At 67.1% G+C, this 53,226-nt stretch carries 58 protein-coding genes, 2 tRNA genes and 1 other RNA gene (2 of these 61 running past the window's edge); 29 read left to right on the top strand and 32 right to left on the bottom strand.

From position 1 onward, the window contains the following. Window positions 1–1,726 carry the 5' portion of a DEAD/DEAH box helicase gene (locus BLR57_RS05950; RefSeq protein ID WP_089695087.1) on the bottom strand. Its footprint begins 260 nt before the window's first position, so the window shows 1,726 of its 1,986 coding nt (coding positions 1–1,726); the start codon lies at window positions 1,724–1,726; the stop codon falls past the left edge of the window. A gap of 161 nt (window positions 1,727–1,887) precedes the next feature. Between BLR57_RS05950 and BLR57_RS05945 the strand changes: the two genes are divergently transcribed. Genes BLR57_RS05945 through BLR57_RS05935 form a run of 3 tightly spaced genes read left to right on the top strand, consistent with a single transcriptional unit; the run spans window position 1,888 to window position 5,326 of the window. Further along, window positions 1,888–3,339, top strand: a complete 1,452-nt coding sequence (locus tag BLR57_RS05945; RefSeq protein ID WP_089695085.1) for a COG1361 family protein — start codon at window positions 1,888–1,890, stop codon at window positions 3,337–3,339. Further along, the gene (locus BLR57_RS05940; protein ID WP_244509908.1) at window positions 3,336–4,184 is read left to right on the top strand and encodes an ABC transporter ATP-binding protein; all 849 of its coding nucleotides are present in this window, start codon (window positions 3,336–3,338) and stop codon (window positions 4,182–4,184) included. The genes BLR57_RS05945 and BLR57_RS05940 overlap by 4 nt, the downstream gene beginning before the upstream one ends. Next, window positions 4,181–5,326, top strand: coding sequence for an ABC transporter permease (locus BLR57_RS05935; protein ID WP_089695083.1), 1,146 nt, complete (start codon window positions 4,181–4,183; stop codon window positions 5,324–5,326). Before BLR57_RS05940 ends, BLR57_RS05935 begins: the two co-directional genes overlap by 4 nt. Window positions 5,327–5,335: 9 nt before the next feature. Here BLR57_RS05935 and BLR57_RS05930 read toward each other — a convergent pair whose 3' ends face one another. The 3 genes from BLR57_RS05930 to ribH form a co-directional block, all read right to left on the bottom strand. Then, window positions 5,336–5,743, bottom strand: a complete 408-nt coding sequence (locus BLR57_RS05930) for a hypothetical protein (protein WP_089695081.1) — start codon at window positions 5,741–5,743, stop codon at window positions 5,336–5,338. 119 nt (window positions 5,744–5,862) lie between these two features. Further along, window positions 5,863–7,011, bottom strand: a complete 1,149-nt coding sequence (locus BLR57_RS05925) for a pyridoxal phosphate-dependent aminotransferase (protein WP_089695079.1) — start codon at window positions 7,009–7,011, stop codon at window positions 5,863–5,865. Then, the gene (gene ribH / locus BLR57_RS05920; protein WP_089695077.1) at window positions 7,008–7,412 is read right to left on the bottom strand and encodes a 6,7-dimethyl-8-ribityllumazine synthase; all 405 of its coding nucleotides are present in this window, start codon (window positions 7,410–7,412) and stop codon (window positions 7,008–7,010) included. The genes BLR57_RS05925 and ribH overlap by 4 nt, the downstream gene beginning before the upstream one ends. Window positions 7,413–7,545: 133 nt before the next feature. Here ribH and BLR57_RS05915 point away from each other — a divergent pair, with 133 nt between their 5' ends. Next, the gene (locus tag BLR57_RS05915; protein WP_089695075.1) at window positions 7,546–8,325 is read left to right on the top strand and encodes an inositol monophosphatase family protein; all 780 of its coding nucleotides are present in this window, start codon (window positions 7,546–7,548) and stop codon (window positions 8,323–8,325) included. 2 nt (window positions 8,326–8,327) lie between these two features. Here BLR57_RS05915 and BLR57_RS05910 read toward each other — a convergent pair whose 3' ends face one another. Continuing rightward, the gene (locus tag BLR57_RS05910; protein ID WP_089695073.1) at window positions 8,328–9,242 is read right to left on the bottom strand and encodes a DUF4349 domain-containing protein; all 915 of its coding nucleotides are present in this window, start codon (window positions 9,240–9,242) and stop codon (window positions 8,328–8,330) included. Window positions 9,243–9,395: 153 nt separating this feature from the next. Between BLR57_RS05910 and BLR57_RS05905 the strand changes: the two genes are divergently transcribed. The 4 genes from BLR57_RS05905 (at window position 9,396) to BLR57_RS05895 (ending at window position 12,822) form a co-directional block, all read left to right on the top strand. Continuing rightward, window positions 9,396–10,118, top strand: coding sequence for a YqjF family protein (locus BLR57_RS05905; RefSeq protein WP_089695071.1), 723 nt, complete (start codon window positions 9,396–9,398; stop codon window positions 10,116–10,118). Between the two features lie 140 nt (window positions 10,119–10,258). Next, window positions 10,259–10,399 carry a hypothetical protein gene (locus tag BLR57_RS19290; RefSeq protein ID WP_170830568.1) on the top strand — a complete coding sequence of 47 codons (141 nt, stop codon included), beginning with the start codon at window positions 10,259–10,261 and terminating at the stop codon, window positions 10,397–10,399. 225 nt (window positions 10,400–10,624) lie between these two features. Then, on the top strand, window positions 10,625–11,086 hold the full coding sequence (locus tag BLR57_RS05900) for a PH domain-containing protein (protein WP_089695068.1): 462 nt from the start codon (window positions 10,625–10,627) through the stop codon (window positions 11,084–11,086). Further along, window positions 11,083–12,822 carry a PH domain-containing protein gene (locus BLR57_RS05895; protein WP_089695065.1) on the top strand — a complete coding sequence of 580 codons (1,740 nt, stop codon included), beginning with the start codon at window positions 11,083–11,085 and terminating at the stop codon, window positions 12,820–12,822. The genes BLR57_RS05900 and BLR57_RS05895 overlap by 4 nt, the downstream gene beginning before the upstream one ends. A gap of 1 nt (window position 12,823) precedes the next feature. Here the strand turns inward: BLR57_RS05895 and BLR57_RS05890 are convergent, their stop codons facing one another. Together BLR57_RS05890 and BLR57_RS05885 are read right to left on the bottom strand one after the other, a co-directional pair. Further along, entirely contained in the window at window positions 12,824–13,174 is a 351-nt protein-coding gene (locus tag BLR57_RS05890; RefSeq protein WP_089695063.1) for a VOC family protein, read from the bottom strand. A 51-nt stretch (window positions 13,175–13,225) separates the two neighbouring features. Next, entirely contained in the window at window positions 13,226–13,885 is a 660-nt protein-coding gene (locus BLR57_RS05885; protein ID WP_089695061.1) for a bifunctional 4-hydroxy-2-oxoglutarate aldolase/2-dehydro-3-deoxy-phosphogluconate aldolase, read from the bottom strand. A gap of 213 nt (window positions 13,886–14,098) precedes the next feature. On the opposite strand from BLR57_RS05885, the gene BLR57_RS05880 reads away from it, so the two are divergent. Continuing rightward, complete coding sequence (locus tag BLR57_RS05880; protein ID WP_089695562.1) at window positions 14,099–15,241, top strand: S1C family serine protease; 1,143 nt, start codon at window positions 14,099–14,101, stop codon at window positions 15,239–15,241. A gap of 24 nt (window positions 15,242–15,265) precedes the next feature. On the opposite strand, the gene BLR57_RS05875 is transcribed toward BLR57_RS05880, so the two are convergent. The 5 genes from BLR57_RS05875 to BLR57_RS05855 all read right to left on the bottom strand — a co-directional run bounded on the left by BLR57_RS05875 (window position 15,266) and on the right by BLR57_RS05855 (window position 19,835). Continuing rightward, entirely contained in the window at window positions 15,266–16,030 is a 765-nt protein-coding gene (locus tag BLR57_RS05875) for an ABC transporter permease (protein ID WP_089695059.1), read from the bottom strand. Then, window positions 16,027–16,971 (bottom strand): ABC transporter ATP-binding protein, encoded by a 945-nt coding sequence (locus BLR57_RS05870; RefSeq protein ID WP_089695057.1) that lies wholly within the window; start codon window positions 16,969–16,971, stop codon window positions 16,027–16,029. Before BLR57_RS05870 ends, BLR57_RS05875 begins: the two co-directional genes overlap by 4 nt. Window positions 16,972–17,055: 84 nt before the next feature. Then, the gene (locus tag BLR57_RS05865; RefSeq protein WP_089695055.1) at window positions 17,056–17,592 is read right to left on the bottom strand and encodes a preprotein translocase subunit SecD family protein; all 537 of its coding nucleotides are present in this window, start codon (window positions 17,590–17,592) and stop codon (window positions 17,056–17,058) included. 48 nt (window positions 17,593–17,640) lie between these two features. Further along, the gene (locus tag BLR57_RS05860) at window positions 17,641–18,711 is read right to left on the bottom strand and encodes a 2,3-butanediol dehydrogenase (RefSeq protein ID WP_089695053.1); all 1,071 of its coding nucleotides are present in this window, start codon (window positions 18,709–18,711) and stop codon (window positions 17,641–17,643) included. A gap of 113 nt (window positions 18,712–18,824) precedes the next feature. Next, the gene (locus BLR57_RS05855; RefSeq protein WP_089695051.1) at window positions 18,825–19,835 is read right to left on the bottom strand and encodes a Gfo/Idh/MocA family protein; all 1,011 of its coding nucleotides are present in this window, start codon (window positions 19,833–19,835) and stop codon (window positions 18,825–18,827) included. A gap of 109 nt (window positions 19,836–19,944) precedes the next feature. On the opposite strand from BLR57_RS05855, the gene BLR57_RS05850 reads away from it, so the two are divergent. The 3 genes from BLR57_RS05850 to BLR57_RS05840 are packed head-to-tail and all read left to right on the top strand — an operon-like array spanning window position 19,945 to window position 22,710. Further along, window positions 19,945–20,943, top strand: a complete 999-nt coding sequence (locus tag BLR57_RS05850) for an aldo/keto reductase (protein ID WP_089695048.1) — start codon at window positions 19,945–19,947, stop codon at window positions 20,941–20,943. Window positions 20,944–20,999: 56 nt separating this feature from the next. Next, on the top strand, window positions 21,000–22,031 hold the full coding sequence (locus tag BLR57_RS05845) for an aldo/keto reductase (protein ID WP_089695046.1): 1,032 nt from the start codon (window positions 21,000–21,002) through the stop codon (window positions 22,029–22,031). Window positions 22,032–22,086: 55 nt separating this feature from the next. Beyond that, window positions 22,087–22,710: a class I SAM-dependent methyltransferase gene (locus BLR57_RS05840; protein WP_089695044.1), complete on the top strand. Its 624-nt coding sequence runs from the start codon at window positions 22,087–22,089 to the stop codon at window positions 22,708–22,710. On the opposite strand, the gene BLR57_RS05835 is transcribed toward BLR57_RS05840, so the two are convergent. Genes BLR57_RS05835 through cyoE form a run of 3 tightly spaced genes read right to left on the bottom strand, consistent with a single transcriptional unit; the run spans window position 22,707 to window position 25,079 of the window. Beyond that, window positions 22,707–22,937: an Rdx family protein gene (locus BLR57_RS05835; RefSeq protein WP_089695042.1), complete on the bottom strand. Its 231-nt coding sequence runs from the start codon at window positions 22,935–22,937 to the stop codon at window positions 22,707–22,709. The genes BLR57_RS05840 and BLR57_RS05835 overlap by 4 nt on opposite strands. Window positions 22,938–22,997: 60 nt before the next feature. After that, window positions 22,998–23,720: a DUF7546 family protein gene (locus BLR57_RS05830; RefSeq protein WP_089695040.1), complete on the bottom strand. Its 723-nt coding sequence runs from the start codon at window positions 23,718–23,720 to the stop codon at window positions 22,998–23,000. A gap of 9 nt (window positions 23,721–23,729) precedes the next feature. Beyond that, a complete protein-coding gene (gene cyoE / locus BLR57_RS05825; protein ID WP_170830580.1) occupies window positions 23,730–25,079 on the bottom strand; it encodes a heme o synthase in 1,350 nt (449 codons plus the stop codon). A 244-nt stretch (window positions 25,080–25,323) separates the two neighbouring features. On the opposite strand from cyoE, the gene coxB reads away from it, so the two are divergent. Further along, window positions 25,324–26,082, top strand: a complete 759-nt coding sequence (coxB, locus tag BLR57_RS05820) for a cytochrome c oxidase subunit II (protein ID WP_089695035.1) — start codon at window positions 25,324–25,326, stop codon at window positions 26,080–26,082. Window positions 26,083–26,156: 74 nt separating this feature from the next. On the opposite strand, the gene BLR57_RS05815 is transcribed toward coxB, so the two are convergent. Genes BLR57_RS05815 through BLR57_RS05805 form a run of 3 tightly spaced genes read right to left on the bottom strand, consistent with a single transcriptional unit; the run spans window position 26,157 to window position 27,955 of the window. Beyond that, on the bottom strand, window positions 26,157–26,969 hold the full coding sequence (locus BLR57_RS05815; protein WP_089695033.1) for a biotin--[acetyl-CoA-carboxylase] ligase: 813 nt from the start codon (window positions 26,967–26,969) through the stop codon (window positions 26,157–26,159). Window positions 26,970–27,029: 60 nt separating this feature from the next. After that, a complete protein-coding gene (locus tag BLR57_RS05810; protein ID WP_089695558.1) occupies window positions 27,030–27,461 on the bottom strand; it encodes an FAD synthase family protein in 432 nt (143 codons plus the stop codon). 5 nt (window positions 27,462–27,466) lie between these two features. After that, entirely contained in the window at window positions 27,467–27,955 is a 489-nt protein-coding gene (locus tag BLR57_RS05805) for a Mov34/MPN/PAD-1 family protein (protein ID WP_089695032.1), read from the bottom strand. Between the two features lie 92 nt (window positions 27,956–28,047). On the opposite strand from BLR57_RS05805, the gene BLR57_RS05800 reads away from it, so the two are divergent. Continuing rightward, window positions 28,048–29,949, top strand: coding sequence for a Hef-associated nuclease (locus tag BLR57_RS05800; RefSeq protein ID WP_089695031.1), 1,902 nt, complete (start codon window positions 28,048–28,050; stop codon window positions 29,947–29,949). Here the strand turns inward: BLR57_RS05800 and BLR57_RS05795 are convergent. Both BLR57_RS05795 and BLR57_RS05790 read right to left on the bottom strand, forming a co-directional pair. Beyond that, on the bottom strand, window positions 29,946–31,667 hold the full coding sequence (locus BLR57_RS05795; RefSeq protein ID WP_244509906.1) for a phospholipase D-like domain-containing protein: 1,722 nt from the start codon (window positions 31,665–31,667) through the stop codon (window positions 29,946–29,948). The two genes, BLR57_RS05800 and BLR57_RS05795, sit on opposite strands and share 4 nt — an antisense overlap. 96 nt (window positions 31,668–31,763) lie before the next feature. Further along, the gene (locus BLR57_RS05790) at window positions 31,764–33,032 is read right to left on the bottom strand and encodes a HEAT repeat domain-containing protein (RefSeq protein ID WP_089695029.1); all 1,269 of its coding nucleotides are present in this window, start codon (window positions 33,030–33,032) and stop codon (window positions 31,764–31,766) included. Between the two features lie 292 nt (window positions 33,033–33,324). On the opposite strand from BLR57_RS05790, the gene BLR57_RS05785 reads away from it, so the two are divergent. Then, on the top strand, window positions 33,325–34,113 hold the full coding sequence (locus BLR57_RS05785) for a carbon-nitrogen hydrolase family protein (RefSeq protein WP_089695027.1): 789 nt from the start codon (window positions 33,325–33,327) through the stop codon (window positions 34,111–34,113). Between the two features lie 192 nt (window positions 34,114–34,305). Further along, window positions 34,306–34,854 carry a DNA starvation/stationary phase protection protein DpsA gene (dpsA, locus tag BLR57_RS05780; RefSeq protein ID WP_089695025.1) on the top strand — a complete coding sequence of 183 codons (549 nt, stop codon included), beginning with the start codon at window positions 34,306–34,308 and terminating at the stop codon, window positions 34,852–34,854. A gap of 62 nt (window positions 34,855–34,916) precedes the next feature. Here dpsA and BLR57_RS19285 read toward each other — a convergent pair whose 3' ends face one another. Both BLR57_RS19285 and BLR57_RS05775 read right to left on the bottom strand, forming a co-directional pair. Further along, complete coding sequence (locus BLR57_RS19285; RefSeq protein ID WP_170830567.1) at window positions 34,917–35,084, bottom strand: hypothetical protein; 168 nt, start codon at window positions 35,082–35,084, stop codon at window positions 34,917–34,919. A 55-nt stretch (window positions 35,085–35,139) separates the two neighbouring features. Beyond that, window positions 35,140–35,850 carry a DUF7504 family protein gene (locus BLR57_RS05775; RefSeq protein ID WP_089695023.1) on the bottom strand — a complete coding sequence of 237 codons (711 nt, stop codon included), beginning with the start codon at window positions 35,848–35,850 and terminating at the stop codon, window positions 35,140–35,142. A gap of 126 nt (window positions 35,851–35,976) precedes the next feature. On the opposite strand from BLR57_RS05775, the gene BLR57_RS05770 reads away from it, so the two are divergent. From BLR57_RS05770 to BLR57_RS05760, 3 genes are all read left to right on the top strand, one after another. Continuing rightward, complete coding sequence (locus BLR57_RS05770) at window positions 35,977–37,056, top strand: NADH:flavin oxidoreductase/NADH oxidase (protein WP_089695021.1); 1,080 nt, start codon at window positions 35,977–35,979, stop codon at window positions 37,054–37,056. A 45-nt stretch (window positions 37,057–37,101) separates the two neighbouring features. Then, window positions 37,102–37,839 (top strand): DUF7547 family protein, encoded by a 738-nt coding sequence (locus BLR57_RS05765; protein WP_089695019.1) that lies wholly within the window; start codon window positions 37,102–37,104, stop codon window positions 37,837–37,839. A 212-nt stretch (window positions 37,840–38,051) separates the two neighbouring features. Then, window positions 38,052–38,468, top strand: a complete 417-nt coding sequence (locus tag BLR57_RS05760; protein WP_089695017.1) for a winged helix-turn-helix transcriptional regulator — start codon at window positions 38,052–38,054, stop codon at window positions 38,466–38,468. Window positions 38,469–38,535: 67 nt separating this feature from the next. Here BLR57_RS05760 and BLR57_RS05755 read toward each other — a convergent pair whose 3' ends face one another. Together BLR57_RS05755 and BLR57_RS05750 are read right to left on the bottom strand one after the other, a co-directional pair. Continuing rightward, window positions 38,536–38,907, bottom strand: a complete 372-nt coding sequence (locus BLR57_RS05755) for an OB-fold domain-containing protein (RefSeq protein ID WP_089695015.1) — start codon at window positions 38,905–38,907, stop codon at window positions 38,536–38,538. Further along, entirely contained in the window at window positions 38,907–40,058 is a 1,152-nt protein-coding gene (locus BLR57_RS05750) for a thiolase family protein (protein WP_089695013.1), read from the bottom strand. Before BLR57_RS05750 ends, BLR57_RS05755 begins: the two co-directional genes overlap by 1 nt. A gap of 227 nt (window positions 40,059–40,285) precedes the next feature. On the opposite strand from BLR57_RS05750, the gene BLR57_RS05745 reads away from it, so the two are divergent. Both BLR57_RS05745 and ffs read left to right on the top strand, forming a co-directional pair. After that, complete coding sequence (locus tag BLR57_RS05745; RefSeq protein WP_089695011.1) at window positions 40,286–40,705, top strand: DUF7548 family protein; 420 nt, start codon at window positions 40,286–40,288, stop codon at window positions 40,703–40,705. 74 nt (window positions 40,706–40,779) lie between these two features. Further along, window positions 40,780–41,094, top strand: an RNA gene (ffs, locus tag BLR57_RS05740) — signal recognition particle sRNA. Window positions 41,095–41,242: 148 nt separating this feature from the next. Here the strand turns inward: ffs and BLR57_RS05735 are convergent. After that, the gene (locus tag BLR57_RS05735; protein WP_089695009.1) at window positions 41,243–42,739 is read right to left on the bottom strand and encodes an ATPase domain-containing protein; all 1,497 of its coding nucleotides are present in this window, start codon (window positions 42,737–42,739) and stop codon (window positions 41,243–41,245) included. Between the two features lie 81 nt (window positions 42,740–42,820). On the opposite strand from BLR57_RS05735, the gene BLR57_RS05730 reads away from it, so the two are divergent. Beyond that, window positions 42,821–43,099, top strand: coding sequence for a DUF7111 family protein (locus tag BLR57_RS05730; protein ID WP_089695007.1), 279 nt, complete (start codon window positions 42,821–42,823; stop codon window positions 43,097–43,099). Between the two features lie 9 nt (window positions 43,100–43,108). On the opposite strand, the gene BLR57_RS05725 is transcribed toward BLR57_RS05730, so the two are convergent. Then, window positions 43,109–43,786, bottom strand: coding sequence for a protein sorting system archaetidylserine synthase (locus tag BLR57_RS05725; RefSeq protein WP_089695005.1), 678 nt, complete (start codon window positions 43,784–43,786; stop codon window positions 43,109–43,111). A gap of 105 nt (window positions 43,787–43,891) precedes the next feature. Here BLR57_RS05725 and BLR57_RS05720 point away from each other — a divergent pair, with 105 nt between their 5' ends. Beyond that, window positions 43,892–44,308: a cupredoxin domain-containing protein gene (locus BLR57_RS05720; RefSeq protein ID WP_089695004.1), complete on the top strand. Its 417-nt coding sequence runs from the start codon at window positions 43,892–43,894 to the stop codon at window positions 44,306–44,308. 69 nt (window positions 44,309–44,377) lie between these two features. On the opposite strand, the gene BLR57_RS05715 is transcribed toward BLR57_RS05720, so the two are convergent. The 4 genes from BLR57_RS05715 to BLR57_RS05700 are packed head-to-tail and all read right to left on the bottom strand — an operon-like array spanning window position 44,378 to window position 46,897. Then, a complete protein-coding gene (locus BLR57_RS05715; protein ID WP_089695003.1) occupies window positions 44,378–45,022 on the bottom strand; it encodes a 30S ribosomal protein S3ae in 645 nt (214 codons plus the stop codon). Further along, window positions 45,015–45,248: a KEOPS complex subunit Pcc1 gene (locus tag BLR57_RS05710; protein WP_089695001.1), complete on the bottom strand. Its 234-nt coding sequence runs from the start codon at window positions 45,246–45,248 to the stop codon at window positions 45,015–45,017. Before BLR57_RS05710 ends, BLR57_RS05715 begins: the two co-directional genes overlap by 8 nt. Further along, window positions 45,245–46,426 carry an exonuclease RecJ gene (locus tag BLR57_RS05705; protein WP_089694999.1) on the bottom strand — a complete coding sequence of 394 codons (1,182 nt, stop codon included), beginning with the start codon at window positions 46,424–46,426 and terminating at the stop codon, window positions 45,245–45,247. Before BLR57_RS05705 ends, BLR57_RS05710 begins: the two co-directional genes overlap by 4 nt. A 6-nt stretch (window positions 46,427–46,432) precedes the next feature. Continuing rightward, window positions 46,433–46,897, bottom strand: a complete 465-nt coding sequence (locus BLR57_RS05700) for a 30S ribosomal protein S15 (RefSeq protein WP_089694997.1) — start codon at window positions 46,895–46,897, stop codon at window positions 46,433–46,435. Between the two features lie 221 nt (window positions 46,898–47,118). On the opposite strand from BLR57_RS05700, the gene BLR57_RS05695 reads away from it, so the two are divergent. Next, window positions 47,119–47,190: transfer RNA gene (locus BLR57_RS05695), tRNA-Ala, on the top strand. Window positions 47,191–47,570: 380 nt separating this feature from the next. On the opposite strand, the gene BLR57_RS19595 is transcribed toward BLR57_RS05695, so the two are convergent. Both BLR57_RS19595 and eif1A read right to left on the bottom strand, forming a co-directional pair. Further along, complete coding sequence (locus BLR57_RS19595; protein WP_211603154.1) at window positions 47,571–47,960, bottom strand: SHOCT domain-containing protein; 390 nt, start codon at window positions 47,958–47,960, stop codon at window positions 47,571–47,573. An 87-nt stretch (window positions 47,961–48,047) separates the two neighbouring features. Next, complete coding sequence (gene eif1A / locus BLR57_RS05685; protein WP_089694995.1) at window positions 48,048–48,335, bottom strand: translation initiation factor eIF-1A; 288 nt, start codon at window positions 48,333–48,335, stop codon at window positions 48,048–48,050. A gap of 231 nt (window positions 48,336–48,566) precedes the next feature. Here eif1A and BLR57_RS05680 point away from each other — a divergent pair. The 5 genes from BLR57_RS05680 to BLR57_RS05660 form a co-directional block, all read left to right on the top strand. Next, a tRNA-Ala gene (locus BLR57_RS05680) sits at window positions 48,567–48,638 on the top strand. 464 nt (window positions 48,639–49,102) lie between these two features. Further along, window positions 49,103–49,300: a heavy-metal-associated domain-containing protein gene (locus BLR57_RS05675; protein ID WP_089694992.1), complete on the top strand. Its 198-nt coding sequence runs from the start codon at window positions 49,103–49,105 to the stop codon at window positions 49,298–49,300. A 55-nt stretch (window positions 49,301–49,355) separates the two neighbouring features. Beyond that, on the top strand, window positions 49,356–49,712 hold the full coding sequence (locus BLR57_RS05670; RefSeq protein WP_089694990.1) for an SHOCT domain-containing protein: 357 nt from the start codon (window positions 49,356–49,358) through the stop codon (window positions 49,710–49,712). Between the two features lie 5 nt (window positions 49,713–49,717). Then, on the top strand, window positions 49,718–51,943 hold the full coding sequence (locus BLR57_RS05665; protein WP_089694989.1) for a heavy metal translocating P-type ATPase: 2,226 nt from the start codon (window positions 49,718–49,720) through the stop codon (window positions 51,941–51,943). A gap of 221 nt (window positions 51,944–52,164) precedes the next feature. Next, on the top strand, window positions 52,165–53,226 hold the 5' portion of the coding sequence (locus tag BLR57_RS05660; protein WP_089694986.1) for a DUF7289 family protein. The gene runs 669 nt beyond the window's last position; the window shows 1,062 of its 1,731 coding nt (coding positions 1–1,062); the start codon lies at window positions 52,165–52,167; the stop codon falls past the right edge of the window.

Below are 53,226 nucleotides of genomic sequence, written 5' to 3'. Positions count from 1 at the left end.
GGTCCCGAGCGTACTGGTACATCGCCGCCCGCTCGCGGTTGCCGAGATAGGTGTCCTGCATATCGGGCGTATCGGCGAGGAACTGCAGGACCGTCAGCCCCGTCACGTTCGCCGGGTCCATGTCGACGGCCGTCCGAAGTCCGTCGACGATGCGCGCGCCGCTCTCGGGGGCGACGTACTGCTTCGACACCTGCGCGCCGAGTACCGTGGCCGCGAGTTCGGGGTCGCCGTCTCCGCCACCAGTCCCACTCTCCGACCCGCCGTGGTCGGTCAACATCCCCATCTCCGCCAGTTCGGCGATGACCGCCTCGACGATGTCGGCCAGCTCCGCGACGGGCGTCCCGTGGGCGTAGAACGTCGCTTCGAGGGTATCGAGCACCGTCTCCCGAGAGTCGGCGAAGCCCGTCGCGACGATAGAGAGGACGTGCGTCCGCAGGGCCGTGCGGTCCCGCAACTTCGATTCGACGGCTTCGGGGTCGGCGTCGACGTACCGCTCTTCAAGTTCGTCTTTCGACCGCTCGTCGCCGACGAGCACCGCCTCGCCGTAAGGGTCGAGATGTGGCCGTCCGGCCCGGCCGCACATCTGCTGGACTTCGAGGACGGGCAGCGGCTCCATCGCCGACCCGGTGTAGCGTTCCTGGTCGCGGACGACCACCCGACGGGCGGGGACGTTGACGCCCGCCGCGAGCGTCGGCGTCGCGCAGATGACCTTCAGGTCGCGGTTGCGGAACGCGGTCTCGACGACCGCGCGGTGGGTGCTCCGCAGCCCCGCGTGGTGGAACGCGACGCCGGACTCAACGCAGTCGGCGAGGCGGCGACCGGTTCCAGTGTCGTCGACGGCGCGGAGGTCGGCGGCGACGGTGTCGGCGTCGCCGAGTTCCTCGCGGGCGAGTCGCTCCGCGAGGTTCTCGGCCTCGCGTCGCGAGCGGACGAACGCGAGACACTGCCCGCCCGCGTTGTGGACCGCATCGGCGACGAGCGCGACCGTGGCCTCCGTCTCGTCGTCCTCGCTGGCGGGGACGTCGCCGCCTGTGCCATCGCCTGCGCCCGCGACAGCCCCCACGTCGACCCTCAGTTCGGTTCCGTCGTTGAACTCGACCAGTCCGTCGGCGTAGACGCCCGTCCGGAGGTCGACGGGTCGCCACGTCGTCTTCACGAGGTCGGCGTCGAGCCAGTCGGCGATGTCCTCGGGGTTGTCGACGGTCGCCGAGAGCGCGACGATCTGGACGCCCGGCGCGCGCCGCTGGAGGTTCGCGAGCGTCACTTCGAGTGTCGGGCCGCGACCCTCCGCACCGAGCAGGTGGACCTCGTCGACGACGACGCAGGCGAGGTCTGCGACCCAGTCCGCGCCGTTTCTGATGGCCGAGTCGACCTTCTCAGACGTGGCGACGACGATGTCGTGTTCGGCGAGTTCCTCGGCCGGCGAGTCGTAGTCGCCCGTCGAGATGCCGACGCTCACGCCGGGGAGCGCGGAGAACGTCTCGTACTTCTCGCGGGCGAGCGCGCGCAGCGGACAGATGTAGAGTCCCGGCCCGTCGGCGGTCAGCATGGCGAGCTCGGCGATGAGCGTCTTGCCGCTGGCCGTGGGGATGGCGGCGACGAGTCGGCCGCCGTCGGTGATGCCGGACTCGACGGCCTCCGCCTGCGGCGGATACAGGCGTTCGATGCCCTGTGACTCGTAGTGGTCGAGGACCGGGTCGGGGAGCGGGAGGTCCCGGACGTGCATTACTCCTCTGTGGTGGCCCGACCGCATAAAAACTCTCGCTGGTTCGATGCGGTCGCGGTTCGAGAAAATCTGCGATGTGGGGTGCGGCTCGGGACCAGTGTCGGCCGTTGGCAGCCGACGCGGCAGTTATTTCCAGCCGACGAGCATATCTGTGGTATCAGATGACCCGTCTCCTCACCCTCCTCGTCGTTCTCTGTCTCGTCGTCCCCGCGACAGTCGTCGACGTCGCCGCCCAGTCCGACGAGAGCCAAACGGCCGTCGCGTCCATCACCGACGTGACGGTCTCGCCGACCCAGCCCATCGTCGGCGAGCGGTTCACCGTCACGACGACCATCCGCAACGCCGCCGCCAGCCAGTCCAGCCTGACCATCAACGAGGTGACGCTCGAACGCATCTCCGGAAACGACGTCGCCGACGTGCGGAACCTCGGCAGCCTCGCACCGGGGGGCGAACTCCGCATCCCGCTGACCAGCGAGTTCGCAGAGGTCGGCGTCAAGCGACTCCGTGTCGTCGTCGACGCCGAGAGCAACGGCGAGGATATCGAACTCCGATACCCGCTGACCGTCACCGTCCGCGAGGGCGGCCCGCAAGTGAGTATCAGCGTCGACGACGCGGTCGTCGGCACCGAGACGACCGCGACGGTCGTCGTCGCCAACGGCGAGGATGCGACCGCGCGGAACGTCCGACTCAGCCTCGCGGGCGAGAACGTCGCCGTCGACGACGGCGACCGCGTCGCGCCGCAGATTCCAAGCGGTGAGACGCGGGAGTTCGCCTTCACCGTCCGTCCGGCCACGACCGAGGGGGCGGTGACGGCGACGTTGCGCTACACCACCGCCGCTGGCGACACCGTGACCGTCGACGAACGGCTGTCGCTCGCGGCCGACCCGCTCCGTGAGGACGTGGGACTCGCTGCGAACGTCGTCGAGGGCGGCGTCGAACCGCCCGTCCTCGTCGACGTGACGAACTTCGGTAACGCGCCGCTCTCGCGGGTGGTGCTCAGTGCCGTCGCCGACGGGACCGTGGTGACACGCCGTGCGGTCGATCCGATTCCGGCCGAGTCGAGTCGGAGCGTCCGGTTCAACGTCTCGAACGTCCCCGAGGGCGACCTGACGGTCCGCGTCGACTACGAGACGGGTGCCAGCGAGGGCCGCGTGGAGACGACGGTCCCCTACCGGACCAACCCCGGCCGCATCGAGTTGACCGGCGTCGACTACGAGCGCGAGGGCGACAGGCTCTACATCACCGGCAGTGCGAGCAACGTCGGGCTGAGCGACGTCGACAGCGTCATCGTGAGCGTCGTCCCCGGCGCGGGCGTCCAGCCTGCGCGGCCGTACCGCGAGTACTTCGTCGGGACCGTCCCCGCGAGCGACTTCGTCTCCTTCGACCTCTACGCGGCGGTCGACGCGAACGCGACGGCCATCCCCATCCGAATCGAGTATCTCTCCGACGGTATCGAACAGACGAGCGTGTACGAGGTCCCGATAGACGACCGCCAGCCGACGAGCGGCCCGTCACCGGCCACGAACGGCCCGTCGCCGCTCGTCTTCTTCGGCGGCGGACTGGTCGTCCTCGCCGTGCTCGCGACCGGCGGGTTCCTCTATCTCCGACGATGACACGAGAACCCATCATCGAACTCCGCGACGTCGTCAAGCGGTACGACACCGGCGGGGAGGTCGTCGAGGCACTGAAGGGCATCGACTTCGCGGCCGAACCCGGCGAGTTCGTCGCCGTCATGGGACCCAGCGGCAGCGGCAAGTCGACCATGCTCAACGTGCTCGGCCTGCTCGACGGGCCGACCGAGGGGCAGGTCTTCCTCGACGGCCGGGACGTGACGGACCTCTCCGAGAAGGAGGAGACCGAAGAGCGGAAGCGGTCTATCGGCTTCGTCTTCCAGAACTTCTACCTGATTCCGACGCTGACGGCCACGGAAAACGTCGAGATGCCGACGCTGTTCGGCGACGACCCCGACGCCCGCGAGCGGGCCGAGGAACTGCTGACGCGCGTCGGGCTGGGCGACCGCCTCGAACACCGGCCGAACGAGCTCTCCGGCGGGCAGAAACAGCGCGTCGCCATCGCCCGCGCGCTCATCAACTCGCCGCGCATCCTGCTCGCCGACGAACCGACGGGCAACCTCGACCAGAAGACGGGGAGGAGCGTCCTCGAACTGTTCTTGGAGCTGACCGAGGAGCGCGACGTCGCCATCATCGCCGTCACGCACGACCCGCAGGTCTCGAAGTACGCCGACCGGACGATCACGCTCGTCGACGGCCGGATGCAGGCGTGGGACGTCCACGGGTCGGGCGAGACGGACGAGTCGGACGAGGCGGTGGATTCGGACGACGCAGAGAGTCCGGACGACGCAAGCGGTGAGAGAGACGGCGAGGCGACGAGCGAGAGCGAAGCGACAGGAGAGAGCAAGAGCGACCCGAGCGAACTCCCGGGAGAGACCGAGCAGTGAGCGTCGTCGACGACCTCGCCCGGCGGTTCCCGGCACTGTTGATGGCGCGGCGGAACCTCTCGCGCAACCAACTCCGGTCGGGGCTGGCCGCACTGGGAATCATCATCGGTGTCTTCGCCATCGCCTCGCTCGGGATGTTCGGGACGACGCTCCGGGCGGGGGCGACGGGCGAACTCGGCGACATCGGCAACGAGGTCGTCGTCTCACCCGCGTTCAGCGAGGGCGTCGTCGAACTGACCGACCGTGACGTGACACGTATCGAACGGGCGGCGACCGGGACGACGGTTGTCCCGGTCAAACAGCGGCAGAGTCTCGTGACGCGGGGCGACGAGCGGACAGTGACGACGCTCTACGGGATGGAACAGCCCGGCGCGCTCTACACGGCGACGGACGGGCGTGCCCCCGACAGGCTGCGTCAAGGGGCCGTCGTCGGCGCGGGACTCGCCGAGCGGTTCGGTCTCCAGGCCGGCAATTCGATCAGCGTCGACGACAAGTCCTACCGCGTCGTCGCCGTCCTCGCGCAGGTCGACGGCATCACGCTCGTCAACCCGAACAACGCAGTCATCGTTGCGCCCAGCGAGTTCGAGACGGACGGCTACTCGCAGGTCGTCGTCGCCGCGCCGACCGGCGAGGCGGCGTCGGCCGCGGCCGAGAACATCCGCGACAGCCTCAACGGCCGCGAGGAACGCGTCACGGTGTTCGAACTCAGCTCGATCACCGAGGGAATCAACGTCTTCTTCGGCATTCTCAACGCCTTCCTCCTCGGCATCGGCTCCATCTCGCTGATTGTCGCCGGCGTGAGTATCCTGAACGTCATGCTGATGAGTACCGTCGAGCGACGCGAGGAGATCGGCGTGCTACGCGCCGTCGGCGTCCAGAAGCGCGACGTGATTCGGATGATCCTGCTCGAAGCCGCGCTGTTGGGACTCGTCGGCGGCCTCGTGGGGGCGGCACTCGCACTCGCGGCCGGACTCGCCTTGAACCAGTTCGTCCTGAACGACGTGTTGGTGACGTTCCAGCCCATCAACGTGCTCTATCTCGTTCTTGCCGTCGCCTTCGGGCTGACGACGAGCGTCCTCAGCGGGCTCTATCCAGCGTGGAAGGCGGCGAGCGAACGGCCGGTGGACGCGTTGCGGAAGTAAGGGAATGAGTCAGCGGACGGCTGATTTGAGACGAGACCACACGTCACGGAACGCGACGAGATATGCGACCGGCACGGAGACGGCAAGGAAGCCGACGGTGTAGAGTGCCTGTGACCCCACGTCCGGTGGGGCGACCGAGGCCGCAGGCAGCCACGCCCCCAGACTCGCGAGTGCCGCGAAGAGCGAGCGACGTTCGTCGGCGGTCGGTGGCGAGTCTCGTCCGTGTCGACGGCGCGCGGCGACGTAGTAGACGAGCGGGACGAGCGTCAGCGCGCAGACGACCGCCAGCAGTCGCGGATAGGGAATCCCGCGGGTCGTCGCGTCGCTTGAGATGTATCGGACGAGACCGACCAGCGCGACGAGTTGGAGGCCGACGCCGAGGAGGAAGCCGGCGAGGGAGAGTACGTCGGAGACCATAGCTGTCGAGACTGCCAGTCGGCCACTAAGTCTTGTGACCGGCGAGTGTGAGGAAGTAGGAGACGATTCGAGACGAGCCGCGCCGAGGGCGTCAGGTGAGACGACGCCGTGTCGACAGCTTAGAAGTAACCGTTCTCGGCGAGGCGTTCGACGGCCTCACGCAGCCGCTCTTCGCTGGCGGCGTAGGAGATGCGGACGTAGCCCGGCGCGCCGAAGGCACTGCCGGGGACGGTCGCGACGTGGGCGTCTTCGAGTGCGGCCTCGGCCCATGCCTGGTCGTCGTCGTCGACGGGGAGCATCATGTAGAACGCGCCGTCGGGGACGGCGACGTCGACGTCGTGTTCGGCCAGCAGGTCGACGAGCATATCGCGGCGTTCCTCGAAGGCGGCGCGCATCTCTTCGACCTCGTCGTCGGTGTTCTGCAGGGCTTCGATACCCGCGTGCTGGACGAAGTTGACGGCCGAGGAGACCGAGTGGGAGTGGAGCTTGCCCGCCTGCGAGATGAGAGCCTCGGGAGCGCAGATGTAGCCGAGCCGCCAGCCGGTCATCGAGTAGGCCTTCGAGAAGCCGTTGATGGTGACCGTGCGGTCGCCCATGCCGTCGAGGGAAGCGAGACTGGTCTGCTCGACGCCGAAGGTAATCTCGTCGTAGATCTCGTCGGAGATGACGGTGATGTCGTGTTCGACGGCGAGGTCGCGGACGCCTTCGAGTGCCGCGTCGGTGTAGACCGCGCCGGTCGGGTTCGACGGGGAGTTGACGACGAGGAGTTCCGTGTCGTCCGAGACCGCGTCGGCGAGGTCGTCGAGCGCGGGTTCGAGCTGGAAGTCGTGGCTCGCGAGGTCGACGCGGTTCAGGCTGCCGCCGGCGAGTTTGACCATCGCCTCGTAGGAGACCCACGCGGGGTCCAGCAGGACGACTTCGTCGCCGTCGTCGATGAGCGACTGGACGGTCTCGTAGAGTGCCTGCTTCGCGCCGGGCGTGACGATGAGGTTCTCCGGGCCGCAGTCGATGCCGTCGGCGGTGAGCTTCTCGACGATGGCGTCCTTCAGCGCGGGCACGCCGTTCGACGGCGCGTAGCCGGTGTGGCCCGCGTCCATCGCGTCCTTGGCGGCCTCGATGACGGTCTCGGGCGTCGGGAAGTCGGGCTCGCCGACGGAGAGGTCGACGACGTCCTTGCCTTCGGCCTCAAGCTTGCTCGCGAGGTCGCTGATAGCCAGCGTCGCGCTCGGTTCGACACGTCCGACACGGTCTGCGAACTCCATGCTCATGCTAACACCTCGACCATCTCGATGGCGGCACTAACCGCTTCCGCTCCTTTGTCGACGCGCTCGCGAGCCTCCGCGCCGCTCATGCCCGGCCCGGAGACGCCGAAGGCGACGGGTTTGTCCCGGTCTAAGCTGATGTCGGTGAGGGCTTGGGCCGTCGCGTCGGCGATGACCTCGTCGTGTTTCGTGTCGCCGGTGACGATGGCACCGAGGACGGCGACGGCGTCAATATCGTCGCGCCGCGCCAGCCGGTCCGCTGCCAGAGGGGCGTCGTAGACGCCGGGAATCTCGTACGTTTCGACGATCTCCGCGCCCGCGTCGGCGGCGGCCTCGCGGCCTGCCTCCGCCATCGGGCCGGTGACGCTCTCGTTGAACTGCGCCACCACGAGTCCGAGTGTGACCATACTCGGCGGGTTCGGCGGAGCAGTAAAAGAGGTATTCGTTGGCGGCGAGGGTTTCACACTCGACCCCCGGAGACCGGCGGAACGCGACGACGCTGACCGAACGGCTCTTAGGAACCCACCGACTGGTGACGGTATGAACGAATCCGAGCGCGTGAGTCAGCGAGCGCTCGCAGACGTCGCGACCCGTGCGGCCCGTGCCGGGGGCGACTATCTCGCCGACGAGTTCCGGACGGGTCACGTCGAGGCCGAGTACAGCACGGACGACGTGAAGGCCGTCGCCGACCGGGAAGCCGAGGCTCGCGTCCTCGACGCGATTCGCGCGGAGTTCCCCGGCCACGCCCTCCACGGCGAGGAGTCGGGCCGACAGGGCGACAGCGAGTACGAGTGGGTCGTCGACCCGCTCGACGGGACCAACAACTTCGCCAGCGGTCTGCCCGCCTTCGCGACGGCCGTGGCCGTCCTCCACGACGGCGACCCGGTCGTCTCGGCCATCTACGAACCGCTGCCCGACACACTCTATGTCGCCCGCGACGGCGTGGGGGCGACGGTCAATGGCGACCCACTCTCAACGGGAAGCGACGTCGCCCTCGACAACGGCACCGTCTCGTTCGTCGTCGGCCTGCCAGCCGTCCGCGACGAGACGCTCTCGGCCCGCGCCGACGAGATCGAGCGCGCGCTCGGTGACCGGGTCAAGCGCGTCGTCACCACGTGGTCGCCCTGCGTCGACTGGGGACTCGTCGCTCGCGGCGCGCTGGAGGGCATCGTCTGCTTCCATCCGGACGTCTACGAACAGTACGCCGGTGAGTTACTTGCCCGAGGAGCGGGTGTCGCCTCCCGCTCAGAGAATGGAATATACGTCGGCGCGGCCGACGGGGCGACGCGGGACGCGCTGTTCGACGCCGTTCGGAACTAGGCTCAGAGCAGTCGCCGACGGCGGATGATGACCGCCGCGCCCGCGAGCGGGAGACCGAACACGAGGACGTACGGTGCGGCGTAGGCCGCGCCGACGAACGCGGCGCGTGCGACCGTCACCACGCCGTCGACGGATTCGAGAAACGCCGTCACGGCACTCGTGTCGTACCACGCCGCGCGCTCCGGCGGCTCGTACTCGGGTTCCGGCTCCGTGAGATGGACCGTCACCGTCGAGTACGCGACTCGTCCTTCCAGCGTCCGGAGTTGGGCTTCGAGCCGCTCAATTTCCTCTTGGGTGTCCGAGAGTTCGCGGCCGACCGCGAGCACGTCTTCGGTCTCGTTGGCCCGGTCGTAGAGCGTCCGGAGCCGGTCGCGCTCGGCGCGGAGGTTCGTCAGCCGCGCTTCGAGGTCGACGACGCGATCCGTCACGTCCTCGGTCCCGGTCTCGGAGTGTTGGACCTCGCCCTCGGCCTTCACGCGCTCGAAGAAGGCACTGAAGTTCTCGTTCGGCACGCGGAGCACGAGCGTCCCGGCCGTCCACGTCTGGTTGTCGTAGCCGCGGACCTCCTGGCTGGTGTCGCTGACGTAGCCACCGCGCGCCTCGACGGCCGCCGTGAGGTTCGACTCGGCGGCGTCGAAGTCGTCGACGCGGAGCCTGACCTCGCCGGTTCTGATGAGTTCGCGGCGGGCGACCGAGCCGGACTGGCTGGCCGTCGACGCGTCCTCGGCCTGGGCAGCCTCGTCGCCACCTGTGCCGCTTCCGCCGTCACCGCCCGACGCAGCCGTCGCCTGGTCGTAGCTCGCATCGCCACCGTCGGCACCGCCGCTCGCTCCGGTGTTGGACCCTGCAGAACAGCCCGCCGTGACGACGAGGAGCGTGAGGAGCAGCGTCAGAAGCAGTTTGGTTCGTCTCGGCATAGCTGCACAGACGTCACTTCACCCGTTAAGAGTTGTCAAGGGTCAAAGAGGTGTTTGAGTCATCGTCGCACGGTCACAGTCGGTCGCTTCCGGAGCTGATTCGACCGCCGCCGCTGCCGTCACACGGAAGTGTTCCGACTCCTAAGCGCGCGTATGCAGCGAGACCTGCTGACGATGACGTGGCGCGACGCGCTGTTCGCCCACTGGCCGGTCGAGCCGGAACTCGTCGCCGAGCGGCTGCCCGACGGGCTCGACGTGGCGACCGACGACGGGCAGGCGTGGCTCGGCATCGTCGGCTTCGAGATGACCGACATCCGGCCGCGGGGGTCGCCCATCGGGCTGTCGTTTCCCGAGCTGAACCTCCGGACCTACGTCGAACCCGAGGACGGCGGCCAGCGCGGCGTCTACTTCTTCAACCTCGACGCCGCCGACCGCATCGGCGTCCCCGTCGCTCGCGCGCTCTTCGCCCTCCCGTACTACCGCGCCGAGATGCGGGTCGCCCGTGAACGAGGCGACGCCGACACGGCGGGCGAGGAGTTCGGCGACGCGGTGACGCTGACCCACCGGCGTACCCACCGGAACGTCTCGCCCGCCCGGTTCGATGCGACCTACCGCCCGACGGGCGAGGTGTTCCGCCCCGAACCCGGCTCGCTGGAGGCGTTTCTCGTCGAGAACTACCGGTTCTACACGCAGGGACGGCGGCTCTACCGCGGCGACATCCGCCACGAGCCGTGGCCGTTGCAGGAGGCGACGGTCGAAATCCGGGCCAACACGCTGTTCGAGGCCAACGGCTTCGAGCGACCCGAGAGTGAGCCGCTGGTCCACTACGCGGAGCGGTCGGACGTGACAGCCGACCGGATTCGGCGGGTCGAGTGAGGGAGTGGGTCGGACCTGTCGCCGGACGGTCGGTGGTGCTCGAGGGACTCGGGAGCACTCAATAGACGTCAGAGCACTCCCGTGCAGAATATATAATATATCCGATATAATTAACAGGCAGTCGCCCGTTCGCTGACGCGATGGCAACTGACGACCCCGAACCAACGAGCCGCCGCGGACCGACAGCCTCGGTCGTGATCGAACTCGACAGCGAGACGGGTGCCATCCGCATCGAGCGGCGGACCGCGCTCGGAACCGTCACCGAACACGTCGAGCGGTGACACTCCCGGTCGCGCAGGACGACGCCGTGGCGTAGACGCGACCGGTGTGGGCCGGCTACGCCCCGCCGACACTCAATCACACTCCGCTGGGACTCGGCAACGCCCCGCCGACACCCAGTCATACCCCGCCGACAGTCGGCCCTCCACCCCCAGCCGTCCCCACGACTCCGGCGGGCGCGCCGCCACTGCGGGATACTTATACTGCCGCCGACAAAACCAGGAGACATGAACCGACTGCATCCCCGAATACGGGTGGTGTGGATACTCCGGGCGGTCATCTTCGCCGCCGTCCTCGGCGTCGGGAGTTTTCTGCTCAACCGCGTGACGCTCGGACTGCCAGTCTACGTCCCCGTCGGGCTGTTCGTCGTCGTCCTCGTCGTCGGGGTGGCCCTCGCACTGCTGCGCTACCGGCTCTGGGGCTACGAGGTGCGTGACGACTCGCTCTATCTCGAACGCGGCGTCTTCACTCGCGTGCGGACGGTCGTCCCGTTCGTCCGCATCCAGCACGTCGACTCCGCCCGCGGCCCCATCGAACGGATGCTCGGGCTGGCGAGCACGGTGGTCTACACCGCCGGGTCGCGCGGCGCGGACGTCCAGATTCCCGGTCTCACGCCCGACGGCTCCGACGACCTCCAAGAGCGGCTGAAGGGGCTGGCCATCCGGGCCGAGGGTGACGACGCGGTATGAAGCTCTCGCCGCTCTCGATTCCCTACAAGGCCGTCCAGAAGGGCGCGAGTATCGTCTTCACGCTCGCGTTCATCCTCTTCTCGGGCGCGTCGTCGTTTCTCGGCGGTATCGGTGGCCCGCTCGTCGCCGTCGGTCTCCTCGGTCTCATCGTCGTGGCACTCGTCGGTTACGAGGTGCTGTACTACCAGCGGTACGACTACGAACTGACGGCCGACAGCTTCGACATCCAGTCGGGCGTCGTCTCGCGTCGCAACCGCGAGATTCCGCTCCGGCGCGTCCAGAACGTCGACATCAGCCGGAACGTGGTCCAGCGCGTGCTGGGTATCGCGGCACTCGACTTCGAGACCGCCGGTGGCAGCCAGACCGAGGCCGCCATCCGCTACGTCACCTTCGAGGAGGCAAAGCGGCTCCAAGGCGAGATCTCTCGGCTGAAGCGCGGTGCGGCCGAGGACGCGCCGGAGGCAGAGACGACGGAACTGTTCGCGCTCTCGGACCGCGAACTCGCCGTCGTCGGCGCGCTCTCGTTCGACCTCCGCGGGCCGGGGATTCTCGCGTTCCTCCTCTCGGGGTCGATTCCGGTCGCCTCGTCGTTCTTCTCGTTCGGCGACGAGGCACTCGTCCTCGCGGTCGGGGCGATACTCGTCCTCGCGGCCATCCTCGTCGTCTCGTGGGTCGCGGGCATCGCCATCGCCGTCGTCAACTACTACGGCTTCCGGCTGTCGCGGACGGAGGACGAACTCCAGTACGAACGCGGCCTGCTCCAGCGGTACGACGGCTCCATCCCGTTCGACAAGATTCAGACGCTCACCATCGAGGACAACCCGCTCAAGCGGTACTTCGGCTACGCGACACTGGCCATCGAGACTGCGGGCTACGCGCCCGGTCAGGGTGCCCAACGCGGCTCGGAGGCCGCCGTGCCGCTTGCCGAGCGCGACCGGGTGCTCACGCTCGCGAACGATATCGAACAGTTCGGCACTCCGTCGTTCAGCCGCCCGCCGAAGCGTATCCGCCGACGCTACGCCGCACGCTACCTCATCGTCCTCGGCGTCGTGACGGGGGTGCTGTTCGCCGTCGACAGCCTCGCCGCACTCACGGTGCCGTGGTACGCGACGCTCGCCGTCCTCCCCGTCATCCCGGTCGCGGCCCACTACAAGTGGAAACACCGCGGCTACTGGCTCGGCGACGAGCACGTGGTGACGAGAAACGGCTTCTGGAAACGCCAGACGAAGGTCGTCCCCTACTACCGCATCCAGACGGTCATCGACTCGCAGACCCTGTTCCAGCGTCGGTGGCGCGTCGCCACCGTCACGGTCGACACCGCAGGGTCGCTGTCGCTCGTCGCACAGGACGCCGCCGCCGTCGACATCGAGGCCGACGAAGCCGAGTCGATGCGCGCCGAGTTGGAAGAGCGGCTGGTGACCTCGGTCGCCGACCGCCGGTCGGCGCGGCGGCTGGCGCGACAGCCGGTCGTCGGGCCGGTCGAAGCCGAAGACGAAGCCGTCGGCGACGACGCAGCTGCGGGAGAGACCACGGATGCTGCTGCCGACACGTCGGACACCGCGGACGACACTCCTGACGACACCGCGAGCGACGACGACACTCCTGGCGACACTGCGAGCGATGACGACACTCTTGACGACACCGCGAGTGACGACGACACTCCTGACGACACCACGAACGACGGCCGCCGCGACCCGACGGACGTCGCCGACGACTCCGGCGCGAGCGGCGCGTAACTCAGACCTCGTCGACCGCGTGCTCGAAACTCTGAAACTCGACCGTCCGGCCGTCGGGGTCGCTGGCGAAGAACTGGTAGATGTCGTATTTCTCGTTCAGATGAGGCTCCTCGCGAGCGGCGTCGCCGACGCGTTCGTGCATCGCGTTGACGCCCGCACGGGAGTCGGCGACGAACGTCACCGTCCCGCAGTCGTCGGTCTCGTCGCGGGCGCAGAAGCCGACGAGGAGATTGTCGTACTTCAAAATCGTGCAGTCGGGCTGTTCGAGCCAGACGCTCGCGCCGACGACCTCGGTGTAGAACTCGACGACTGCGTCGTGGTGCTCCGTCGCGAAGAAGACGATTCCGGACATATCCCGGCAGTCGCGTGCCGGGGGCTTAACTCTCTACTCGCCCCCGCGCTGTTACTCGTCGCGGGCCTCGTCGATGACTTCGGAGAACTTCCGGGCCTGCTCGGTGATTGCCTCGAAGTCGCCCGCTGCGACGGCGTCGTCGTCGACGAGCGCGCTGCCCGCGCCGACGACGAGCGCGCCGGCGTCGATGAACTCTGCCGCGTTGTCGAGACTCACGCCGCCGGTCGGCATGATGGGAATCTGGCCGAGCGGGCCTTTGATGCTGCTCAGATGGCCCGGTCCGAGCGAGGAGGCGGGGAAGACCTTCACGAAGTCCGCACCGGCCTCGTAGCCGCGGAGCGCTTCGGTCGGCGTCATGACGCCCGGTGCGACGAGCTTTCCGTAGCGGTTGGCGACGTCGATGACGTCCTCTTCGAGCGTCGGCGAGACGACGAACTCCGCGCCCGAGAGCAGTGCCGAGCGGGCCGTCTCGGCGTCGAGGACGGTTCCCGCGCCGACGATGGTCTCCGATTCGGAGAACGACGCCGAGACCTCCGAGAGCATATCCATCACGCCGGGTGTGTCGGCGGTGAGTTCGAGTGCGGTGACGCCGCCCTGCTGGAGCGCGTCGGCGACTTCGATGACCGTGTCGGCGTCCGCGCCGCGCATGACGGCGACGACGCCGCTGTCTACGAGTCGCTGCATATCCGCGTGTTTGTCGAGGGTAGGCATTCGGATGGCCCTCGTCGCGGAGCGGTAATAAAAACCCGCGACGCCGCCCGAACTCGCCGTCGCAGTGTCGTGACCGCGCCAGGGGCGAACACACGGAAACGGGAGAACTGAGCCGTGTGAGCGTCACCCACGCCACAGCGCGACGTGGTCATATACGCCCGAGACTTACCCGAGGTAAGTGTGCCCGACACGGCGGGTGTCGGCCACCCACCTATGACACGATATATCGATCTCGAACGGCTGTACCGCGACGTGAGTCCCTCCGTCGTCTCGGTCTACGTGGGCCGCGACGGCCCGGCGATGGGTGCCGGTTCCGGCTTCGTCATCGGGGACAACCACGTCCTCACGAACCAGCACGTCGTCGGGGGCGTCGACGACGTGGAACCGCGCTTCAGCGACGGCTCGTGGCGGACGGGCCGCGTCGTCGGCACTGACGCCTACACCGACTTGGCGGTGATCCACGTCGACGACCTCCCGGCGACCGCAACACCCCTGACGGTCGCCGCCGACAACCCCCGACCGGGCCGACAGGTCGCCGCGCTCGGCAACCCGCTCGGACTCGACGGCTCGATCACGACGGGCATCGTCTCCGGGGCGAACCGGTCGATGGCGACCGCCAACGGCTTCGCCATCCCCGACGTCGTCCAGACCGACGCCGCCATCAACCCCGGTAACAGCGGCGGGCCGCTGGTCGGCGTCGTCGCGGGAACTGACACACTGGACGCCGACGGAGCAGTCGAGTACGAAGTCGTCGGCGTCAACCGCGCCCGTCAGGGCGACGGAATTGGCTTCGCCGTCTCCCCGACCATCGTCAACCGGGTCGTTCCCGCGCTTATCGAGGAGGGGGAGTACCGCCACTCCTACCTCCGGACGCGGACGCTGGACGTCACGCCCACGGTCGCCGAGGCGAACGGTCTCGACCGACCGCGCGGCGTCCTCGTCGTCGACGTGGGCGACGACGGAAACGAACTCCGAGGGTCACACACCAGTCGGACCGTCCGCGGCCGCGAGATCCCCGTCGGCGGCGACGTCATCTTGGGAATCGAGGGCCACGAAGTCCACACCCACGAGGAGCTGATGCGGTTTCTCATCACCGAGACGCGCCCCGGCGAACCCGTCGATATCGACGTGATTCGGGAGGGCGAGCCGACGACGCTGAGCGTCGTGCTCGGCGAGCGGCCGCAACCGTCGCAGGAAGACGAGCGACGTCGCGGACGTGGTCGGCGTAATCGGCGCGGTCGGCGTGACCGTGGTCGCGTGCCGCGTGGCGACGAGAGTCCGCGTCGTGACGACGGCCGAGACAGTGACGACGGAGGGGACGACCGCGACGGCGGCAGTCGCATCCCCATCGACTGAGGTGCCTCAGTCCGTCCGCGGAAGTCAGTCCGTCCGTGGAACCGTCACCGCGCCGGCGACGAAGAAGCCGAGCGCGAGGACACAAAGGATGCCGAGGTTCGTGAGGACGAGCGAGGGTGCCGCGTCGCTGTAGGTTAGTCCGCGCACCCCACGCGAGAAGTACGTCAGCGGCGAGAGTTCCATCGCCGGGCGGAACCACGTCGGAAGCAGGTCCGGCGTGACGAAGGTCTCCGAGAGGAACAGTAGGGGCAGCGCGATGGCGTTGCTGGCGGCGATGACGCCGTCCTGGGAGTCCGAGAAGTTGCCGAGCAGCGCGCCGAGTCCACAGAAGAGCGCGACGCCGACGGCGACGAAGGGAATCAAGAGTAGCGTCGACGCCGACAGCGGAATCGACACGCCCGTCACGAGCACCGTCAGCCCGAGGAGCAGCAAGCCCGCAAGCCCGATGACGACGACGTTGACGAGCGTCTGGGCGAGCAGCCACTCCCACCGCTTGAGGGGTGTGGTCGCCAGCTTCTCGAACTGGCTGCCGTCGCGGTGGCGGGCGATCTCGCTGCCGACGCGCGAGAGCGGGGTGAACAGCACGACGACGGCCAGATAGCCGGGGATGTAGTACGCCGGTGGCTCGGCGAAGATGCCGCCGCCGGTGGGTTGGGTCTGGACCAGCCCGGCGAAGATGGAGACGATGATGACCGGGAAGAAGAACGTGAAGAACACCGCCGTCCGGCGACGGAGGAAGGAGTACCAGCCGGCGCGCGTCGTCGACGCGACGCGCTGGAGACGGCTCATTGGGCACCTCCTGTGTCGGGTGCGACGGCTTGCGGGCTCGCCGTCGGCCGCACGCCCTCGAACGCCTCACCCGTGAGTCGGAGATAGACCTCTTCGAGACCGGGCTGTTTCCACGTCAGCGAGTCGTAGGCGACGCCCGCCGCTTCGAGGGCGTCGACGGCGCGGCCGATGTCCCGCGGGTCGACGTCGTGGAAGGTCAGCGTCTCTTGGTCGGCCTCGACGACGAAGCCAGCGTCGGCGACGGCGTCGGTTCCGGCCGACGTGCGGACGACGAGCCGCGTCTCGCCGCCGTGTTCGGCGACGAGTTCGCCCGGCGAGCCGACGGCGACGAGTTCGCCCGCGTTCAGGAGGCCGACCCGGTCGGCCAGCCGTTCGACTTCGTCCATCGAGTGGCTGGTGAGAAAGACGGTCGTGCCCGACTCGGCGAGGTTCTCGATGAGGCCCCAGAGCGCGCGGCGACCGGCCGGGTCGATGCCGGTCGTCGGCTCGTCGAGAAAGAGCACGTCGGGGTCGTTGACGAGTGCCGTCGCGACGCAGACTCGGCGTTGTTGGCCGCCCGAGAGGTTCTCGTACCAGGTGTCGCCCGTCCCGCCGAGCCCGACGTCCGCGAGCACGCTGTCGGGGTCGCGCGCTTCCTCGTACAGGCCAGCATAATAGGCGACGAGTTCTCTCGCCGTGAGTCGCTCCGGTGGCGTGAACGACTGCGGGAGGAAGCCGACGCGCTGGCTGTCGACCGACGTCGGACTCTCGCCGAGGACTCGCACCTCGCCTTCGGTGTCGGTCGTCCCCGTCAGTGCTCGGACGAGCGTCGTCTTGCCCGCGCCGTTCGGGCCGATGAGGCCGAACACCTCGCCCTCGCCGACCGAGAGCGAGACTCCGTCGAGCGCAACTGTATCGCCGTACGTCCGGCGGACGTCGTCGGCGACGAGTACCGCGTCCATATCTCCGTGTCGTGGTGATTCGGAGGTAAGGCTTCCCTTTCGACGGGCACGGCCGGGAGAGACCGCGCGGGCGACAGCTTCGTCCTACGCGTCGCTGCTCGCGACGAGCGCGGCTCTGACTCGCTCTGCCTGCTCGCGGTTCTCGAACGAGAGCAGAAGCTGGCCGTCCCACTCGCCGTCCGTGATGGCTTCAACCAGCGAGGCCGAGATACCGAACCGACCCGTCTCGTCGCCATCGTAGGTCTGGACGATTTCGAAGGCATCGCGGTTCTCGGCGACACCAGCCTCTCGGAACGTCTCGGTGACGTCCGCGAGTGCTGCCTCGGTCAACAGGACCGGCAGGCCGACCATCCCGGAGTCGGTCGTCCGGACGTCCCCAACCCGCTCGAGGTCTGTCCCGTCGAAGAGGAGCCACTCCCGCTCGGGACCGTGGAGTCGGGCTTCGAAGGCCGCACCGTCGGAACCGGTCGACGTGCCGCCGGTCGCCGGTGCGTCGGTTGCGGATACGTCGCTGGTCTGTTCGCTGCCGCTGCTGGTCGGAAGCGCGCCGGTACAGCCGGCACTCAGTGCGAGCACCGACGAGCCGACGGCTCCGAGGACCGCACGTCTGGAGGGCTGCATAGCCCGTGGTTGTCAGACCGACAACAAAAGAATGGTGGTCGACGTCACTCAGGGCTTGACCAGAATCTTCACCTGGTCGCTCTCGGCGTCGAGCAGCGACTCGAAGCCGTCGTCGACGATGTCCTCCAGGCCGATGCGGTCGGTGATGAGCGCTTCGGGATCGAGGTCGCCGTCGGCGAGCATCTTGATGACCATCCCGTACTCCTCGCCCGAGCGGGGCCCGCCGAGGTAGGCGAGCGTGCCGGTGATGGTCCGTTCGCCGAGGACGATGTTGTTCGGGTGCGAAGCGACTTCGCCCTCCCAGATGCTGACGATTGCCGTCGTCCCGCTGGGGCGCGTGCTCTGGAGCGCGGCCTTGTAGGTCGCCTCGATACCGGCGACCTCGAAGGCGACGTCGACGCCGCCGCCCGTCGCATCGGAGATGTACTCGACCGCGTCCGTCTCGGTCGGGTCGATGGTCTCGTCGGCACCGCAGTCGACCGCGCGGTTCCGCCGCGCCTCGCGAGGTTCCGAGACGTAGATGGTACCCGCCCCAGCCGCCCGGAGACACTGGATGACCGAGAGGCCGATGGGACCGCTGCCGAAGACGGCGACGGTGTCGCCCGCCTGGACCCCCGAGCGACGGACCGCGTGGAGGCCGACGCTCAGCGGTTCGACGAGCGCGCCGTGCTCCAGCGGGACGCCGTCGAGGAGCGGGACGGCTTGTTCGGCCTTCACGACGACGTTCTCCGCGAAGCCGCCGTCGCCGCCCGAAAGCCCCAAAAAGCCGATGGAGTCACAGATGTGGTAGTTGCCTTCGTTGCACTGTCGGCAGTCGCCACAGTAGAGGATGGGGTTGATGGCGACGTTGTCGCCGACCGCGAGGTCCCCCACGTCGTCGCCGACCTCGCTCACCGTGCCGCTGAACTCGTGGCCCATCCGAATCGGAGCGACGTCGCCCGATACCGGGTGGGGTTCGCCCTCGGGCACGAAGATGGGGCCGGCGGCGTACTCGTGGAGGTCCGAGCCGCAGATGCCACAGGAGTCGACGTCGACGCGGACGCTGTCGGCTTCGAGCGGGGACTGTTCGAGGTCTTCGACGCGGAGGTCTCGTCGGCCGTGGTACCGGAGTGCTTGCATTGCACCTCTAATTCGCACCGATAATAGTTAACGACTAGCGCGGGATGCTGGCGAAACGACATGCCAGTCGAGAACGGCGGTCACGTCGCTGTGGGCGACGACGAGAGACGCGCTTACGACCGGTCGAGTAAGGCCTGCACGTCGACGGTCTGGCCGGTCTCAGCCGCGTCGTAGGCGGCCTCCGTGAGGGCGGTCACCTTCAGCGCGTCTTCGGCGGGGATGTCGAGGTCGACGTCGCCGCGGATGGCGTCGACGAAGTTCTCCAGCTTCCGGCGCGTCACGGCGTCGAAACCGGGGTCGTTCGGCGTCGCGGTGTAGGTCGTGCCGCCCTCGGTGACTTCGATGGTCTCGCCGTCGAAGCTGATGGTTCCCTCGGTGCCGAGCAGGGTGAGCATCTCGCCGGGCGCGGGCGTACTCTGCCCCGCTCCGGAGACGCCGATGCTGGCCGTGATGCGGTCGCCGTCCTCGCGTTCGAGCGTCGCCGCGAGCGCGCTGTTGACGTCGACGTCGTGGCCGCGGTTGTCGACAGTCGCCGCGACGGAGACGGGCGTGCTCCGGGTCGACCACAGCAGCGCGTCGAGCAGATGCGAGCCGGAGTCGTAGAGCTGGCCGCCGCCGGAGAGCGCGGGGTTGCCGCGCCACTGGTCTTTCGTCCAGCGAATCCACACCTGTTCGAGATGGCAGGCGGCCATGTGGACGTCGCCGATGCGGCCCGCGTCGACGAGCCGCTGAATCTCGCGGAAGCGCGGGTCGAAATGTCGCTGGTAGCCGACCGCGAGCACGAGGTTGCGCGCCTCGGCGCGGTCGATGAGGTCGTGGGCGTGGTCGATGTCCGTCACCATCGGCTTCTCCAGATGGACGTGGACGTCGCGTTCGAGACAGGCTTTGGCCTGCTCGTAGTGGAGCGTGTGGGGGGTGACGATACACGCCGCGTCGACGTCCTCCTCGGCGAGCAGTTCCTCGTAGTCCTCGTACGTGGGGACGCTGAGTTCGTGGGCGAACGCCGCGCGGGCGTCGTGAGAGGGGTCGGCACCGGCGACGACCTCGACGCCGTCGATATCCGAGAGGAGACTGAGTTCGAGCCGACCGAGGTCGCCGACGCCGATTCCTGCGACTCTGAGCATACCGGAGTCGGCGCGGGGCGGAGAGAAAAGTCTGTGGGACGGGGCGACGACAGTCGCTCGCCCCCGACGCATCACCGGTGTTTTTGTACCGAGCGTTGGACAATCGATTATGAACTATCGACAGCTCGGTTCGACCGGGACCAAGGTTTCGGAACTCTGCTTCGGCACGTGGCGCTTCGGGATGCGCTCGGGCGACGTCGTGGAGACGGGGCGCGACGAAGCACACGAACTGCTCGACGCCTTCGAGGCGGGCGGTGGCAACTTCATCGACACGGCGAACGTCTACGGCAACCCCAACGGCACCAGTGAGGAGTACATCGGCGACTGGCTGGCCGAGCGCGACCGTGAGGACTTCGTGCTCGCGTCGAAGGTCTACTTCCCCTTCGACGGCTGGGGCGAACCCGGCCCGAACGACTCCGGTCTCTCGCGGAAGCACATCCGCGCACAGATCGAAGGCACCCTCGACCGTCTCGGCACCGACTATCTCGACGTCTACTACATCCACCGCTGGGACGACGAGACACCCATCGAGGAGACGCTCTCGACCCTGACGGAACTCGTCGACGAGGGCAAGGTCAACTATCTCGGCGCGTCGACGATGGCCGCCTGGCAGCTGACGAAGGCACTCTGGACCTCGGACGTGGAGGGCCTCCAGCGGTTCGACGTCACCCAGCCGATGTACCACGCCGCGTACGAGGAGGTCGACGACTACCTCGACGTCTGTGCGGACCAGGACCTCGCGGTCTGTCCGTACTCGCCGCTCGCTGGCGGCTTCCTCACCGGCAAGTACGAGCGTGGCGAGGACGGCAGCGCCGTCGGTCCCGACGGCTCGCGGGCGACGCTCGTCGACTACTTCCAGGACGCCTACGTCTCCGAGACGAGCTGGCGCGTCCTCGACGCCATCGAGGCCGTCGCCGACGACCTCGGCGCGACGCCTGCACAGGTCGCACTCCGCTTCCTCATCGAGCAGCGTGACTTCACCTGCATCCCCATCGTCGGCGCGCGGACGGTCGACCAGATGGAGGACAACCTCGGGGCGACGGAGATCTCGCTCTCCACGGACCAGTACGACCGCATCGCCGACGCGCGGGCGGCCGACGACGAGTAATCTCGACTCCTTACCGCGACTCACACCTTTTTGCGGCTCGCTGGCGACGTTCATCCATGGACTACCGACGACTCGGGTCGACCGGCACGAAGGTCTCGGAACTCTGCTTCGGCACGTGGCGCTTCGGCCGGGAGGCCAGCGGCGTGCTCGAGACCGACAAGGAACAGGCCCACGACCTGCTGGACACCTTCGCGGACCACGGTGGCAACTTCATCGACACGGCGAACGTCTACGGCAACCCCAACGGCACCAGTGAGGAGTACATCGGCGACTGGCTGGCCGAGCGCGACCGCGAGGACTTCGTGCTCGCGTCGAAGGTCTACTTCCCCTTCGACGGATGGGGTGAGCCGGGTCCGAACGACTCGGGGCTGGGCCGGAAACACATCCGCGCGCAGGTCGAGGGGACGCTCGACCGCCTCGGCACGGACTACCTCGACGTCTACTACATCCACCGGTGGGACGACGAGACGCCCATCGAGGAGACGCTCTCGACCCTGACCGGTCTCGTCGAGGAAGGGAAGGTCCAGTATCTCGGCGCGTCGACGATGGCAGCTTGGCAACTCACCAAGGCACTGTGGAAGTCGGACGCCGAGGGCTACCAGCGGTTCGACGTGACCCAGCCGCTCTTCCACGCGGCCTACCGCGACGACGTGGGCGACTATCTCGACGTCTGTGCGGACCAGGACATCGCGGTCTGCCCGTACTCGCCGCTCGCGGGTGGCTTCCTCACCGGCAAGTACGAACGCGCCGACCCGGACGACCCGACGAAGGTGAAGGCACCCGACGGCTCTCGCGGCAGCTTCGACGAGCGCTTCTCGAACTTCTATCTCTCCGCGCGTGGCTGGGAAGTGCTGGACGCCATCCGAGCCGTCGCCGACGAGGTCGACGCCACGCCCGCACAGGTCGCGCTCCGCTGGCTGATGGACCAGGGTGACTTCACCTGCATCCCCATCGTCGGCGCGCGGACGACCGACCAGCTGGAGGAGAACGTCGGCGCGGCCGAGGTCGACCTCTCCGGGAGCCAGTTCGAGCGTATCGCTGACGCCCGCTACGACGAGGAGGGCAACCGCTGGGGCCACCGGAACTGAGTCGAGTTCACACGCCACCCCAAGACACTTCTTTCGCTCGCCTGAGCATCCGACAATGACCGACCGGAGCGTGATTCGAGCGGGCTACGACGAACTCGCAGAGGACTATCAGCGAGCGCGAGGAGACAGAGACCACGACGAGGAACGCTTGGCTGACCTCGCCGGGCGACTCCCGTCAAGTCCCCACGTCCTCGACGCTGGCTGTGGCGACGGCCGGCCCGTCTCGACGTGGTTCGACGACAGCGAGGTCGCGAGTCTCGACTTCTCGCGAACGCAACTCGAACTGGCTCGCGAGCAACTCTCCTCCGGCTGGCTCACACAGGGCGACATGACCGCACTCCCCTTCGAGACCGACAGCTTCGACGCGGTCTGTGCGTTCAACTCGTTCATCCACATTCCGGACAGCGAACACGGAGCGACGCTCCGAGAGTTCCGACGCGTCCTCCGACCCGGCGGCTGGCTGCTGTTCACGACCGGCTGTAGCGAGTGGGAGGGCCGCAACCCCGACTGGCTGGAGACGGGCGTCGCGATGGAGTGGAGCATCCTCGGTGTCGAGCAGACCCACGAGTTGCTGGAAGAGCGCGGATTCGAGGTCGAAGAGACGTGGGTCTATCCCGACAAACTCGACGACGGAAACGACGATTCGAAGTTCCCGCTCGTGTTGGCGCAGGTGGCTTAGAGTTTCGCCCGCACCCGCCGCGTGATCTCGTCGACATCGTAGTCGTCTTCCGATTTGTCCCAGACGGATTCGCCGTCGACGTCGACGCGGAGCACGCCGTGGTCGCCCGTGACGAGTGCCACGGAATCGAGTTCCTCGCCGAACTGGCTCAAGAGCGCGTGCTGGATGTCTTCGGCGCGGTTCAGAAAGCCACAGGGGACGCAGTATTCGATGTCGACGGTCGTCATGGAGAAACCTTGGCGACGACGACACAAAAGCCCGTTTCTCACCCTCGTCGTAGCTGCCACTCAGCCGTCGCCGACGAGCGGCCGCCACATGAGCAAGCCGACCACGCCGAGGAAGGCGACCGTCGAGATGTCGTAGGGCCAGGTCGTCGCGGCGACGGCGACGGCCGAGCCGCTCCCGAAGACGCTGGCGGCGAGCGACCCGAGAATCGGCCACGTACAGCTGATACACGAGAGCAGGCCGAGCGCGCCCGAGATGCTTGCCGTCACGGCGTCGATGACGGTCGCGTAGACGAGATACGCCAGGGCGAGGTAGCCGACCACCTTGTATGGCATGAGGATGAGCATGACCCACGCGCCCTGGTAGACGAACGCCGGCCCCCAGCCCGGCGGGAGCATCCGGAGTTCGTAGCTCGCGGCGGCCGTCGTCGCGCCGTGGCTGTGGGTGTGGCCGTCGGTCAGGAGCGCGGCGATGGGGCTGGTGTGACTCGGGCCGAGGATGCCGCCCGCGACGGCGAGTACCAGGAAGTAGCCCGCGGCGACGAGGAGTGCAATACGTCGCGTCCGGGGGTCAGAGGGCGTCGGGTTCGTCTTCCAGACGGCGAAGACCCCGACGTTGATCCAGAGGAAGCCGTAGAGGATGAACCGCCACGACTGCACCCGGACGGGCATGAACAGGAGATAGAGGAGGACGGCCAGCAGTTCGGCGTTCAGGATAGCCGCCCAGACCAGGAGCTCCTGCTTCGAGGGTCGCCAGTTCGGCAGGGTCGAGGTTGCGAAGGACATCTGTGCGCCTCAGATTGCGAGCGTGTCGACGACGATGGCGAGCAGCGTGACGCCGAGATAGGCGTTCGAGGCGTGGAACGCGCGGAACGCCGCGGACTCGGTCTGCTCGTAGTGGAGGCGGACGACCGCCCAGAGGAACACCGCGCCGACGAGGACGCCCGAGACGACGTAGACCCAGCCGAGGGCCTCGGAGGCGGCGAGCGCGCCGGCGGCGAGGAGCGTCGCGCCGAGATACCAGAGGATGTGGCGGCGCGTGGTCGTCTCGCCGCGGACGACGGGCATCATCGGGAAGCCGCCGCGCTCGTAGTCGTCCTTGTACGCCAGCGCGAGGTTGTAGAAGTGCGCGGGCGTCCAGAGGAAGATGAGCGTCGCGAGCGCGATGCCGCCAAGCCCGATGGAGCCGGTGACGGCGACCCAGCCGATGATGGCGGGCAGCGCGCCGGCCGCCCCGCCGATGACGGTGTTCTGGACCGTGTTCGGCTTGAGGATGAGCGTGTAGACGACGCTGTAGAACAGGATGGCCGCGAGGCCGAGGGCGGCGGCGAGGAGATTGACCGAGGCGAACAGCGCGAGCGAGAGGGCCGCGAGGACGACGCCGAAGGCGATGGCGTTGCGGACGGGCACGAGGTCCGTCGCGAGCGGCCGGTCGCTGGTGCGGTTCATCCGCCGGTCGATGTCGCGTTCGAGGACGTGGTTGAACGTCCCCGACGCGCCGATAGAGAGCGCGCCGCCCCCGAGGGTGGCGAGGACGGTCACGATGTCGAGGCCCTGACTGCCCGCTGCGAGCGCCATCCCCGCCGAGGCGACGAGACAGAGCAGCCACATCAGCCGTGGCTTCATCAGCCGGAAGTAGGCGTTCGCGGTCGCTTTGGCGCGGGCGACGGGCTCCGAGGGAATCTCGGGCGAGCGGTCGTCCGCGGGCGGGAGGTCGGGTTCGGGCGCGGATTCGGGGACGTCGTCGGGGTCGCCGGTCTGGACTTCGAGCGTCCACGCGAGCGCGGCGACTAGACCGCCGAAGATGACCATCGCGACGGCGAGATGGAGCACCGAGAGCGCGAGGGTCACGCCGGAGGTCGCGACGAGCGCGCCAACTGCCGCCTGAACCGGGTAGAGGAGGACGGAGACGGCGAGTGCGGCGCGGACGCGCCGGGACTCGCGACGACGCCAGCCGACGACGGCGGTGGCGACGACGAGCAGACCGACGGCCAGCGCGACGAGGCGGTGGCCGACGGCGACGTAGCCGTCGACGGTCGTCGGGAGGGTCCAGCCGTCGCCGCAGACGGGCCAGGCGGTACACGCGGCGGTGGCGTCCGTGATGGCCGTCGTCGCGCCGACGGCCAAGAGGAGATAGACGCCCATCGCCGTCGCGGCGAGCAGGCCGACGAACCGGTCGGGTGTCTGTGTGTCTGCCACGCTAAATCACTTGCGTGGGGGTTAGGAATCGCGGTATTTAGGCGACGCGCTTCGCCGTCGGCTGGCCACCGGCCACGCATCGACCGGCCGCTGGCTACCCACCAGTCGGGCGTTGGCCGGCCGCCGGTCGGTCGCACTGGGAACGCACAACAGTAGGTATTTACGCGTGTTCTCCTAAGCCCAGATTAGCATGAAAGGCAAGCGTCTCGCGCTCGTTTCGCTCCTCTCGGCGGCGCTCCTCGCCTTCGCCGTCGAGCCGGTCGCGGCGCAGTCGACGTCGATCGATCTCATCGACAACCTGAACGAGAAGCTGCTGTTGGTCGGGGTCCCGATCGCCATCCTGGTGGAGGCGATCCTCATCTACACGGTCTTCAAGTTCAAGGACAACGACAAGGCCCAGCCGACCCGAGAGAACCGGCGGCTGGAGATCACCTGGACCATCGCGACGGCCATCATCCTGCTGTTCGTCGGTGCCGCCTCCTACGGCGTGCTCGCGAACGAGGACATCACCTACACGGCCGACGACCCCGTCGCCCCGGAGAACGACGACGTCGTCGTGCAGGCCGACGCCTTCCAGTGGGGCTGGAACATGAGCTACCCCCAGCACGGCTTCTCGAACGGTAACGAGATCGTCATCCCGGCCGACCAGGACGTCTACTTTGTGATAACGTCACAAGACGTGTTGCACGGCTTTGCCGTCCCCGAACTCGGGCTGAAGCAGGACGCCATCCCCGGCCAGGAGAACGTCATCCGGACGGTCCCGACCGAACCGGGTACCTACCAGGGCTACTGTACTGAGTACTGCGGTGTCGCGCACTCGCAGATGTACTTCACCGTCGAAGTGCTGCCGCAGGACGAGTACGACCAGTGGGTCCAAGACCAGACCAGTTCCGACAACTCCTCGGCCAGCCTCGACTCCCCCGACGAGCTGACCGCGCTCGCGAACTAACGTCGCCTCTCTTCCGTTTTCTCGACCGCCGAGCGGTAGCCGTCTCCTTCCCGTTCGCTTCTCGCTCCGACAACTCACTCCCGGCGCAGCTGCCGACACTCGCCCTCTGTTACTTCGATTCGCTCTTCACCGGTGTCGACGACGAGCGCGCCCGTCTCGGTCACGTCGCGTGCGACACCCTCGACGACGGCCTGCCCGCGGCGGTGGACGACGACCCGCTGGCCGAGCGTCACGCTTCGCTCGCGCCAGTCGTCGAGGAGGTGACTGAATCCGTCGGCCGTTTCGACCTGCGCGCACCGTTCGCGAAGCCCCTCATTCAGCCGGACCACGACGGTCTCGCGGTCGACGTCGCCGCCGGTCTCGGCTCGGAGTGCGGTGGCCGGGCGGTCGAGATTCAGGTCCGCGGGGTCGACGTTGGCGTTGATGCCGATGCCGAGGGTGACGTAGTCGAGTCCGGGTTCGCCGCCCGGAAAGACCTCGTCGACCGGCTTGCCCGCGACGGGGACGCCGTCGTGGACGGACTCGGTGAGGATGCCCGCGATCTTCTTCCCACCCACCAGCACGTCGTTCGGCCACTTGAGTTCGGCATTGACGCCGAACGAGGAGACGACGTCGGCGACGGCGACGCCCGCGGCGAAGGTGAGTCGGCCGACGTGGTCTGCGTCGAAGTCCGGTCGGAGGAGGGTGCTCGTCCAGACGCCGCCGGAGGGTGCCGACCACGCCGAGCCGGTGCGGCCGCGGGCGGCGGTGAGTTCGTCGGCGACGACCGTCGTACCGTGCGGGGCGTCGTCGCGGGCGAGCCGTCTGATTCGGTCGGTGGTGTTGGGGATGCGGCCGTGGACCTCGACGGGGACGCCGAGTCTGTCCGTGAGCCTGTCGGTGTCCATCGAGTCCGAAGAGACAGCCGCGGCTCTAAGAGATGGTGGTCGGAGCGGATAGCCGGCCCGTTACTCGCCGCGCTCTTCGAGAATCCGGTCGACGATGCGGCCTGTCGACAGCAGTTCGCCCTCGTACTTCGGCTCGCGAGCCGAGGCGCGTTCGACGGCGCAGTCGATGCCCCGCGACGCCAGTGCCTCCCGAATCCCGTCGGCGTCGTGGTGCTGGTCGTAGCCGAGCATGATGACGTCCGGCTGGATCTCCTCGATGGGGACGAAGATGTCCTCGGGATGGCCGAGATGGGCCTCGTCGACGCAGTCGAGCGCGGCCACCATGTCGCGGCGTTGGCGGTCGGGGAGGATCGGTTTGGCCTTGTGCGTCACGTTGCCGCGGCGGGCGATGATGACGTGGAGTTCGTCGCCGCGCTCGGCGGCGTCGGTCAGATAGTGGACGTGGCCCGGATGGAGCAGGTCGAAGGTCCCTTGTGCGATGACGGTGGTCATGTTCGTCATTTGTCGGATAGCTCGCTGTCGATGTCTTCCTGGGTGAAGTCGAAGAACGATTCGGGGTCCGCGAGGTCGACGTTCAACACGTCGAGTTTGCGCTCGTTGCCCTCGCGGTCGAAGGCTCGCCAGTCGCTCGTGCGGTAGGGGAAGCCGACGATGATGTGGACGTCGCCGGAGCCGAAGGTGGCGAGGTCGGCGTCGCTGGGTTTGAGGACGCCGTTGGGGTGCGAGTGGATGGAGCCGACCGCCCGCATATCGTTGGGAATCATACTGGAGTTGACGGTGGCACTGACGGGGTTCGACTCCGTTCCAGGGATGATGAGCACGTCGGTGACGACGGTGCCGTCACGGTCCAGGCCGAGGTCGCGGGCGTCCTCGCCGCGGAGAAGTCCCATATACTCGTCGGGGTGGGTCTCCTCGGAGGCTTCGAGGGCGAAGTCGAGCGTGTCGGCCGCGATGCCGATGATCTCGCCCGACCGGAACAGTCGCATGGCCGAAAGTCCGGTTCGTCGCCATCTAAGGGTTGCGGAAGGGGGCGAGCCAGTATGGAAAGCTTAACCCCGAACCCCCGTCTAAACCGCCCATGAACAGCGAGACAGCCGGGGATTCCGGCACCGGGTCAGATTCGCGACCCACCGTCTACGACCTCGCACCTGATTGTACCGTCGAGGACGTCGAAGTCGGCGCGCGCTACCACGCCGTCGTCAACGGCGTCGTCGACTACGGCGTCTTCGTCGACATCTCGGATACGGTTTCGGGCCTCGTCCACGAGTCGAACCTCGACCGCGACTACGACGTCGGCGACCGCCTCATCGTCGAGTTGGAGAACGTCCGCGAGAACGGCGACATCGCCTTCACGGCCGCCGATCCCGAGGACTACCAGACCGAAGTCGTCGACCACGAGCCCGAACGGACGGCCGTCGAGGCGCTCCAGACCGGAGCCGACGTCCACATCGAGGGCACCATCGTCCAGATCAAACAGACCGGTGGCCCGACCATCTTCCACCTCAGCGACGAGACCGGCATCGTCGCCTGCGCCGCCTTCGAGGAGGCGGGCGTCCGCGCCCACCCCGACGTCGAACTCGACGACCTCGTCCGCATCGGCGGCACCGTCGAGACCCACGATGGCGCGACGCAGATCGAAGTCGCCTCCCTGACCAAACTCACGGGTGAGCAGGCCGAGGATGCGGCCGAACGTCGCGACGCCGCCCTCGACGACCGCGCCGAACCGAACGACGTCGACCCGCTCGTCGAGTGGCCCGCCTTCGACAAGCTCCGCGACGACCTCGCGGACGTCGCCCGACTGCTCCGCCGGACGGTCCTCGAAGGCCGCCCGATTCGCGTCCGTCACCACGCCGACGGTGACGGAATGTGCGCCTCCCTCCCGGTGCAGCTCGCACTGGAGAAGTTCATCGCGGAGGTCCACGCCGACCCCGACGCGCCGCGACATCTCTTCAAGCGGCTCCCCTCGAAGGCCCCGTTCTACGAGATGGAGGACGTCACGCGCGACCTGAACTTCGCGCTGGAGGGACAGGCCCGCCACGGCCAGAAGCTCCCGTTCCTGCTCATGCTGGACAACGGGTCCACTGAAGAGGACGTCCCGGCGTACCAGAACCTCGCGCACTACGATATGCCCATCGCCGTGGTCGACCACCACCACCCCGACCCGGAGGCGGTCAACCATCTCCTCGATGCGCACGTCAACCCCTACCTCCACGACGAGGACTATCGCATCACTACCGGGATGATGTGTGTCGAACTCGCGCGGATGATCGACCCCGACGTGACCGACGAACTCCGTCACGTTCCCGCCGTCGCCGGTCTCTCGGACCGCTCGAAGGCCGAGGTCATGGGCGAGTTCGTCGACCTCGCGGAGGCCGAGGGTTACGACCGTGACCGCCTGCTCGACATCGGCGAGGCACTCGACTACGCCGCCCACTGGCTGCGCTACTCGGACGGCCAGTCGTTCGTCAACGACGTGCTCAACGTCGACTGCGACGACGAGGAGCGCCACCGCGAACTCGTCGAGTTCCTCTCGGAGCGCGCCGAGCGCGACGTCGAGCGACAGCTGGAAGCCGTCGACTCCCACGTCGACCACGAGACCCTCGACAGCGGGGCACATCTCTACACGGTCGACCTCGACAACTTCGCCCACCGCTTCACCTACCCGGCACCCGGCAAGACGACCGGTGAACTCCACGACACCAAGGTCAAAGAGACGGGCGAACCCGTCATCACCATCGGCTACGGGCCGGACTTCGCCGTCCTCCGTTCCGATGGCGTCCGCCTCGACATCCCGCAGATGGTCGCCGAACTCAACGAGGAAGTCGTCGGCGGCGGCGTCAACGGCGGCGGCCACCTCGTCGTCGGCTCCATCAAGTTCGTGAAGGGGATGCGCGAGGAGGTCATCGACAGCCTCGTCGACAAGATGGCCGACGCCGACCTCGACGAAGAGCTGTCGAGCACGCCCGCACTCGACGACTAAGGCTCACGCTCGAACTCCAGTTTCCGTTTTGCGACGACCGCGACGAAGACCACCGAGAGCACCGCGGCCGCGACGAGACCGAGCGGGACGGCGTCGTCGCCGGTGAGGCTGCCTTGGTCGCCCACGCCACCGCCGTCTCCTGCCGACGCACGCCAGTCGGCCGCGAAGACGTCGCCGTAGTAGCTGGCCGGTTCCGTCCCGTCGAGGACGACAGCCACCTCGCGGTTCTCGCGGACCGAGTTGTTGTTCCAGTTGACGCTGCCGACGACGGCCGCGTCGTCGACGACCATCCCCTTGGCGTGGATCTTCTCGAACCGCCCGTCGGGAGTCACCAGACGCGCCTCCAGCGGATGGTCGCCCTCGTCGGCCCACGCGTTCAGCCAGTCGGCGAGTCGACGGTTGTCTTCTTCGACGTACCACGTCCCGGCGAGCAGGATGCGGACCTCGACGTCGCGCTCGGCCGCCCGCATCGCGGCGCGGAGGAACGGATGGGAGCGACTGCCGACGGTCGGCTGGACGACCCAGACGCGCTCCGTCGCGTTGTCGACGAGTCCGACCGTCGCCGACTCCGCGTTGCCCGGGGCGGTGACGAGCCGGACGCCGTCGGCGTCGACGGTCGCCGGGTCGAACTCGGTGGGATAGCTCGCGTCTGAAGCGTTCGTCTGGGTGAACGAGCGGCCGCGTCGGTAGTCGGACCACGTGGTAGCGTCGCGGCCGTCGGCGTCGGTACGAAAGACCTCTGCCAGCTCCACAGCCGTCGCCTGCGAGTCGACGCGGACGCCCCAGCCGCGGCTACTCCGACCGCCGACGCCGCTCGGTTTCCAGTTCTCCGTGAGCACGAGTGCGCGGCCGTCGACGACGGCGTACTTCGGGTGATGGTAGTCGTATCTGGCGTACTCGCCGCCGAGGACCGAGACCGGAACGCCGGCGCGGGTCAGCCGGTCGAGTGCCCTCGCCTGCCTCGTGGTCGTACCCCCGACCGGCGCGTCGTCGACGAGGACACGGACGCGGACGCCTCGCTCGGCCGCGGCGACGAGCGCGTCGGCGACGCGGGGCGAGGCGAAGGTGTATCCGGCGAGCAGGATGCGGTCGTCGGCCGCACGGAGCGTGTCGAGCGCGACATCGGGGGAGTCGGGGAGGACGAACGCCTCGGCGGTCGCGGAGCCGGTGGCGACCACTGTTCGCGGCTCCAGTCCGACCGGTCGCCAGCGCGGCGTGCGGTTCCACCGCCAGTCCTCGCCCTCGGGAGCCGTCTCGTAGCTCGCGCGGTCGACGACGGTCCCGTTCCGGCGGAGCGTGAGTTCCTCGCCGCCGTTGGCGAGGGCGAAGGATGACGGCGCGCTGACGGTGGTTCCGGCCGCGTCCACCGTGTCGTTCGCGAGCGCGTCCGGCGTGGCCGTGACGACGACGTGGCCGGTGGTGTTCGTCGGGAGCGAGACGGTCGCCTCACCGTCGCTCAGCGTCCAGTTGCCGCCGCGGGCAACCATGATAGAAACGTACTCGCCGCGGTCGCCGTCGGCGACGGGGTTGGCGAGGAAGCCGGTGATGCGGCTCCCGTCGGCGGTACGGTCGTCGCTGACGCTGATGTTGGACGCAGCGTAGTCGACGACGGGGTCGGCGTGGAGAGCGTCGCTGCTCGCTGCCGTGCCGACGGGGGCGACACAGGCGAGAGAGGCGAGACAGAGGACGACGAGACACGCAGCCGTGTGGAGCCTCACGGGGGTCGGTGGCCGCGTCCTGTGTGATAAACGCTCGGCTCGGGAGGGTTGCGGACGGGCTGGAAGCGGGTGACGGGAGCGAAAACTGCGGGTCGCTTACGCGGTCTGGGAGATGCCGAGTGCTTCGCGGGCCTTCTCGGCCTCGCTCTGGACGAGGTAGGAGCGGTCGTCGACGTGTTCGGCGGCCGCTTCGAGGGCGACCTGCGTGCCGATCTGTCGGAGTGCCCACGCCGCGCTGGAGCGGACGGAGTCGCTCTCGTCGTCGCGGAGGGTGTCGATGAGTGGTTCGACGGCACGGGTGTCGCCGAGGAGACCGAGCGCGCGGGCCGCGTAGGGCCGGACGTTGTCGTTCTCCATGACGAGCTTGTCCGCGAGCGGCTGGGTCGCGCGCTCGTCGCCGATCTCGCCGAGTGCCTTGAACGTCACCTTCTGGAGCTGCGGGTCCTTGTCGGTGTCGACGTACTCGATGAGCGTCTCGACGGCGTCTTCGGCGCGCATCTTGCCGAGTGCCTTGATCGAGGGCTTGTCACGCTTCTGGGCGCGCTGGTGCATGGCCTCGAAGGCCGCCTGGTCGTTGAGACGGGTGAGCGACTCGATGCAGTGACGCTCCATGAAGTCCGACTGGAGGTTGTCGAGCGCGAGCAGAATCATCTCGACGTTACCCTCCTCTTCCCAGCCTTTGACTGCCGCCCACTCCGGCGGATAGTCCTTGTAATGGCCGAGGACGTCGTAGAAGCCCTGCGCTTCGAGCTTCTCGCGCGTCTCGAGGTCGTCCCACTCCTGGGCGGCTTCGAGGTCAGATTCGAGACTGTCGGCGGCCTCGACGAGCGCGGCGATGGTTTCGGCGTCCTCGTCGGCGTCGAGACCGGCCGAGCCGACGACGTCCGCGGCGTCGGCGAGCGCGGCCGACAGCTCTTCGGCGTCCTCGCCGTCGACGGAGACGTCGGCGTCGAGCGTCTCGTTCACCGAGGCGACGAACGACTCGACGGCCTCGACGATCTCGCCCTCGCCGCGGTCGGTCCAGCGGGTGTCCTCGATCTTCGTCTTGGCCTCGTCGATGGCCGCGACGACGTCTTCGGCGTAGGGACCGCGCTTGGCTTCGAGCTCCTCACGGAGCGTCGCCAGCGAGTCTGCAAGCTCTTCGCTCGGGTCCTCCTCGTCGTCGTCTGCCGGTTCGGGCAGGTCGGCGGCTTCGAGTTTGGACTCGATGTCGTCGAGCGTGCTCTCTACCTCGTCGAGGGCCGCTTCCGTCTCGGCGGCCTCGAGTTCCTCTTCGACGGCCGACAGCCCGTCCTGTAGGCTCTCGACCGAGATCTCCTCTTCCGGGGCGCCCGAGTCGTCGGACGCGTCGTCCCCGTCACTCATATGTCGGAAGTCGGTGCGACGATGAAAAGAGCGTTTCCCTTTGGGGACCGTCGGCGGTCCGCGTTTGAAACGGGCGACCGCTCCCTACCCGGAGGGGAAACCATGACGAAACCCACCCCGTTTGCGGACGCCCACCGGTCACGTACAGTAGTCGACCGGTACGGTAACATATGTCATGGAAGTATATCTGTCTGACGTATATCTTCTATTTGACACGTCTCTGCGCGCCGGTGTGTCCCGCGATGACAGCGCGTCCCGAGCCGTTATTGGGCAGTGCGTCCGACGGACGACCATGCCGACCGTCGCCGTCCCCCAACTCAGCGTCGAGGACCTCGCCGTCGAGACGAACCTCCGTGCCGTCGTCGAGCGGGTCGACGCGCTCGCCGACGAGGTCGACGTCGCGCTCTTCCCCGAGTACGCCCTGACAGGCTTCGTCGCCGACAACAGACTCACGACTGTCGCACTCGGCCGCCACGGACCCGAACTGGACCGACTCCGGACGGTCGCCGCCGACGCCGACTGCGCACTCGTCGTTGGCTTTGTCGAACGCGACGGCGAGCAGTTGTACAACACGACAGCGTACGTCCCCCGCGACGGCGACAGCGAGCCGACCTTCTACCGTAAGCGTCACCGCTGGGGCGGCGAACGCGACGTCGTCAGGGCGGGCGACGAGCGCGTCGTGGTGGAGACACCGGTCGGGAAGACCGGACTACTGACCTGCTATGACCTGAACTTCGTCGCCGAGAGCGCGGCGTTCGCTCGCGACCGCGTCGACGCGCTGTTCGTCGTCGGCGCGTGGCCCGCAGCCCACAGCGAGAACTGGCGGCTGCTCCTGCGTGCGCGAGCACTCGACGGCGTCCGCTGGGTCGTCGGCGCGGGACGGACCGGCCGACGCGACCTCCCCGACGCGCCGTCGACGCAGTACGCGGGCCGGTCGGCCGTCGTCCGTCCGGACGGGATGGTCGCGGCCGCACTCAACCGCGACGAGCGTGACCTCGTGGCGACACTCGACCCCGACGTGTTGGCCGAACAGCGGGCGTTCATTCCCGTCTTCGACGAGCCGTCGACCGGCGACGAGTGAGACCCTCCATATCGCCCACTCGAAGACAACGGTGGGACAGTTGTCACGGCCGTCGTGTCTTGTGTGACCACGCCACAAACTGATAGCAGTCGGGGAGTATCTTCCCACACGAGAACATTTCTTCAGGAGAACCAAACTTCGGTTTTCTTCGAGTGAAGATTTATGTGGCTCGCGCGCCAATTACCGACTGCAATGAGTACCCAGAAGAACGTCCAGCGACAGGCAGGGAGCGTCGAAGCGAGTCCCGCACTCCGACTCGAGCAGGAGAAGGTCGAGCAGATCGTCGACGCGCTCCAGTCGGACCTCGCGGCGACCTACGTCCTCTACCACCAGCTGAAGAAGCACCACTGGAACGTCGAGGGTGCGGAGTTCCGCGACATCCACGTCTTCCTCGGCGAGGCTGCCGGGGCGGCCGAAGAAGCGGCCGACGAACTCGCCGAGCGCGTCCAGGCACTCGGTGGCGTCCCCATCGCGGGCGGCAAGAACCTCGAAGAAGCCGCACCCGTCGCCCCCGAGGACGACGATGTCTACGACATCCGGACGTCACTCGAGAACGACATGGAGATGTACGGCGACATCATCGAACAGGTCCGCGGCCACGTCGATCTGACGACGAACCTCGGCGACCACGCGACGGCCGAGATGCTCCGCCAGCAGCTCATCGAGATCGAAGAGAACGCCCACCACATCGAGCACTATCTCGAAGACGACACGCTCGTGTTGGATTCGGCGACCAACTGAGACCGACCGCTCTGCTCGTTCTCCGTTCTTCCCTTCTCGCGTTTCCACGTCGCTCGACGCGGCTACCGTTCGAGGTCGACCACGAGGTCGGTCGCGATCCAGCCGTCTGTGTTGCCTTCTTCGGTGAAAACCAGTCGCTCGGGTGAACTCCGGTGTGCGGAGACCGTCGTCTGTGGCTCCGGTGGCTCGGCCGGGAAGTCGGGCTCTTCGGAGCCGTCGGTGGCTGCCATGGTCGGTCTTAGGCGAGCCTAAAGACAAATAGGTTGTGGATGGCCGAAACCGCTCTCAGAGGGGGAGCCAGTCGCTCTCGAAGGACTCGTCGCGGAGAATCCAGCGGTGTTCGGGACGGCCGTCCGACAGTCGGAGTTCGATGACCGCGTCGAACAGCGGTGCGAGTTCGTCGACAGCGGGGTCGTCCCGCGCGACCGGGAGATGGTAGTGTGCCATCCCGGAGTCCGCGCGGACTCGGTTGCCGATGGCGCGGAGAAAGCGGAGGACGGCAGGCGTGTCGTGTGTCGAGAGCAGAGGTGTGAGCGAGTCGAAACACAGCCGGAGTTCGCCGGTCGCGAACGGACCCCCGTCGCGCTCGAAGCCGGAGAGTTCCTGTTCGATCGCCCACGCCAACGTTCCCAGCTGTTCGCTGTCGACGGTGCGGTGCTCGATCTCCTCCCGCTGGGTCGACGACGGAAGCTCCGTCGGCGTCGCCGCCGACGGCTGCTGTACCCCAGCCGCGCCCCGTGTCGGCGTCTCCCGGGTGACGACGCGCGTCGTTCCGTGAGTGACCGGCCCACTGCCGATGGTCGTGTCCGTGTGGGCCGCGTCGGTGAAGACGAACAGCCGACGACGTGACTCGCCGACGCCGTCGCCGAGGAACCGCCGAGCTGCCGCTTTGCGGACCGTTTCGGCGGCCGACCCGACGACGAGGAGGTTGCTCCCTCGTTGCTTCAGTGCCGAGAGCGACCGGCTGAACGTCAGGTCGTCGACTGGCGTCTCCATTCTTTTCATACGTATTCTCGATTGGATATTAAGTGTTGTGGACCGGTACAAGGTCTGCGGCGGGGATACCACGTCCAGCGTGCCGCTGTCGCCAGGGGTTTCATCCGTCGTCTCCAACGGTGGGTGATGACACCGTCGCTGTTCACGCCCCTCTCGTTGCGTGAGACGACTGCTCGAAACCGTGTGATGGTCTCGCCGATGTGCCAGTATTCGACTGGTGACGGCGTCGCGACCGACTGGCATCAGGTCCACCTCGGGAGCCGCGCCGTCGGCGGGGCCGGCGTCGTGATGACCGAGGCGACCGCGGTCGAACCACGCGGCCGTATCACCCCGCACGACCTCGGCATCTGGAGCCAAGAGCACGCCGACGCGCTCGCACCGATCACGGAGTTCATCCGGTCGCAGGGGAGCGTTCCGGCCATCCAGCTCGCTCACGCCGGGCGAAAGGCTTCGAAGACCCGGCCGTGGGACGGGAGCGAACCCCTCCAGCCCGACGAGGGCGGCTGGGAGACGGTCGCCCCCTCGGCGGAGCCGTATCCCTACGACGACGAGCCGCCGCAACAGCGCGCGATGACGGCCGAGGACATCGACGACGTGACCGACTCGTTCGTCACGGCCGCGAAGCGCGCCCGCGAGGCGGGCTTCGAGATCGCCGAGGTCCACGCCGCCCACGGCTATCTCCTCCACGAGTTCCTCTCGCCCGTGACGAACGACCGCGACGACGAGTACGGCGGCAGCTTCGAGAACCGCACGCGACTCGTTCGGGAGATCACGGCCGCAGTCCGCGCGGTCTGGCCCGACGACAAGCCCGTCTTCGTCCGCATCTCCGCGACCGACTGGCTCCCCGACCGCGAGTCGTGGGACATCGACCAGTCGGTCCGACTGGCCCCGTTGCTCGCAGAGGCGGGCGCGGATCTCGTCGACGTCAGCGCGGGCGGTATCCATCCCGACCAGGAGATCCCGAACGCCGGGCCAGGCTACCAGATTCCCTACGCCGAGACCATCAAGGAGAACACGGACCTGGCCGTCGGCGCGGTCGGTGGCATCACCACCGGCGAACAGGCCGACCAACTGATTCGCAACGAGCGTGCCGACCTCGCGATCGTCGGCCGCGAACATCTCCGTGACCCCTACTTCGCGCTCCACGCGGCTCACGAACTCGGCGTCGACGTCGACGTCCCGGCGCAGTACCGCCGCGGGTTCTGACGCTCGCGACCAACGCTTTTCACCGTCCCGCGCCAACCCCGAGGTATGAGCTCCCGCCGCGACGACGACCTCGTCGACCTCTTGGACGACCTCGAATACACCCTCTCGGACCTCCGCGAGGAACTCCAGCAACGGCCCGAGGCCCGCCGACAGCTCCGTCCACCGAGTCCGGGTGAGATCCTCCGCTTCACCGACGAGTACACCATTCCGACCGTCATCTCGATTCTGGAGGCCAACATCCGCGCGCTCGAACTGCTCCAGAAACTGCTGCGGCTCGCCAACCCGGAGGGCAGCGCGCGCGAGGCGACGAACACGGCCCGTCGCGGGGTTCGCGGCGTCCGCAACGTTCGAGACGACGCCGTCGACGGTCTCGACCGCGCGCTCTCGGAACTCCAGCGGGCACTCTCTGAGGCCGACCTCCCGAGCGACCCCGAGTCCCGCGACATCGTCGAGGACGCCCGCAGCCTGACCGACGAGATCGAGCGTCGTATCGAGGAGAGTCGGTCGGGACGCTCGCGTTCGCGGAGTCGGTCTCGCTCCCGCGACCGTTCGCGAGATTACGCACAGTCGGCGTCGCGTCGACGCTCACAGGGTGACGGTGGCCGGAGCCGCAGCGGTCCCGTCGAGATCGCCGTCGACGAGGAGTCGGACGACGGCCACGAGGTCGACGACTCGCCCACGTCGCCCGCGAGCGAGGACGACAGCGACGAGACGGAAGTCAACGTCGAGGCCGAGTTACAGTCCATCAAGGACGACCTCGACGAGGACGCTGACGACCGCTAACAGCAGCAACAACTAGTTCTGGTGGGCTGGCTGCAGGAGCACTGGACGCATCCACAGTCGGTACAGCAACAGGCCGCGTCGGAGTCTTCGGACATTGCACTCAGAGGGTGGGCTGGAGAACGCTTATAATTGGCAGTTTGCTTAGGTATCTGTAGTATCTCCGGAGAAACCACCCGGCTGGGTTTACGAACGACGAGTGCCTACAGTCGGTAATGACCGCCGACGAGGCTCCGGGCAGCAACGGAGCGGATGCAGACGACTGGCAGCGCGTGTGGCACACGCTCCACGACACGCTCGGCAACAAGTGGGCACTCCACGTCCTCCGGCTGCTCGCCGAGCACGACGCGGGCTTCAACGAGATGAAGCGCGAACTCGACGGCGTCACGGCGAAGACCCTCTCCGCGCGACTCCGAGAACTCCGCTGTCGGGGCTTCGTCGCGCGTCACGTCGAGGCGACGACGCCGCCGTCGACACGGTACACGCTCACCGACGCAGGCCGACGGTTCGTGGCGACGCTCCGCGAGTTGGAGACACAGGTCGGCGTCGTCGACTGCGGCGAGTGTGGGGTCGAGGAGTGTGCAGTCGTCGCACGCGAGAAGCCCGAGGCTGTCGTCGGTGGGTGCTGTTGAAGAAGGGTGATTCGGGTCGTTTCGTTATTCGAACAGTTCGAACCGTACCGCGCAGACGAGACTGCGCTCAGACCGGTTCAAACCGATACCCGTCCCACTCCTGACTCTCCGGCTCGCGGATGCCCGCACCGGGTTCGCGGAGTTCCTCGCAGTAGACCGGCGTAACTTCGTCGCCGATATCGACCTCGTCGGTCGTGACCTGTCCGAGCGCGCGGACGGGTTCGCCCTCGACGTCGAACTCGACGATAGCCAGCGTGTTCGGCTGGCGGACGCCCGGCGGCGTCGCCGTCGACGTGGTCCACGTGATGACCGTCGCGGTGTACTCGCTGAGGTCGACGGTCCCGACCGGCTCGTCGCCGTTCGGACCGATGGGGTGGCCGGGGTAGGTGATGCTGCCGTCGGAGTAGCGTGCTGCTTCCATGGGTGGGTTGTCGCTCATCAGTTGCCCTCCAGAATGGTGGTCGTGACACAGTTCCCGAAGCCGCCGACGTTACACGCGAGGCCGACGTCCGCCTCGACCTGTCGCGGGCCCGCCTCGCCGACGACCTGCTTGTAGATCTCGTACACCTGCGCGACGCCCGACGCGCCGAGGGGGTGACCCTTCGATTTGAGGCCACCGGAGGTGTTGATGGGGAGCTCGCCGTCGCGGTCGGTGACGCCCTCCTCGACGGCCTTCCAGCCTTCTCCTTTCTCGAAGAAGCCGAGGTCCTCCGACTGGAGGAATTCGAGAATGGTGAACATATCGTGGAGTTCCGCCACGTCGACATCCTCCGGCCCGAGGTCGGCCATGTCGTAGGCAATCTCGCTGGAGTTGACGACGCCGCCCATCGTCGTCGGGTCCGAGCGCTCGTGGACGACGTGGGTGTCGGTCGCGCCGCCGATGCCGCTGACGACGGCGTAGTTGTCCGTATACTCGCGAGCGACGGACTCGGGGCAGAAGAGCAGTGCCGCGCTGCCGTCCGTGATGGGACAGAAGTCGTAGAGCCGCAGCGGGTCGGCCACGATGGGCGAGTCCAGAACAGTATCCAAATCGACCTCCTTCTGGAACTGCGCGTGGGGGTTGTCCACGCCGTTCTTGTGGTTCTTGACGGCGACCTTGCCGAGACTTTCGCGCGGGGCGTCGTAGGTGTCGAGATAGAGTCGCGCGGTGAGTCCGGCGAAGCTCGGCAGTGTCACGCCCTGTTTGTACTCGACTGGGTGTGTCAGCGAGGCGATGACGTCTGTGGCCTCCGCCGTCGTCCGGTGTGTCATCTTCTCGCCGCCGACGAGGAGCGTCATCTCGCTCGCGCCGCTGGCGACCGACTGCCAGGCGGCGTAGGCACCAGCACCGCCCGACGAGGACGTCTGGTCGATACGTGCGGTGTAGGCGGGGAGTGCCGCGAGGTCGTGGGCGAGGGCGTTCGGGACGCCCGTCTGCCCCTCGAACTCGCCGCTCGCCATGTTCGAGACGTAAAGATGCTCGACCGCGTCGGGTGAGACACCCGCGTCGTCGAGACACGCCTGTCCAGCCTCCGCGAGCAGTTCACGGATCCACGCGTCGCGTTGCCCGAACTGGGTCATCGACGCGCCAATGATTGCTACGCGTTCCATACGGGAGGCGCGCAACGGAGTGATTTACAGTTTTCCCCTCCGGCGGCCGGATTTGGGCGACCGTCGGTCGGTCGTCGGCGTCTGCCGGCCGTCGACTGCCAGCGGACATTACCGGCCACTACCGACCACTACCGGCCGTCACCGGCCGCCATCTGCCGCCGAACGGCCGTCACCCGTCGCCGGAGCTGTCTCACATCTTTTATCTCCGAGCCGTCCGGAGGTCGCGTATGGAGTTGGAAGACGTCGCACCGACGGTCGGAGTCGTCGCCTGCGCCGCGCTACTCGTCACGCTCGGAGTGCCATACGTCGCCGTCAGCGAACCGGGGACCGTCCTCAGTGAGTACTACGCCTCGGGCGCGGTCGGCGTCGGCGGCGTGGCCTTCCTCGCCGTCCTGACCGTCGTCGTCTTTCTCTCGGGGACGCGCGGGACTGCCGACCCCGCACTCGTCTCCGGTATCGCGCTCGTCCTCGGCGTCGTCACGCTGGCACTGGCGGCCCTCTGGGCACTCGCCGTCGACGAGACGCTGCTGTTCAACCTCCCGGCGTCGGCCGCGTGGATGACGAGCCACCGCTGGGTCGTCGTCGCCGTCGCCGCGGTCGTCCCGATCAGTGCCGCTGGGTACGCGCGTGGCGTCCTCCGAGGCTGAGACCGCCGCACTGCCGTCTCGCGATTTTTCCGCCGACAAGTCGAAAGGCCCTTATGACACGGTCGGGTAGAGTAGAGTGGACTAGGTCGGGCAGTTAGGCCCTGCTCATTTCCCGCGATAGAGTCTTTAGCGGGGACCGAACGCCGAGGGCGTCCGGTCAGACCGGCGTGGACCTCGGGAGCCAACGTAGAAACCTCGTCCTTCGGGGACAGCGGCTCGGCGAAACACGTCCGCAGGGACGTCGACTCGCCGTTGATCGGTGGCACTGGGTCAGGCGCGGAAGCGAGCAGCCCACCGCCGGACGTGCGTCGCTCGCAGGATCGCGGGGTGGAGGAGGCAACCGAGATTACCCGCGTTCGGAACACCGGGCAATCTCGGCCCGTCCCCATTCATACTTCATCTACACTCGCCAGCAACGGCTGTGGGGTCTCGCGTTCCGTGAAAGTGAGATTGTGTTCTTCAGCCGCGGACGTGCAGTGGTCGGTTGCGATACCCAGTCAGTCGCAGACGTACAATGATCGGCTGCGACACACCCTGTCAGTCGCAGACGTACGGATTCTCTCGCGTCTGTGGCGGGTTCTGCACGCGGAGGTAGGGCGGTTCGTCGATATACTCGACGAGCGACGTGCTGCCGACGAAGCCGCAGGGTGACTTCTGGAGCGTGACGTACTGGAGACCGTCGTCGCGAATCCACGTCGAGAGCACCTGGTCTGCGGCGTCGACGTAGAACGCGCCGACGGCGTCGGAGACGACGTCCGGATTGACGACGTGAATCAGCATCTCCTCGTCGTCGACGAGCTGTGCCTCCTGCGCGTAGCGGACCGTTCGCGACCCTTCGACGCCGAGCGCGTGGACGAGTCCGTCGGTGCCGACGAGCGAGAACATCGAGCGGTCGGTCCGCGTCTGGAGTTCGGCGAGCGCGTCGGTGACGGCCTCTGCGGTGTGGTCCGGCGTGAGCACGTTCTCATACTCGCGGTTCCACGTGCCGACGAGGTCGACGACGAACAGGCGGTCCTCGGCGAGCAGCGTCTCCACCTCGAGACCGTAGCCGTCCAGGAGCTGCTGGACGCGGGACTCCCGCAAGCTGACTGTCGGGACCAGGGTGATGGCGTAGTCGGACTCGATGGCGAAGTGGAGCAGCTGGGCGAACAGCGCGCTGAGGTTGACACGGCCGTCCTGTTCGATGAGCACCCCAGTGCCCTGGACGAGACCGCCGCCAGCGAGGTTGTCGAGGCCCTCGATACCGATGGGCTGGTGGTGGTGGTCTTTGAGTGCCGGTGGCTGCGACCGGCGGGCGGGTCCCGCACGGAGGCCGTCGGCCGTCACTTCGACCTCGAAAGTGCGGCGGTCGTGGTCGACGCCGCGGAGCTTCCGCACTTCGAGGAAGCGGTGGGTGTCCTCGGCGACGGTCTGCCGAGTGAGTTCGAGCACGCCGTGGGTGACGAACCGGAGGACTTCGGTCATCGACCCTTCGCCCGGCGTGCGGGCTTCGGCGGTGAACACCGTCGTCGCCTCGAACTGGTCGGTGAAAAACCGGATGAGGTCGATGATCGTCCGTCGGTAGCGTTCCTCGTCGTCCGTGATGGCAGCGAGTCCGGAGATGCTGTCGAAGACGACCCGGTCGGCAGGGCCGAACTGCTGGAGATGCTGCTGGATGTACTCGCCCGTGAAGGGGGCGTCGAAGCCCATCGAGGTCGGTTCGCCGTCGGCACCGAGCGTCTGGAGGACGAGTTCCTCGTCGCCTTCCAGCGTCCGTCCCGGAGCGGCGTGGACCGACGCGAAGGTCAGATTCTCGTGGTCGAGATCGAAGTTGAACTGCTGAAACGACTCGCGGAGTTCGCTCAGCGTCTGTTCGGTACTGATAAAGAGACAGTCGTCGCCGTCGTCGAGGCCGGCCTGTAGAAACTGCATCCCGAGGGTCGTCTTGCCGGTCCCGGCGTCGCCAGTGACCAGCGTCGCTCGGCGTGCCGGAAAGCCTCCACCGAGCATCTGGTCGAGAACTGCGTCTCCCGTCGCTGAGACTTGTGCCGTCATCTGTCAGGAACATCTCCACGGTCTTATATAAATCTGGACCTAACCGATAGTTTCGACTGCCTCGGACCCCAACCGCCGGATATGTCCGATCTGTCGGAAACCACTGCCGAGGGCATCACCGCCCGCTACTACGAGACGGACGACGAACGCGTCCTCGAGTTCAGCCGCGAGGGACGGACGGCGGCCGTCGCCCAGAACGTCGACGGCTACGCCATGCTGAAGGTACGGCCCACCGTCGACGGCGACGAGTTGGAGCGATACTACGGCTTCGACATGGCACTCGACCACGCCGCGGAACTGCTCGGCGTCGGCGTCCACGACCTGCCGGTTCCCGAGGACGCCGCCGACATGGGGATGTAAGCCGGGCCGTCAGGTCCCGCGCCAGTAGAACCGCGGGCCGAGAAAGAGATAGCCAAGTGCGAGAAAGAGCAGTCCGAACGCGAACACTTCTCCCGCGTAGCCCGACAGCAGGATGGCGAGCGCTTGCACTGCGCCCATCACGAGCGCGTCCTGCCAGTGGAGGTCGGGATAGTTGACCGTCACCACCATCATCACGGACAGAATCCCCACCAGTGGAACGAGAAAGATCGGCTCGGTGAATCCGGCGAGGACGCCGGCCGAGAGGATGGTCGCTGCGAGCGTCGTCGGCACCCCCTCCGTGGAGTCGGACTTGCTGTCGTAGGCCGTATAGAGACCGAGTCGCGTGACGCCCATCCCGACGAACAGTGCGCAGAGAACGGCACTCCCCCAGAGTCGGAGGGGGTCGAAGCCCCACGTCTCGCGGACGACGCTGACGACGAGGAACGCGGGGGCGACGCTGAAGGAGGCGACGTCGGCCAGCGAGTCGAGATACGGTCCCGCCTCCGAGCCGCCGAACTGTCGGGCGATGACGCCGTCGAGACCGTCGGCGATGGCACCGAGGAGGATGAGCCGAGCCGCCAGCGTCGGGTCGATTGCGGCGGCGACGGTAGCCAGAAAGCCGAGTGCCGCGTTGCTGACGGTGACGTAATCGGCAAGCCCGAACCGACCGACGAACCGCGGCTTCATGTCTCGGGAGTCGGCGAGGACCGTTTTACGTGTTTATATCCGGAGCCTCCGAGATTCGACTGACGAACCACGCCGCATTTATCGGTCGAACCCCGAACGTCGAGTATGCAACGCAGGGCGTTTCTCGCGAGCGTCGGCACGGCCGGACTGGCCGCCGTCGCGGGCTGTGCGGGCGTCAGTGGGTCGCAGGGCGACATCCTGATGCGTGCGTCGGCGTTCGACCCGTACGAGTACACCGTCAGCGTCGGCGACACGGTCACCTGGTATAACGCGAGTACCCGCGGCCACACCGTGACGGCCTACGAGAACGCGATTCCCGACGCGGCCGACTACTTCGCGACCGGCGGCTACGAGAACGAACAGGCGGCTCGCGAGGCGTTCCGACAGGAGGGCTTCGCCGGGGGGCAGATCAGCAGCGGCGAGAGCTACAGCCACACCTTCGAGGTCCCCGGCCGCTACGAGTACGTCTGCATCCCCCACGAACAGGGCGGGATGGTCGGGCGGATTATCGTCGAAGAGTGAGAACTGAAGCGGAGCGCGTAGCGACTCACGCGGACGAATAAACGGAGAATCGGAACCGCGACTGCGGTCTTACGCTTCGTCGACTGCGACTTCGTCGTCGTCGACGTCGACGGCGGCCTCTTCCTCGGCGGCGACCTCTTCCGGACGCGCTTCGAGCGAGAGCTTCTGGATCTCGACGCGGCGCAGCGGGTAGATGGTCTTTGCCTCGCCGTAGATGGCGGAGGAGAGACGGCCCTCGACGATGCTGTCGACGAGGTCCGCGAACGTGCGGTCGACGGCGGCGTCCTCGACGATCTGGGTCATGACCTTGCGGATGGCCTTCTCCTGGCTCTTGTCGGCCTTCTTCGTCGTGAAGGCGACCGGCTGGAGCTGGACGCGGTAGTCGTCCTTCGTCAGGACGGTGATGTTGGCGGCGACCTTCGAGGCACCGCGGCGGACGAGACTACGGAGGTAGTCACGGGTGAGTTCGTGCTGGACGAACTCGGTGTACGCCGAGTCGCTGCCGACGTCGGTGATCTTGAAGGTCAGCTTCGTGTTGTTGGCACCGGCGTCGCCGGTGAGTTCGCCGAGGGTGACCTGGATGGTCCGCCCGACGATCTGTTCTGTCTCGTCAGCGAAGGTCTCGCCGAGTTCCGCGCGGTCGAACTGCTCGGGCGCGAGAATGGAGTACCATCGCTTTCCCTTCTTCTGCTTGGATACGGATCGTTCACTCATGGTTGATGTGTCGTGTTGCGTTGTCTGCGACCGTCTCCGCGACGGTCAGGTTCACCACGTAGTCGTCGACCGTGGCCTGGAGGCCGCCGGTCGTCTCCCGCTCGACGACGGTGACGATGGAGTCTCCCTCCACCGTCGTCGTCATCGAGTCGGTGTTGTCGGGGGTCACTGCGTCGGCGATGCGGCGGGCGTCCTCGTGTGTCGTCTCGATTCGTGCCTGTCTCATCGCGCAAGCACCTCCCGAAGTGCCGTGATGAAGTCGGTTGTCTCTCTCTGCCCGTCGAACCGCGCTGCTCCGCGCGTGTCGGTGCCGTAGCCCGTCCCGTCGAGCGTCTCCGCAGCGTCGGCCATCGCGATACCGAGTGCTCGGTCCTCGACGCTCGCGGCGGCCGCGTGCGTCCGACCAGAGACGTCTTCGGCGACGACGAGTGCGACGGACTCCGGCGAACGGAAGTCCCGCAGCAGCCGTGCGACCGTCGGTAACGCTCGCGCCGACTCGGCGTCGGCGTCGACGCGAGCGACGAACACGCCCTCGTAGCGACCCGTGGTGGCCTCTCGGAGGAGGCGGTGGGCCGCGATGGCGTGGGCGCGCCAGGCGTCGAGTGCGGCAGTTCGCGCTGCCTCACCGTGGCCCAGTGCGAGTGCCACGCCGGTTCCGGGCTGTTCGTGCGCGACGGCTTCGAGCACGTCGGCGTAGCCGCCGACCGTCTCGAACGTCGCCTCGGGCGTCGCGTAGGGGCGGAGTGCCCGCTCGACTGCCTCGGCGGCACGGGGCGTCGCGCCCTCGGCCGTCGTGGCGTCGATGGCGACGACGGATGCGAGCCGACGGTGGGCCTCCTCGTCGAGTTCGGCGGGAAGGTCCATCTCGGCCAGCTCCGCTCTGACGCGCTCCACCTCGCCCGAACTGGGCGTGTGGACGAGCGTCGAGTGGGCGATACCGTCGCTGACGTCTGCGGTCGGGACGGCGAGTCCCGGTCGGCGTTCGACCGTCCCGCGACGTTCGGCCGCGTCGAGAATCGTGCCGCTGCCGTCGACTCCGATAGTCGATTCGGCGGCGACGACGCCCGCGAGGCCGAGTATCGGGTCCGGCTCGACGCCGAGTTCCCGCGCCACCTCGAAGGCGGTCACGCTCGCCGGCCGGCTCGCGCCAGCGACGGCGACGTCACCACCCGTGAACCCCACGACGACGGACAGACCGTCGGCGTCGGGGTCGAGTGTCGGGTTCGGGTTCGCTCGGACGTGGAACGGGGTTCCGACGCTCCGACAGGCGGCGGCGAGGATGCCACTCGCGGCCAGCGAGTCGCCGTCGGCTCGCGCGACGACCCGGACGAACGGGGCCTCGCGGAGTGCCGCGGCGACGTCGGCGGCGGGGGCGTCCTCGGCTGTGGAGCGCGCGGTCGACATGGGGGTCTATTCGAGGAGTTCGCGTGCGTTCTGGTACGTGTACCGGAAGTCCTCGTCGAGCTTGTCGCCGCGGTAGTAGTTGACCAGACGGCGGATCTTCGACTCGGTGTTCTGGAGGGCGCGCTTGTTCTGCGCGTCCTGACCGTTCTCTTCGACGTGCTCGCGCAGACGGATTGCGCGCTCCATCAGGTTGCGGAGGTCTTCCGGCAGCTCAGGGGCGGCATCGTTCTCTTCGAGGATCTCGGTGACCTTCTTGCCGGTCGCGAGCTTGACGTTCGGGACGGGCGTGCCCTTCACGCCTTCGTCGCGAAGCTTCAGGCCAATGACCGCGGGGTCGTGACCCTGCTCTGCCAGTTCGACGACGCGTGCTTCGACGTCTTCGGCGTCGACGTCGCTCCACTCGGGGGCTTCGTCTGCCACCGGCTTGTCCGAAGAGGACGAGCCACGGCGGCGGGTGTGCATTCGTGCCATTGTATTGAGTTGGAACGCACAGACCGCAGGATAGCGTGTCCGAGAGCCGCCAGTGACGGCTCTCGGGAGCACTACCGCAATCCCAAGCCCAAACGGGCGAGTCAGATTTGCGGCTGCGCTGTTCCCATCTATCTGTGCCCGACTCACGGATTAAACGGTTTCGACTTCTCGGGCAGCCAAACCGAAGCGTCCTTTAGGTACCGGGGGCTTGTCAACGACGAGGGCTCGTAGATCAGTGGTAGATCGTTCCCTTGGCAGGGGAAAGGCCCCGGGTTCAAATCCCGGCGAGTCCACTAGAATTCTGCCGACACAACACGACGAGCGATAGCGAGGTGTCTGTGTCGGCGAATTCGCCGACACGAGACGGGATTTGAATCAGGGAGCGAGAGGTGAGCAAGCGCAAGCGAGCGAACGGGAGCGACCGTGGTTCAAATCCCGGCGAGTCCACTTCACTTCGTTTCGCTGCGCTCAACTCGTTCAGTGGCCTCGCCTTACTCCCCCTCGCTCACTCCGTTCGCTCGCGGGAGTCCCGGCGAGTCCACCCACGTTTTCTCGACATTGCATGACGAGCGGTGCAAGGTCACTTACGACCTCGAAAGCGAACAGCGGAGCCGTGAGCGATAGCGAAGAGTCTGTGTCAGGAGACCCATCCGCGAGACGGAGATGCAGGGGTTTAGCTCCGACTCCGCTCCGCCTCTAACTCCTTCAGCGTATCCGGCGTCCCGACGAGTCGGTCCAGCCGGTCGTCGAACTCGTCGTCGTCGATCTCGCCCTCGGCGTAGCGGCGTTTCAGCGTTTCGAGGGGGTCTTCACCGGGGACCTCGGCGACGGGTTCGGGTTCGGACGCTTTCTCGGAGTCCGAGTCGTCGCGGAAGAGGCTCCAGAACGCCTCGTCGTCGTCGAAGAGGTCCAAGAAGGTCAGCCACGCGAGACCGTAGAAGATCCAGAACCAGAAGCTCGTCGCCGCGGAGGTGGTGACGAACGCCGCGACGCCGACGAGACCGAGGACGATGGCGATGACGTGCGCGAGTTTGGAGTCGAGGAGGGCTTGTGCGTCGACCATGCCCATAGATGACCGCTTCGGGTTATAAATCTGTCAACGCTGCGAGGCTGTCACGGGCGGGGTAAGAGAGCGAAAAGGAGCGACATCTCAGACGTTGATGTGACCTTCGCGGCGGAGCTGGTCGGCCTCGGACTTCTCGTAGCGCCAGGTGACGTCGGCTTTCTCGTCCTGCCAGTCCCACGGTTCGCAGAGGACGATGTCGTCTTCGCGGATCCAGATACGCTTCCGCATCCGGCCGGGGATGCGACCCATCCGCTCTTTCCCGTCGTTACAGCGGAGCGTGACGCGGCCGTGCCCCTGCATATTCGTGACGACCGCGAACAGTTCGTCGTCGTCGGGCATGCGAAGGTTCCGACGCCCAGATTCTTCGCTCATGGCTCACAGTCGTTTCTGAGGTAGTAAAATCGTTAGCATTCTCGGCTTTTCGGGGCTTTCGACCCGCTGAACGCGCACTCTGTGGTCGAAAATCGACGTGATACGGCGGCGTCCCCACCGACGCGCCGTCGGCTCGCAGTCCCGCGGTTTCGTGCGTGTGAGCGACTCGCTCGCCACTGCGGAAGTCGAAGCCCTTATTAATACATCCCAAGAAGACAGGAGTGCGTTCGAGGGCTCGTAGATCAGGGGTAGATCACTCCCTTGGCATGGGAGAGGCCCCGGGTTCAAATCCCGGCGAGTCCATCACGATTTTCGCGACGCTACACGACGAGCGGTGCGAGGTCGCATAGCGACCTCGAAAGCGAACGGCGAAGCCGTGAGCGATAGCGAGGAGTCTGCGTCGCGAATTCGCCGACACGAGGCGGGATTTGAAGTAGAGAAGTCGCAGCCCGCGCAGTCGAGCGTAGCGAGACGAGCAGGACCGTCTTCACGTAGTTCAAATCCCGGCGAGTCCATGATTCTCTGTCGCTCGCGACAGCGAGCGACTGCTATCAGTACACGAGACGGGTGCGCAGTACCGGCAACGGGTTCACCTCGCTACTCTCACGGAGAGACTTTGGTATCGCCATCTACACCACTCTTGAATCCGATGCCCTACCCCGTCATTGGGCACATAACTTTCCAGTAGTGCCGCTCTTCTCTCGACTCTACGGCTTTGGGTATGGTGGGGAAATAGGCAAAGTGTTCCCCGACGTACTTCTACCTGTATGTCGACCACCCTGAACATCGAAGGCATATCCGGTGGACACTGCAAGCGAACCGTCGCCGAGGCCACCGAGGACGTACCCGGTGTGACCACGGTATCCGTCGACCGGTCCGCAGGGACGGCAGCAATCGATGGTGACGCGGACGTCGCCGTCCTCGTGGCCGCCGTCGAAGACGCAGGGTACGAGGCATTCGCCTGACTGGACGTCCAGTACCTGAGCACTGCCGACAAACACACGTTTCCAATACCAGACCATGACACAGAACGAAACTCTCACCAGAACGCTCCTGCTCGTCGTCGCAGCCATCATCCTCCTCCCGATCCTCAGCATGGCATTCATGATGCCAATGATGGGGATGTGGGGCTGGGGCCACATGGCCGACACTGGGATGTGGGGCGTTGGCGGCGGGTCGTGGGTGTGGGTCATGATGTGGGTCATACCGCTGGTCCTCATCGGGGGACTCGGCTACCTGTTCTACCGGAGTCTGTCCGGGGTGGTCGACGAGTCAACTGACCCCGCGCTCGAAGAACTCCGAATCGCGTACGCTCGCGGCGACATCTCGGATGAAGAGTTCGAACGCCGCCGTCAACGGCTCGGCGAGTCGGAGTGACGCCGATGGCCGACCATCGGGCAGCTCACGACGACGCCGAACACGCCACCCACGCCCACCGCGAGCGGCGCACGGACCACGCGTGTCCGGGGTGCCGGGTGTGTGAGTGCTACCGCCCGACACGCGACGGAACGGGTGCCGAGCGGGCACTACACGCCGCCCACAGCACGGCTGATACCGACGAGGAACACGGCCACGATGGGGGGCACGACCACGGCGCGATGGTCGACCACTCCGACCACGAGGCGATGTTCAGACGTCGATTCTTCGTCAGCCTCGCGCTGGCGATTCCAGTCCTCTACTACAGCGCGTCCCTCCAGTCGTGGCTCGGCTTCAGCGCGATCTCGTTCCCCGGGAGCGGGTTCATCGCTCCCGTCTTCGGCGTCCTCGTCTTCGCCTACGGGGGTGTCCCGTTCCTGCGGATGGGTGCCGTCGAGGTACGCAACCGCGAACCCGGAATGATGCTGCTCATCTCGCTGGCAATCACTGTCTCGTTCGTCTACAGCATCGCCGTCGTCGTCTCTGGTATCGGTGAACCGTTCTTCTGGGAACTGGTCACGCTCATCGTCATCTTCCTGCTGGGCCACTGGGTCGAGATGCGAAGCGTCCGGCGGGCGTCGGGCGCGCTCGACGAACTGGCCGACCTGATGCCGGACACCGCAGAGCGAGTCACCGAATCAGGCGAAACGGAGGAGGTTGCAGTGGCTGACCTCGTCGAGGGCGATCTCGTTCTCGTCCGGCCGGGGGCGAACGTCCCCGCCGACGGCGTCGTTGCGGAGGGCGAGTCGAAGGTCAACGAGTCGATGGTCACCGGAGAGTCCGCGCCCGTCGAGAAGACACCGGGCGACGAGGTCATCGGCGGGACGACCAACCGGAGCGGGAGTCTCCGGATCAGGGTAACCGCAACGGGCGAGGAGACGACTCTCTCGGGTATCATGCGTCTCGTCGAGGAGGCCCAGCAGAGCCGATCACGGACACAGGTACTCGCCGACCGCGCGGCCGGGTGGCTGTTCTACGGAGCGCTCGGGGCCGCGGTCGTCACGGCTGTCACATGGACGGTCGCCGTCGGGTTCGGACTTACCGTGGTCGAACGGGTGGTCGCCGTCCTCGTCATCGCGTGTCCACACGCGCTCGGGCTGGCCGTCCCGCTGGTTGTCGCCATCAATACCTCGCTGGCCGCCCGCAACGGGATGCTCGTCCGCGACCGCATCGCGATGGAAGAGGCCCGTAACCTCGACATGGTTGTCTTCGACAAGACTGGGACGCTCACGAAGGGGGAACAGGGGGTCGTCGAGGTAGCGACGATAGATAGATGGAACGAGGACGACGTCCTCCGGCTGATGGCCGCTGCCGAGGGCGACTCCGAACACATGATTGCCGCAGCCATCCGCGAACACGCGGAGGAGCGAGCCCTCAACGTACCTACCGCGACCGAATTCGAGGCACTGGAGGGCCGCGGTGTCCGCGCGACGGTCGAGGTGGACACGGCACTGGTCGGCGGTGAAGGGAGCACCGAAGAGAAGGTGTACGTCGGTGGGCCGAACCTCCTCCGTGAACTGGCTCTCGACCGTAGCGAGGGCATCGAATCGTTCGCCCAAGAGATGGGGTCGCTCGGGCGCGGTGTCGTCTACCTCGTCCACGGGGAACAGGTGGTCGGTGCCGTCGCCCTCGCCGACGTCGTCCGCGAGGAGAGCCGCGAGGCCATCGACGCGCTTCACGCGATGGGCATCGAGGTGGCGATGCTGACCGGTGACTCAGAGGCTGTCGCTCGTGCGGTCGCCGAAGACCTCGGTATCGACACCTACTTCGCCGAGGTGTTGCCCGAAGACAAGGACAAGAAAATCGTCGAACTCCAGCGGGCGGGTCGACTGGTGGCGATGGTCGGTGACGGCGTGAACGACGCACCGGCACTGACGCGTGCGGACGTGGGTATCGCCATCGGCTCCGGCACCGACGTCGCGGTGGAGTCTGCGGACGTCGTCCTCGTGGAGAACGACCCCCGTGACGTGGTGGCACTCGTGCGCCTCAGCAAGCAGAGTTACCGGAAGATGCAGGAGAACCTCGTGTGGGCCGCGGGATACAACGTGTTCGCGGTGCCGCTGGCTGCGGGTATCTTGGCTCCGGTAGGTATCCTCCTGTCGCCCGCGCTCGGCGCGGTCCTGATGTCCGTGAGTACGGTCATCGTGGCGGTGAACGCCCAACTCCTGCGGCGCGCGGACATCCGGCCGTAGGGGAGACGCTCTCCGATCGTGGTGACCGACTCGCGCCCTGTATTCAGCGGCTTGGTTCTCGCAACCGTCAAATCCACACTCGGATTCCGACAGTCTCGTCCCCAAGTCACGTCGCCCGCGACGCACGAGTAGGTCAATATGACCACAATCCCGACCAAAAGCTCGATTTCGACCGGGGTTAAGCACGGTATTTTTAACTGTTCGGTTCCAGAGAATGTACGATGTCGAAAGAGAACGTCCGACGGGCACATACGAATCGGCCTGCTGGGGAGGGCCGAGGACAGTCGGACGTCATCGGGGTGGTGTTGCTGCTCGCGATTACGGTTCTCGGAGCGGGCACCATCGTCGCGCTCGGGTCACAGACGCTCGCGGACTCCGAGCACCAGCTCGAAGTGGAGAGCGCGGAACACGCGATGACCGAGTTCGACTCTCGGACGAGTCTCGTCGCACACGGAGACTCGCCGTCACAGGAAGTCGCACTGCCAGGCGGCAGCGGGTCGACCGTGTCGGTCGAAGACGACACCGGGCGGATGCTGGTAACGGTGTCGAACGGCGGGTCCGTGAGAGAGATCATGAACCGGTCGTTCGGGTCGGTCGCGTACAGAAACGGCGACGAGACCATCGCCTACCAGGGAGGCGGCGTCTGGCGGCAGACGACGTCCGGCTCGACGATGGTCTCACCACCGGAGTTCCACTACCGTGACAAGACGCTCACGCTCCCGCTCGTGGTTCCGGTGGGTGACGGGACGTTGGGTTCCCGCGCACAGATCACCCGTGCGGGCGAGCCGGTGCCGAAGTTCCCGCTGCCGAACGCTGCGAACGCCGACGAACGGAATCCGCTGGGTAGCGGCGAAGTACACGTCATCGTCGAAAGTGACTACTACCGTGCGTGGGGCCGCTTCTTCGAGGAGCGGACGGGTGGAACAGTGAGTTACGACGACTCGAACCAGCGGGTCACACTGACGCTCGTCGTCCCCGGGTCGAGTCCGGCCGTCAGCGGTGGCATCGTCTCGGGCGGAGCCGGTGGGTCGCTCCATCTCGCGAACGGCGTCGTCGTCGACAGCTACAACTCGTCGATCGGGGACGGGACGTACGCGACCAGCGCGGCGAAACAGACGTCGATCATCGCGGCCGGTGACGTCACGATGAGCAACAAAGCGACCGTCGAGGGCGACCTCGAAACGGGCGGAAGCATCTGGATGAGCAACCAAGCACTCATCACCGGCAACCTCTCGTACACCGGAACGGTGAGCAAGGCCAACAAGGCAGAGGTCAACGGGTGG

Origin of the sequence: Halogranum gelatinilyticum (assembly GCF_900103715.1) — an archaeon.
Lineage (GTDB): Archaea > Halobacteriota > Halobacteria > Halobacteriales > Haloferacaceae > Halogranum > Halogranum gelatinilyticum.
Note: the sequence above shows the minus strand (reverse complement) of the source record. Positions and strands in the feature narration are given on the sequence as shown.

Excerpts from the sequence above, each read along its gene's own strand:
- BLR57_RS05945 (WP_089695085.1), top strand. The coding sequence starts at position 1,888 with ATGACCCGTCTCCTCACCCTCCTCGTCGTTCTCTGTCTCGTCGTCCCC.
- BLR57_RS05940 (WP_244509908.1), top strand. The coding sequence starts at position 3,336 with ATGACACGAGAACCCATCATCGAACTCCGCGACGTCGTCAAGCGGTAC.
- BLR57_RS05930 (WP_089695081.1), bottom strand. The coding sequence starts at position 5,743 with ATGGTCTCCGACGTACTCTCCCTCGCCGGCTTCCTCCTCGGCGTCGGC.
- BLR57_RS05925 (WP_089695079.1), bottom strand. The coding sequence starts at position 7,011 with ATGAGCATGGAGTTCGCAGACCGTGTCGGACGTGTCGAACCGAGCGCG.
- ribH (WP_089695077.1), bottom strand. The coding sequence starts at position 7,412 with ATGGTCACACTCGGACTCGTGGTGGCGCAGTTCAACGAGAGCGTCACC.
- BLR57_RS05915 (WP_089695075.1), top strand. The coding sequence starts at position 7,546 with ATGAACGAATCCGAGCGCGTGAGTCAGCGAGCGCTCGCAGACGTCGCG.
- BLR57_RS05910 (WP_089695073.1), bottom strand. The coding sequence starts at position 9,242 with ATGCCGAGACGAACCAAACTGCTTCTGACGCTGCTCCTCACGCTCCTC.
- BLR57_RS05905 (WP_089695071.1), top strand. The coding sequence starts at position 9,396 with ATGCAGCGAGACCTGCTGACGATGACGTGGCGCGACGCGCTGTTCGCC.
- BLR57_RS19290 (WP_170830568.1), top strand. The coding sequence starts at position 10,259 with ATGGCAACTGACGACCCCGAACCAACGAGCCGCCGCGGACCGACAGCC.
- BLR57_RS05900 (WP_089695068.1), top strand. The coding sequence starts at position 10,625 with ATGAACCGACTGCATCCCCGAATACGGGTGGTGTGGATACTCCGGGCG.
- BLR57_RS05895 (WP_089695065.1), top strand. The coding sequence starts at position 11,083 with ATGAAGCTCTCGCCGCTCTCGATTCCCTACAAGGCCGTCCAGAAGGGC.
- BLR57_RS05890 (WP_089695063.1), bottom strand. The coding sequence starts at position 13,174 with ATGTCCGGAATCGTCTTCTTCGCGACGGAGCACCACGACGCAGTCGTC.
- BLR57_RS05885 (WP_089695061.1), bottom strand. The coding sequence starts at position 13,885 with ATGCCTACCCTCGACAAACACGCGGATATGCAGCGACTCGTAGACAGC.
- BLR57_RS05880 (WP_089695562.1), top strand. The coding sequence starts at position 14,099 with ATGACACGATATATCGATCTCGAACGGCTGTACCGCGACGTGAGTCCC.
- BLR57_RS05875 (WP_089695059.1), bottom strand. The coding sequence starts at position 16,030 with ATGAGCCGTCTCCAGCGCGTCGCGTCGACGACGCGCGCCGGCTGGTAC.
- BLR57_RS05870 (WP_089695057.1), bottom strand. The coding sequence starts at position 16,971 with ATGGACGCGGTACTCGTCGCCGACGACGTCCGCCGGACGTACGGCGAT.
- BLR57_RS05865 (WP_089695055.1), bottom strand. The coding sequence starts at position 17,592 with ATGCAGCCCTCCAGACGTGCGGTCCTCGGAGCCGTCGGCTCGTCGGTG.
- BLR57_RS05860 (WP_089695053.1), bottom strand. The coding sequence starts at position 18,711 with ATGCAAGCACTCCGGTACCACGGCCGACGAGACCTCCGCGTCGAAGAC.
- BLR57_RS05855 (WP_089695051.1), bottom strand. The coding sequence starts at position 19,835 with ATGCTCAGAGTCGCAGGAATCGGCGTCGGCGACCTCGGTCGGCTCGAA.
- BLR57_RS05850 (WP_089695048.1), top strand. The coding sequence starts at position 19,945 with ATGAACTATCGACAGCTCGGTTCGACCGGGACCAAGGTTTCGGAACTC.
- BLR57_RS05845 (WP_089695046.1), top strand. The coding sequence starts at position 21,000 with ATGGACTACCGACGACTCGGGTCGACCGGCACGAAGGTCTCGGAACTC.
- BLR57_RS05840 (WP_089695044.1), top strand. The coding sequence starts at position 22,087 with ATGACCGACCGGAGCGTGATTCGAGCGGGCTACGACGAACTCGCAGAG.
- BLR57_RS05835 (WP_089695042.1), bottom strand. The coding sequence starts at position 22,937 with ATGACGACCGTCGACATCGAATACTGCGTCCCCTGTGGCTTTCTGAAC.
- BLR57_RS05830 (WP_089695040.1), bottom strand. The coding sequence starts at position 23,720 with ATGTCCTTCGCAACCTCGACCCTGCCGAACTGGCGACCCTCGAAGCAG.
- cyoE (WP_170830580.1), bottom strand. The coding sequence starts at position 25,079 with ATGGGCGTCTATCTCCTCTTGGCCGTCGGCGCGACGACGGCCATCACG.
- coxB (WP_089695035.1), top strand. The coding sequence starts at position 25,324 with ATGAAAGGCAAGCGTCTCGCGCTCGTTTCGCTCCTCTCGGCGGCGCTC.
- BLR57_RS05815 (WP_089695033.1), bottom strand. The coding sequence starts at position 26,969 with ATGGACACCGACAGGCTCACGGACAGACTCGGCGTCCCCGTCGAGGTC.
- BLR57_RS05810 (WP_089695558.1), bottom strand. The coding sequence starts at position 27,461 with ATGACCACCGTCATCGCACAAGGGACCTTCGACCTGCTCCATCCGGGC.
- BLR57_RS05805 (WP_089695032.1), bottom strand. The coding sequence starts at position 27,955 with ATGCGACTGTTCCGGTCGGGCGAGATCATCGGCATCGCGGCCGACACG.
- BLR57_RS05800 (WP_089695031.1), top strand. The coding sequence starts at position 28,048 with ATGAACAGCGAGACAGCCGGGGATTCCGGCACCGGGTCAGATTCGCGA.
- BLR57_RS05790 (WP_089695029.1), bottom strand. The coding sequence starts at position 33,032 with ATGAGTGACGGGGACGACGCGTCCGACGACTCGGGCGCCCCGGAAGAG.
- BLR57_RS05785 (WP_089695027.1), top strand. The coding sequence starts at position 33,325 with ATGCCGACCGTCGCCGTCCCCCAACTCAGCGTCGAGGACCTCGCCGTC.
- dpsA (WP_089695025.1), top strand. The coding sequence starts at position 34,306 with ATGAGTACCCAGAAGAACGTCCAGCGACAGGCAGGGAGCGTCGAAGCG.
- BLR57_RS19285 (WP_170830567.1), bottom strand. The coding sequence starts at position 35,084 with ATGGCAGCCACCGACGGCTCCGAAGAGCCCGACTTCCCGGCCGAGCCA.
- BLR57_RS05775 (WP_089695023.1), bottom strand. The coding sequence starts at position 35,850 with ATGGAGACGCCAGTCGACGACCTGACGTTCAGCCGGTCGCTCTCGGCA.
- BLR57_RS05770 (WP_089695021.1), top strand. The coding sequence starts at position 35,977 with ATGACACCGTCGCTGTTCACGCCCCTCTCGTTGCGTGAGACGACTGCT.
- BLR57_RS05765 (WP_089695019.1), top strand. The coding sequence starts at position 37,102 with ATGAGCTCCCGCCGCGACGACGACCTCGTCGACCTCTTGGACGACCTC.
- BLR57_RS05760 (WP_089695017.1), top strand. The coding sequence starts at position 38,052 with ATGACCGCCGACGAGGCTCCGGGCAGCAACGGAGCGGATGCAGACGAC.
- BLR57_RS05755 (WP_089695015.1), bottom strand. The coding sequence starts at position 38,907 with ATGAGCGACAACCCACCCATGGAAGCAGCACGCTACTCCGACGGCAGC.
- BLR57_RS05750 (WP_089695013.1), bottom strand. The coding sequence starts at position 40,058 with ATGGAACGCGTAGCAATCATTGGCGCGTCGATGACCCAGTTCGGGCAA.
- BLR57_RS05745 (WP_089695011.1), top strand. The coding sequence starts at position 40,286 with ATGGAGTTGGAAGACGTCGCACCGACGGTCGGAGTCGTCGCCTGCGCC.
- BLR57_RS05735 (WP_089695009.1), bottom strand. The coding sequence starts at position 42,739 with ATGACGGCACAAGTCTCAGCGACGGGAGACGCAGTTCTCGACCAGATG.
- BLR57_RS05730 (WP_089695007.1), top strand. The coding sequence starts at position 42,821 with ATGTCCGATCTGTCGGAAACCACTGCCGAGGGCATCACCGCCCGCTAC.
- BLR57_RS05725 (WP_089695005.1), bottom strand. The coding sequence starts at position 43,786 with ATGAAGCCGCGGTTCGTCGGTCGGTTCGGGCTTGCCGATTACGTCACC.
- BLR57_RS05720 (WP_089695004.1), top strand. The coding sequence starts at position 43,892 with ATGCAACGCAGGGCGTTTCTCGCGAGCGTCGGCACGGCCGGACTGGCC.
- BLR57_RS05715 (WP_089695003.1), bottom strand. The coding sequence starts at position 45,022 with ATGAGTGAACGATCCGTATCCAAGCAGAAGAAGGGAAAGCGATGGTAC.
- BLR57_RS05710 (WP_089695001.1), bottom strand. The coding sequence starts at position 45,248 with ATGAGACAGGCACGAATCGAGACGACACACGAGGACGCCCGCCGCATC.
- BLR57_RS05705 (WP_089694999.1), bottom strand. The coding sequence starts at position 46,426 with ATGTCGACCGCGCGCTCCACAGCCGAGGACGCCCCCGCCGCCGACGTC.
- BLR57_RS05700 (WP_089694997.1), bottom strand. The coding sequence starts at position 46,897 with ATGGCACGAATGCACACCCGCCGCCGTGGCTCGTCCTCTTCGGACAAG.
- BLR57_RS19595 (WP_211603154.1), bottom strand. The coding sequence starts at position 47,960 with ATGGTCGACGCACAAGCCCTCCTCGACTCCAAACTCGCGCACGTCATC.
- eif1A (WP_089694995.1), bottom strand. The coding sequence starts at position 48,335 with ATGAGCGAAGAATCTGGGCGTCGGAACCTTCGCATGCCCGACGACGAC.
- BLR57_RS05675 (WP_089694992.1), top strand. The coding sequence starts at position 49,103 with ATGTCGACCACCCTGAACATCGAAGGCATATCCGGTGGACACTGCAAG.
- BLR57_RS05670 (WP_089694990.1), top strand. The coding sequence starts at position 49,356 with ATGACACAGAACGAAACTCTCACCAGAACGCTCCTGCTCGTCGTCGCA.
- BLR57_RS05665 (WP_089694989.1), top strand. The coding sequence starts at position 49,718 with ATGGCCGACCATCGGGCAGCTCACGACGACGCCGAACACGCCACCCAC.